47 protein-coding genes and 2 tRNA genes (1 of these 49 only partly in view) are annotated in these 57,671 nt (G+C 44.5%); 24 read left to right on the top strand and 25 right to left on the bottom strand.

Annotated elements, in window-relative coordinates; all coding sequences use genetic code 11:
* Positions 1–263 precede the first annotated feature (263 nt).
* The 4 genes from DXN04_RS25755 to DXN04_RS25740 form a co-directional block, all read right to left on the bottom strand.
* A complete protein-coding gene (locus DXN04_RS25755) occupies positions 264–2,888 on the bottom strand; it encodes a glycoside hydrolase family 2 protein (protein ID WP_116856280.1) in 2,625 nt (874 codons plus the stop codon).
* 195 nt (positions 2,889–3,083) lie between these two features.
* Entirely contained in the window at positions 3,084–3,485 is a 402-nt protein-coding gene (locus DXN04_RS25750; protein WP_116856279.1) for a hypothetical protein, read from the bottom strand.
* Positions 3,486–3,568: 83 nt separating this feature from the next.
* Positions 3,569–5,005, bottom strand: coding sequence for a HEAT repeat domain-containing protein (locus tag DXN04_RS25745; RefSeq protein WP_116856278.1), 1,437 nt, complete (start codon positions 5,003–5,005; stop codon positions 3,569–3,571).
* A 9-nt stretch (positions 5,006–5,014) separates the two neighbouring features.
* On the bottom strand, positions 5,015–6,265 hold the full coding sequence (locus DXN04_RS25740; protein ID WP_116856277.1) for a Gfo/Idh/MocA family oxidoreductase: 1,251 nt from the start codon (positions 6,263–6,265) through the stop codon (positions 5,015–5,017).
* Positions 6,266–6,393: 128 nt separating this feature from the next.
* Between DXN04_RS25740 and DXN04_RS25735 the strand changes: the two genes are divergently transcribed.
* The gene (locus DXN04_RS25735) at positions 6,394–6,732 is read left to right on the top strand and encodes a helix-turn-helix transcriptional regulator (RefSeq protein ID WP_116856276.1); all 339 of its coding nucleotides are present in this window, start codon (positions 6,394–6,396) and stop codon (positions 6,730–6,732) included.
* A gap of 561 nt (positions 6,733–7,293) precedes the next feature.
* On the opposite strand, the gene DXN04_RS25730 is transcribed toward DXN04_RS25735, so the two are convergent.
* The 6 genes from DXN04_RS25730 to DXN04_RS25705 all read right to left on the bottom strand — a co-directional run bounded on the left by DXN04_RS25730 (position 7,294) and on the right by DXN04_RS25705 (position 14,392).
* Entirely contained in the window at positions 7,294–7,491 is a 198-nt protein-coding gene (locus DXN04_RS25730; RefSeq protein ID WP_116856275.1) for a hypothetical protein, read from the bottom strand.
* A 133-nt stretch (positions 7,492–7,624) separates the two neighbouring features.
* Positions 7,625–8,410 carry a GDSL-type esterase/lipase family protein gene (locus DXN04_RS25725; protein WP_199415135.1) on the bottom strand — a complete coding sequence of 262 codons (786 nt, stop codon included), beginning with the start codon at positions 8,408–8,410 and terminating at the stop codon, positions 7,625–7,627.
* 12 nt (positions 8,411–8,422) lie between these two features.
* Positions 8,423–9,514, bottom strand: a complete 1,092-nt coding sequence (locus DXN04_RS25720; RefSeq protein WP_116856274.1) for a sensor histidine kinase — start codon at positions 9,512–9,514, stop codon at positions 8,423–8,425.
* A 51-nt stretch (positions 9,515–9,565) separates the two neighbouring features.
* Entirely contained in the window at positions 9,566–10,129 is a 564-nt protein-coding gene (locus DXN04_RS25715; RefSeq protein WP_116856273.1) for a chemotaxis protein CheB, read from the bottom strand.
* Between the two features lie 18 nt (positions 10,130–10,147).
* Positions 10,148–10,969 (bottom strand): CheR family methyltransferase, encoded by an 822-nt coding sequence (locus DXN04_RS25710; protein ID WP_116856272.1) that lies wholly within the window; start codon positions 10,967–10,969, stop codon positions 10,148–10,150.
* Between the two features lie 15 nt (positions 10,970–10,984).
* On the bottom strand, positions 10,985–14,392 hold the full coding sequence (locus DXN04_RS25705) for a response regulator (protein ID WP_116856271.1): 3,408 nt from the start codon (positions 14,390–14,392) through the stop codon (positions 10,985–10,987).
* 545 nt (positions 14,393–14,937) lie between these two features.
* Between DXN04_RS25705 and DXN04_RS25700 the strand changes: the two genes are divergently transcribed.
* From DXN04_RS25700 to DXN04_RS25675, 6 genes are all read left to right on the top strand, one after another.
* A complete protein-coding gene (locus DXN04_RS25700) occupies positions 14,938–15,321 on the top strand; it encodes a response regulator (protein ID WP_116856270.1) in 384 nt (127 codons plus the stop codon).
* Positions 15,322–15,368: 47 nt separating this feature from the next.
* Complete coding sequence (locus DXN04_RS25695) at positions 15,369–16,496, top strand: HEAT repeat domain-containing protein (protein ID WP_116856269.1); 1,128 nt, start codon at positions 15,369–15,371, stop codon at positions 16,494–16,496.
* A 6-nt stretch (positions 16,497–16,502) separates the two neighbouring features.
* Entirely contained in the window at positions 16,503–17,963 is a 1,461-nt protein-coding gene (locus DXN04_RS25690; protein WP_116856268.1) for a glycosyltransferase family 2 protein, read from the top strand.
* Positions 17,964–17,971: 8 nt separating this feature from the next.
* Complete coding sequence (locus DXN04_RS25685) at positions 17,972–19,468, top strand: glycosyltransferase family 2 protein (RefSeq protein WP_116856267.1); 1,497 nt, start codon at positions 17,972–17,974, stop codon at positions 19,466–19,468.
* 1 nt (position 19,469) lies between these two features.
* Positions 19,470–22,337: a tetratricopeptide repeat protein gene (locus tag DXN04_RS25680; protein WP_116856266.1), complete on the top strand. Its 2,868-nt coding sequence runs from the start codon at positions 19,470–19,472 to the stop codon at positions 22,335–22,337.
* A 70-nt stretch (positions 22,338–22,407) separates the two neighbouring features.
* Positions 22,408–24,612 carry a DUF4838 domain-containing protein gene (locus tag DXN04_RS25675; RefSeq protein ID WP_158569145.1) on the top strand — a complete coding sequence of 735 codons (2,205 nt, stop codon included), beginning with the start codon at positions 22,408–22,410 and terminating at the stop codon, positions 24,610–24,612.
* Between the two features lie 27 nt (positions 24,613–24,639).
* Here DXN04_RS25675 and DXN04_RS25670 read toward each other — a convergent pair whose 3' ends face one another.
* Positions 24,640–25,284: a type 1 glutamine amidotransferase domain-containing protein gene (locus tag DXN04_RS25670; protein WP_158569144.1), complete on the bottom strand. Its 645-nt coding sequence runs from the start codon at positions 25,282–25,284 to the stop codon at positions 24,640–24,642.
* A 94-nt stretch (positions 25,285–25,378) separates the two neighbouring features.
* On the bottom strand, positions 25,379–26,917 hold the full coding sequence (locus DXN04_RS25665) for an alpha-N-arabinofuranosidase (RefSeq protein ID WP_116856263.1): 1,539 nt from the start codon (positions 26,915–26,917) through the stop codon (positions 25,379–25,381).
* A 226-nt stretch (positions 26,918–27,143) separates the two neighbouring features.
* Here DXN04_RS25665 and DXN04_RS25660 point away from each other — a divergent pair, with 226 nt between their 5' ends.
* From DXN04_RS25660 to DXN04_RS25650, 3 genes are all read left to right on the top strand, one after another.
* Positions 27,144–27,581 carry an SRPBCC domain-containing protein gene (locus tag DXN04_RS25660; RefSeq protein WP_116856262.1) on the top strand — a complete coding sequence of 146 codons (438 nt, stop codon included), beginning with the start codon at positions 27,144–27,146 and terminating at the stop codon, positions 27,579–27,581.
* Positions 27,582–27,610: 29 nt separating this feature from the next.
* Positions 27,611–28,582 carry a helix-turn-helix transcriptional regulator gene (locus tag DXN04_RS25655; protein ID WP_116856261.1) on the top strand — a complete coding sequence of 324 codons (972 nt, stop codon included), beginning with the start codon at positions 27,611–27,613 and terminating at the stop codon, positions 28,580–28,582.
* Positions 28,583–28,694: 112 nt separating this feature from the next.
* A tRNA-Gly gene (locus DXN04_RS25650) sits at positions 28,695–28,767 on the top strand.
* Between the two features lie 478 nt (positions 28,768–29,245).
* Here DXN04_RS25650 and DXN04_RS25640 read toward each other — a convergent pair.
* Positions 29,246–30,274, bottom strand: coding sequence for a glycosyltransferase family 2 protein (locus DXN04_RS25640; protein WP_116856259.1), 1,029 nt, complete (start codon positions 30,272–30,274; stop codon positions 29,246–29,248).
* Positions 30,275–30,403: 129 nt separating this feature from the next.
* On the opposite strand from DXN04_RS25640, the gene DXN04_RS25635 reads away from it, so the two are divergent.
* Positions 30,404–31,552 (top strand): sensor histidine kinase, encoded by a 1,149-nt coding sequence (locus tag DXN04_RS25635; RefSeq protein WP_116856258.1) that lies wholly within the window; start codon positions 30,404–30,406, stop codon positions 31,550–31,552.
* Positions 31,553–31,633: 81 nt separating this feature from the next.
* A tRNA-Leu gene (locus DXN04_RS25630) sits at positions 31,634–31,717 on the top strand.
* A 125-nt stretch (positions 31,718–31,842) separates the two neighbouring features.
* Here DXN04_RS25630 and DXN04_RS35885 read toward each other — a convergent pair.
* Positions 31,843–32,034: a transposase gene (locus tag DXN04_RS35885; RefSeq protein ID WP_116856390.1), complete on the bottom strand. Its 192-nt coding sequence runs from the start codon at positions 32,032–32,034 to the stop codon at positions 31,843–31,845.
* Positions 32,035–32,618: 584 nt separating this feature from the next.
* Here DXN04_RS35885 and DXN04_RS25615 point away from each other — a divergent pair.
* From DXN04_RS25615 to DXN04_RS25595, 5 genes are all read left to right on the top strand, one after another.
* Positions 32,619–33,158 (top strand): hypothetical protein, encoded by a 540-nt coding sequence (locus DXN04_RS25615; RefSeq protein ID WP_116856256.1) that lies wholly within the window; start codon positions 32,619–32,621, stop codon positions 33,156–33,158.
* A gap of 3 nt (positions 33,159–33,161) precedes the next feature.
* The gene (locus DXN04_RS25610) at positions 33,162–33,914 is read left to right on the top strand and encodes a hypothetical protein (protein ID WP_116856255.1); all 753 of its coding nucleotides are present in this window, start codon (positions 33,162–33,164) and stop codon (positions 33,912–33,914) included.
* 598 nt (positions 33,915–34,512) lie between these two features.
* Positions 34,513–35,748 (top strand): 4-hydroxybenzoate 3-monooxygenase, encoded by a 1,236-nt coding sequence (locus DXN04_RS25605; protein WP_116856254.1) that lies wholly within the window; start codon positions 34,513–34,515, stop codon positions 35,746–35,748.
* Positions 35,749–35,813: 65 nt separating this feature from the next.
* Positions 35,814–36,647: a helix-turn-helix domain-containing protein gene (locus tag DXN04_RS25600; protein WP_233525685.1), complete on the top strand. Its 834-nt coding sequence runs from the start codon at positions 35,814–35,816 to the stop codon at positions 36,645–36,647.
* Between the two features lie 385 nt (positions 36,648–37,032).
* Positions 37,033–39,201, top strand: a complete 2,169-nt coding sequence (locus DXN04_RS25595) for a LamG-like jellyroll fold domain-containing protein (RefSeq protein WP_116856252.1) — start codon at positions 37,033–37,035, stop codon at positions 39,199–39,201.
* 158 nt (positions 39,202–39,359) lie between these two features.
* On the opposite strand, the gene DXN04_RS25590 is transcribed toward DXN04_RS25595, so the two are convergent.
* On the bottom strand, positions 39,360–39,815 hold the full coding sequence (locus DXN04_RS25590; protein WP_116856251.1) for a hypothetical protein: 456 nt from the start codon (positions 39,813–39,815) through the stop codon (positions 39,360–39,362).
* Between the two features lie 549 nt (positions 39,816–40,364).
* Here DXN04_RS25590 and DXN04_RS34900 point away from each other — a divergent pair.
* The 5 genes from DXN04_RS34900 to DXN04_RS25570 all read left to right on the top strand — a co-directional run bounded on the left by DXN04_RS34900 (position 40,365) and on the right by DXN04_RS25570 (position 45,330).
* Positions 40,365–40,508, top strand: a complete 144-nt coding sequence (locus DXN04_RS34900) for a hypothetical protein (protein WP_158569143.1) — start codon at positions 40,365–40,367, stop codon at positions 40,506–40,508.
* 293 nt (positions 40,509–40,801) lie between these two features.
* The gene (locus tag DXN04_RS25585) at positions 40,802–41,344 is read left to right on the top strand and encodes a hypothetical protein (protein WP_116856250.1); all 543 of its coding nucleotides are present in this window, start codon (positions 40,802–40,804) and stop codon (positions 41,342–41,344) included.
* Between the two features lie 170 nt (positions 41,345–41,514).
* On the top strand, positions 41,515–42,039 hold the full coding sequence (locus DXN04_RS25580) for a hypothetical protein (RefSeq protein ID WP_116856249.1): 525 nt from the start codon (positions 41,515–41,517) through the stop codon (positions 42,037–42,039).
* 71 nt (positions 42,040–42,110) lie between these two features.
* A complete protein-coding gene (locus DXN04_RS25575; RefSeq protein WP_116856248.1) occupies positions 42,111–44,759 on the top strand; it encodes an outer membrane beta-barrel protein in 2,649 nt (882 codons plus the stop codon).
* Between the two features lie 34 nt (positions 44,760–44,793).
* Entirely contained in the window at positions 44,794–45,330 is a 537-nt protein-coding gene (locus DXN04_RS25570; RefSeq protein ID WP_116856247.1) for a hypothetical protein, read from the top strand.
* Between the two features lie 73 nt (positions 45,331–45,403).
* On the opposite strand, the gene DXN04_RS25565 is transcribed toward DXN04_RS25570, so the two are convergent.
* The 3 genes from DXN04_RS25565 to DXN04_RS25555 all read right to left on the bottom strand — a co-directional run bounded on the left by DXN04_RS25565 (position 45,404) and on the right by DXN04_RS25555 (position 49,778).
* On the bottom strand, positions 45,404–48,091 hold the full coding sequence (locus DXN04_RS25565) for an outer membrane beta-barrel protein (protein ID WP_116856246.1): 2,688 nt from the start codon (positions 48,089–48,091) through the stop codon (positions 45,404–45,406).
* A gap of 13 nt (positions 48,092–48,104) precedes the next feature.
* Complete coding sequence (locus DXN04_RS25560) at positions 48,105–49,121, bottom strand: FecR family protein (protein ID WP_158569142.1); 1,017 nt, start codon at positions 49,119–49,121, stop codon at positions 48,105–48,107.
* A gap of 81 nt (positions 49,122–49,202) precedes the next feature.
* Positions 49,203–49,778, bottom strand: a complete 576-nt coding sequence (locus DXN04_RS25555; protein ID WP_116856244.1) for an RNA polymerase sigma-70 factor — start codon at positions 49,776–49,778, stop codon at positions 49,203–49,205.
* A gap of 203 nt (positions 49,779–49,981) precedes the next feature.
* On the opposite strand from DXN04_RS25555, the gene DXN04_RS25550 reads away from it, so the two are divergent.
* Together DXN04_RS25550 and DXN04_RS25545 are read left to right on the top strand one after the other, a co-directional pair.
* Positions 49,982–50,353 carry a hypothetical protein gene (locus DXN04_RS25550; protein ID WP_147320061.1) on the top strand — a complete coding sequence of 124 codons (372 nt, stop codon included), beginning with the start codon at positions 49,982–49,984 and terminating at the stop codon, positions 50,351–50,353.
* Positions 50,354–50,517: 164 nt separating this feature from the next.
* Positions 50,518–50,967: an organic hydroperoxide resistance protein gene (locus tag DXN04_RS25545; RefSeq protein WP_116856242.1), complete on the top strand. Its 450-nt coding sequence runs from the start codon at positions 50,518–50,520 to the stop codon at positions 50,965–50,967.
* A gap of 2 nt (positions 50,968–50,969) precedes the next feature.
* On the opposite strand, the gene DXN04_RS25540 is transcribed toward DXN04_RS25545, so the two are convergent.
* The 7 genes from DXN04_RS25540 to DXN04_RS25510 form a co-directional block, all read right to left on the bottom strand.
* Positions 50,970–51,353 carry a hypothetical protein gene (locus DXN04_RS25540; protein WP_116856241.1) on the bottom strand — a complete coding sequence of 128 codons (384 nt, stop codon included), beginning with the start codon at positions 51,351–51,353 and terminating at the stop codon, positions 50,970–50,972.
* 2 nt (positions 51,354–51,355) lie between these two features.
* A complete protein-coding gene (locus tag DXN04_RS25535; protein ID WP_116856240.1) occupies positions 51,356–53,473 on the bottom strand; it encodes a hypothetical protein in 2,118 nt (705 codons plus the stop codon).
* Positions 53,474–53,475: 2 nt separating this feature from the next.
* On the bottom strand, positions 53,476–53,718 hold the full coding sequence (locus tag DXN04_RS25530; protein ID WP_116856239.1) for a hypothetical protein: 243 nt from the start codon (positions 53,716–53,718) through the stop codon (positions 53,476–53,478).
* Positions 53,719–53,894: 176 nt separating this feature from the next.
* The gene (locus DXN04_RS25525; protein ID WP_116856238.1) at positions 53,895–54,644 is read right to left on the bottom strand and encodes a glucosamine-6-phosphate deaminase; all 750 of its coding nucleotides are present in this window, start codon (positions 54,642–54,644) and stop codon (positions 53,895–53,897) included.
* 2 nt (positions 54,645–54,646) lie between these two features.
* On the bottom strand, positions 54,647–55,828 hold the full coding sequence (gene nagA, locus DXN04_RS25520; protein WP_116856237.1) for an N-acetylglucosamine-6-phosphate deacetylase: 1,182 nt from the start codon (positions 55,826–55,828) through the stop codon (positions 54,647–54,649).
* Positions 55,821–57,350, bottom strand: coding sequence for a beta-N-acetylhexosaminidase (locus tag DXN04_RS25515; RefSeq protein ID WP_116856236.1), 1,530 nt, complete (start codon positions 57,348–57,350; stop codon positions 55,821–55,823). Before DXN04_RS25515 ends, nagA begins: the two co-directional genes overlap by 8 nt.
* 51 nt (positions 57,351–57,401) lie before the next feature.
* Positions 57,402–57,671, bottom strand: the 3' end of a protein-coding gene (locus tag DXN04_RS25510; protein ID WP_116856235.1) for a LacI family DNA-binding transcriptional regulator. The gene runs 789 nt beyond the window's last position; only the last 270 of its 1,059 coding nucleotides appear in the window; its start codon lies off the right edge, out of view; it ends in the stop codon at positions 57,402–57,404.

Below are 57,671 nucleotides of genomic sequence, written 5' to 3'. Positions count from 1 at the left end.
TTAAAAAGATTAAAATTATATCAGAATCAATGGATTGGGGGGTATATATTATATATGTAATTTTTTTTAAAAAAGTCAAAAATTAATGAGGATTTTAACGTTTTAGGTGAAAAATGGCTGTTTTCCGGGAGAGTTGACCCTTTTTCAAATAAAGCATATTGGGGTCCTGTTTGTGGATAACTTTCAAAAAAAATAGCCTTTACCCATGGGTAAAGGCTATTTTTTTTGACGCTGGCCTGCAGCCGGCTGATATTTAAATACGATTATTTGATTTCAATCACCTGTTCTGCCAGGTTCCAGCCACTCACTGTTACCTGGGCCTTGCCACTCCTTGCAATCGCATCGCCACTGATAATCACCACTTTCTCTTCACCAGGTACTACAGATACGTAGTTATCATTGTAGAAGACAGGCAGAATTCTCTTCTTCGTCTGTGCATCTACCAGTGATACCCTGTTAAAGAATGCCAGCGGACCATTCTCAGGATTGCTGATCTTTACATGAATATCATTACCTGATTTCGTTGCAGTGATCCGGGGCTTCGCAGCCTGCATGTTCTGTAAACCGGAATAATTACCTTTTGCATCAGGGAACCAGTACAGGTTGTCGTCCATTACAGTCTTATCAGCTTTGATCAGGCGTACAGCCAGGAACACACCTTCCTTCTCACCCAGCTTGTCCAGGAAATTTTTCACATTCATGATCTTCTGTACATTGGACGGACCAATTTCGCAGAACACCTGTGTGATCAGTGTATCATTCCCTTTCATATCATACGCCTTCAGCTGCAGCATGATGTCGTGGTAATAGTTGAAAGTATTGTTTACGATGAATACAGTACCATCCGTCGGGTTGATCATACCATGTACAGGCGCTGCACCGGTTCTGTTACCATACAGACATGCATTTGGATCCAGGTAATAATCGTAGTGCTGTCCGCGTAATGCGGTCCAGGGATTCTGTGTTTTCCAGATAATTACCCCTGTATACCAATCCCACATGTGAGAACTGAATCCTTCCATCAGACCACGATACTGATCATAGTTCACCAGCTGTGCCTTGTTTGTCCAGTCCCTGATATCCTTTGGCTTACCATATGGATCCAGTGAGTTGAAGTAAGGAATGTATTTATGATAATCCCATACTGAATCAACACCACCTTTTTTGTTTTCCGGACTTACCAGGTTCTCTTTTGGAATAAAGCGCTCCAGGGATTCCAGGTCGCCTACACCTACAGAACCTACTTCGGAGTTGAACGGCCAGGTTCTTTCATTCCAAAATACATTCAGCGGCTGCCAGTTGTAAGGACCGTCGCCATTGCCACCCAGCATGTTGTAAGACATACTATCAGTGTTGGAATAATGGAAGAAGTAACGGGTACCATCCAGCTTAGGCATGATGCTATCCGCCAGTACATCGAAGATATCTTTAGGAGGAGTGATCTCATTACCACCACACCAGAAAGCCAGGGAAGCGTGATTGCGCAGTAACTTCACCTGGTCCGCAGCGGAGTTGATCCACAGGCGGTGATCATCAGGATATTGTCTGCGGGTCCACTGGTCTTCCTTCTTCATGGGGTCTACCCAACGGCCGTTACAGTCGCCGCTCATCCAGAAGTCCTGGAATACCAGCATACCGTATTTATCACAAGCCTTGAAGAACTCAGGTCTTTCGGTAAGACTCCCACCCCAGATCCGGATTAAGTTCAGGTTCATGTCGCGGTGGAAGCGTACTTCTGCATCGTAACGCTCATCAGTGAAGCGGAACATAGCATCGGAAGTAATCCAGTTACCACCCTTGATAAAGATATTCTGACCGTTTACAGAGAGTTCACGGCTCCTGGTGTGTGCATTCCAGAAAGTACGGATTTCGCGCACCCCTACAGTGATTTCTTCCGTGTCGTCTACTTTGTTATTTTCTACGAATTCAACCTTGCTTTGATACAGGTGCTGCGGACCATAACCGGCAGGCCACCAGAGTTTAGGGTCTTTCAGTTCCAGGTCAGGCAGCTGTACTTCTGTATGTGCCTTTGGAGCCAGCGTTACTTTGCTGCTCACGGTTACACCACCGATGGTATATCGCAGGGTACCCGCAATGCTCTTTGCAGTTGCGTTATCCAGTTCTGCACTCACCCTGACGGTGGCAGGAGCCTGTTTAGCGTCCGGCCATCTCGGGCCTGGTACGAGGGTTACCACATGCGGGTTGCTGACGTTCACAGCACCGGTTTTCTCAATGGTCACCTTATCCCAGATACCGGTATTACGGTCACGCATAGGTTGAATCCAGTCCCAGCCGGCAGTATACTGAGGGCCTACATTTTTGGCGATCGTGCCATCACCACCCTGGCCACCGTTAGGATTACCTACGATTGCAGGTGGATATACGATTACCGCCAGGCGGTTCTTGCCGTCCTTTGCGAGGAAGGAAGTAATGTTGTAGGAATGACGGATGTAGGTACCATAATGGGTGGTCGCGTTCAGGCGATGACCATTCAGGTAAATGTCGCAACCGTCGTTCACACCTCTGAAATGCAGCCATACCTGGCCATCAGCAGCAGGTGTTGCTTCAGAGAAATCTTTTACAAACCAATAGGTATAATGATCGCGACCTGTGGTATAGATATCAGGTATACGCTCATTATTCATTCCATAGAAGGGATCTGGAACAAGTTTGTTGTTTAGTAACGTCGTTAAAACAGTACCCGGTACAGTGGCTGGCAGCCAGCCTTTGAGACCATAGGTAGGACTTGACAGTGCTTCGCCCTTAACAGTTACGTCGGAGACATTTGCGCATGCCCAACCACTGTTAAGTTCATATTGGCTTTGCGCCATCAATTGTAAAAAAGGTGCCAGTAAGAGACCTGTCACATTCAGTAGTTTCCGGACCATAATTTTGCATGAAAGTTTAGAAGGCAATATTGCCGTGTTCACTGTTCGGACAAAAATATACGTTGATATTCCAAAATCAAAATGATGCTGATTAGTTAGGTCAAATATAAATTACAAAAGGAGAATTACGTATCAGAAAGGGTAAATAAAAAAGCCCCCTCGACTGAGGGGGCGAATAATTTCTCTCGGGGATGATCAACCTTCAGAAGCGACTAATACTATCTTAACATACATGTCGCCTGGGGGATCTACCGTGGAACCATCACTACCCTGGATTTCGAGGGTAAGCAAGCCTGGTTTGTAAGTATATATGATAGTAGAACCATTGTATACATCCGGTACAGCTTCCCAGGTAGTACCATCACCTGAGATATAAACCAATACGCCATCGGTCTGATTTATACCGTCAGTAATTTCAGGCATATCGATTTCCCTGTAATAGGTTTTGGTATTACTATCATACTGCCAGGTATTGCTGGCGATGGTTGCCTGAATAGTTGTATTAGGAATTTCATTTGTGATGTATTCTTTTTTACAACCGGATACGAGAACACCCAGGCCCAGTACCAGTACAGCAAGCAATAATTTAGTTTTCATAAATGAGCATGTATTGATTAATTACAGAATAAGGAACATATGTCCTTATCTTCAAATACGATGCCATAAATAAAAAAACGGTTCTATTCAATTGCTTTCAATGTTTTCTCCGCCTGCTCTTTTACAGCCGGGTTTGCACTTTGCAACATTGCCAGTACTCTTGGTTTTGACTCCTCCGCCTTTCGCGCCTCCAGGATTTGCAGCAATGCAATCTGCATCAGTGGCGGCTTATTCTGCAAAGAAATGCTGGCAGTCGAAGCGACCATTTTACTCCGCATAGTGAGCAATACATCTCTGATTAAAAAGATCGTACTGCTGTCCGCCTTGTTCATTTCAAATACCAGCGAAGCAATCATGGTCGTATTTCCCAACAGACCTGCAGCTTTGATAGCGGCTATTTTCACCACCATGTTACTATCTGCCAGTGCAGCCTGGATCACCCTTGTAGTAGCGCGTTGCTGACTTTCGCCCAGTAATAACAATATTCCGGCTTTCACCGCTCCTTTTTCTCTCGCGATCCTGTCTATCCAGTAGCTGGTATTGGCTGTATTCATATTCCTTGCGGCCATCTTCAGTGCTGCGGCCCTGAAACCGGGATCGGGATCTGCTGCGGCATCTCCCAGAATCCTGTTCGATTCATTGAAATGCACGTTCACCATGATCTGCAGCGCAGCAATCCTGGTTGGCAGCTGGGCATGTGATTTACATTCCCTGAGCATGCGGGCGGCAATCACCCTGGCTGGCTCCTGTGGCCAGTTCTCCGCCATACGCTGTGCAAATAATATATACGCTGCCGTAGCATTCGAACTGTCGTATACATATCCTGCTTTTGCAGCTGCAGCATGTAATAATGAATCACTGCTTTCATTGCCCAGGTTAGCGATAGCCATCAATGCGGCCCTGCGCTGACGCAGATCTCTCGTGTTGGCCAGTGCTGTTACTGCATCCAGGCCGCTCAGGTAGCGAAGCTCACCAATGGCATTGATCAGGGCGATCCTTGCATTGCCTTTTGCTTTTGACAGTGCATAGACTACCGTAGGTTTGGCTACCGGGCCACCAATCTGGATCAAAGCCCTCACCGCAGCATCGCACAATGCTTCCTGCACCAGGTAAGGTGCAATGGTAGCTGCTGCCAGATCATTGCCACACAACTGAAGCTGGTTGATCAGGAAAATTTTTGCGGGGGTGGAGGTCACCAGTTTCAGGGCCCTGCAATAGGCTTTTACAGCCGTTTTCCGGGCAGAATCCTGTAAGGCTGCTGTAACATATCCTGTATAAGCAGAAAGGGCGTATTGCACGTTTATATTCCCTGTCTGCGTCATCATCGCCAATGCAGTCAGGCCGGGTTCTCCCAGCTTTTCCATCTGTTTCATAGAGATGGTTTTCAGACTATCATTGGGGGATGGCATTTCCTGCAGAATCGCAGTGATCCTGCCGGCATAGGGAGAGGGTTGCCCCTGCCCTGCTACATGCAGGCAGGTGCCAAGTATTAATAATATTATCAGATTCGAACGCCTCATGGTACATAGTTATTTCCAGGTGCTGCGCAGGGGCTTGTTCAGCAACCTGTTGGCACCTTCATCAAACAGGAAGGTTTCTTTTTCAGGATCAAACTGGAGGGAGCGGCCCAGTTGAAGAGCGATCTTTCCCATATTGACCAGGGTACAGGAGCGATGTCCGTTTTCTTCGTTTGTTACGAAGGTCTGCCTTTCCTTCACTGCTGTCACAAAGTCTGTAACTGCCAGGGGGGGATCGGGATAGTTGGCCAGTTGTTTTTCCAGCTCAGGCAGATCTGATTTGAAATCAGCATACAGTTTGCCCTTTGAGCCGGACATAAAGGGCGCATTGGCATCCATGCCTGCTGCATCCAGGATTATTTTACAGCCGTCCTGGTAGGTAAAGGTGATTTTCTGCCAGGTGCCTACAGCATCAGGGTGTTGTAAAGGTGCCTGTACTGTTACCTCAACAGGACTGGTCGCATCTTTTTCCAGTATGAACTGTACGGGATCCAGGTATTGCTGCCCCAGCTCTGCCAGTACACCTCCTCCATAATCCCAATATCCACGAAAGTTTTGAATCCTGTTGATATGGTAGGGTTTAAAAGGTGCGGGCCCCAGCCAGCGGTTATAATTCAATGTCGCAGGCACAGGTTGAGCGGGAAGACTGGTCAAACCTAAATTTGAGAAAGGCCAGCTGAAACCCGTCTGAGGTCCCAGGGTGATGGTCAGTGGCCAGCCCAGGATTCCACTGCTCACCAGCTTCTTTAATTTTTTGACAGGTACATTGGTGCCATAGAAGTTGCCTTCAATCCGGTGATTCATATTGAGCCGGAAGATGCGGTCATAGGTCTGCACGGTCTTGACAAGCTGTCTGCCCTCGGCGATAGAATGGGTCATCGGGGTTTCACACCAGATGTCTTTCCCTGCAGCAGCGGCTTCGGTGGCCATGAGACCATGCCAGTGAGGCGGAGTAGCAATATGTACAAAATCGATATCCTTTTGAAGGAGCAGGTGGCGGTAGTCGTCGAAGGTCCTGACCTTTTTATCCAGCATTGCGGCAGCCTGCGCCAGGTTGGTCTGATCTACATCACACAGGGCGGTCACACGGGTACCGGGATAGTTCAGCTGTTGCCTCCCGGCAATACCAGTACCGATTATCCCCCTGGTCAGCTGGTCGCTGGGTGCAAGGTAGCCCCGGCCTAATACATGCCGGGGAAGAATGGTAAAGGCTACCACCGTACCGGCTATATTTTTCAGAAATTCACGTCTATGGTTTGGCATAGGATCTTCAGGTAATGATCACGAGGGGACAAGATATGCATTTTTTATAAATATAATTTTCAGGCGGCCGGACAAGCGATTTTTTACTTAAATTACAGGTAACCCTAAACCATTGAAACACAAATCCCATGTCTACCAATCGCCACGAACAGGTAATAGCCAGCATTAGCGAATACCTGCTGCTCAATTTAAATAAGCCAGTCAGCATCTCACAACTAGCTCATTCTCATTACATAAGTGAATCGAAGCTGAAACAGGATTTTAAAAAATACAAGCATCTTTCCCTGATAAACTGGTTGTTGGAGCAAAGAATGCAAAAGGCTTTTCAGCTTTTAGAACAATCAGATAGTAAAATTTCCGATATTGCGGAAGAAGTGGGGTATAGTAATGTATCAAGTTTCAACCGGGAGTTCAGGAAACATTATGCCTGTTCCCCCCAGGAAATTCGACATGGAAATAGTGAGTAAGTAAAACCAATAGGGGATTTTTAACGTATATATACTCAGTGCCAAAAAATTTCTGCATTTTTCTTAGAAATCAGCAGCCTTGCCGAAAGAATTATCAGACAAGCACTTATATCTGTATTACGTTAGAATAAACTCTTTTCCCTGTAATTTTTACAAATCATTAACAGCCGTGTTCGAAGTTTATTTTCTAAAAACAGCGATGTGTTTAGTAGTTTTGCCCCGCTTTTATAAAGAAAAGGATACAACAGCCCGGCCGGCAGATTAGTATAAAGTGGATACATGATGTGTCATGTGAATCATAAAGATCTGGAGGCTAGCAACCTACAGAATACGTTGGGTTCTTATTGTTCCAATCTAATTAGTAACATGTCGCCGCTTTATACGCAAAACGAAAGACACCAGACTACAACAATGCACAATGTTTTTTCCAAATTACCACCGAGTAATACAACATATTTATATGGTTCCTTGAAAAAGGGGCTGTAATCTTCGTTTACGAACAATGCAAAATGAAATACCGGTACTTTAGTCCTTTAGTGCCGGTTTTTTTTGTCCGTAACTTTAGTAGGAAGGTCTTTGAGATCTGCTCTTTTCAGGGGTATTTTCAAGACGCTCATCCAGTTGCTCATCGCTCATTTCGCGCTCTGACTCATCCAGGGCACGCTCTGCTTCTTCAAAGGCTCCACCTGAGCCAGTGTGCAAAATTTCGTTTTCTTTAGGTACGCCGGTCGACGCTCCGGTATCTTTCACATAAATCATTGGTATACACGTTTTTCCATTCAAAGGATCAATAACTATACTAAAATAGTAAAAAACGTGGGGATTCCATAGCAGTAGGGGTTTAAGTCTTTATTAAGAGCGGGGTTTTGTACAACAAAACCCCGCAATCTGACTATTTTAATAACTTATAAATCCCTTTCCCCCACAGCTTTCCAAGGCTTTCTGCCCCTATTTTGTTGGGATGCAGGTAAAATACGCCCTGCCAGCCCTCTTCCGCCTGTAGCTCTGCCGCTGCATGTTGCTTAAAGTACCCAAATCCCTGTTTATCGCCCACAATCACCTGTCCAGGCTTTGTTCTTCCATAATCCTTGACTAGCTCACTGATCTGCGGGAAATAAGTCTGCAATCTGTCCAGGCCCCGTTGCAAATAGATCGCACCGTTATAGGTATTGGGACTATACCAGATAGGCAGGTGCACGACTACCCTGCTGTCCGGAAAATCTGTCAGCAACTGGTCTATAATTGCCTGTAAGTTCTTTTTATAGTTTTCGGGAGAGACTGGAGCCCCGTTTGGCCCCTCTACGGCACTATCATTGGTGCCCAAATCAATTGAAAATACTAACAATGCATCTTTCTCTGCCTTATAAGCTTCGGCTGCCGCCTCCACTTTTTTAAATGCTTTCCCGGTAGCTGGCAGAAAATCTACCGTAGTATACCCGCTTACGCCCTGGTTGGAAAAATTCACTTTACCGACTCCATCCTGGGTTTGCAACCACTCCACCGTTCGTACCGGCGGAGCCTCCTTCTCCGGATCCTTTAGCGTTGCTCCATGAGTAATACTGTTCCCAATAAATACAATATTCAGATTTGTGACGGCTTTCTTTTGCGCCATCGACGGAAGCTGGGCAATCACCAGCATGAGCAGGTATACACCTGCCCTTTGGCCATAGGTTCTCATATACATGACAATTTATCTCCGCCACTGGAAGTAGAAACAGCTACCTTCTCCCAAACGGGATTCCACCCATACCTTTCCGCCCTGTGTTTCCACCAGTAATTTGAGGATATTCAATCCTATTCCTGTGCCCTTATCGTCATCCCTGTCTACCTTTTCAAACAACCTGAAGATTCTTTCATTGTCCTTATCCTCTATGCCAGGACCATTGTCCTTCACATAAAAATTATAAAACTCACCGTCCGGTGCACCACCCACACTAATCTCTGTTATAGCTTTATCGTTATACTTAATCGCGTTACTCAGTAAATTCTGGAATACCTGCTGCAGTTTCTGTCTGCTGGTATGCAGCACAGGCAGGTTCGGTGCCACCTCGATCCGTACATGTACCGGGGGGAACAACAGTTTGATCAGCTGCTGCAACAACTCATTTACATCCACATCTTCTGTTTTGTTGGAGAACTGGTGTTCCTTGCTGTAGTCGAGGATAGCTGTGATCATATCTGCCATTTGTGAGGCTGCACTCACAGACATTCCCATATATTCTGACAGCATAGGTGTGCCCTTTACTATTTCTTCTTCCTGCATCAGCATCAGCAAACCTGTAATACCGGAGAGTGGTGTTTTCAGGTCGTGTGCCACTACGTGCATAAAGCGCTCCAGCTGCCCATTGATCTGTTCCTTCTCCTTCAGGGCCTGTTTCAGTTCATCCTGGTAGAAATATAACTGTTCGAATACGTTTACCTTAGCACGGGTCATATTGATGTCCAGTGGTTTGGACAGATAATCTACGGCTCCCTTCTTAAAACCTTCCAGCACATAGTATTCGTCTTTGTTTATGGCAGTTACAAAAATGATGGAGATATTCCTGGTTTTCGGATTGTCTTTGAGTAAACGGGCCACTTCAAATCCGTCCATATCCGGCATTTGCACATCCAGCATGATCAGCCCAATATCATCGTTTTTTAATACCTGCTTCAATGCTTCATTGCCCGATGAAGCCTGAATAAACGTCCTGTTATCCGCCAGCAGCATTTGTTCCAGCGATAATAAATTCTCCATTCTATCGTCTACCAGCAGGATGGTAAATTTTTTGGTCTTAATCATCGGCACTCTTTTAACGGCTAATCTTATTTATATATACGAAGAAAACATTACTCATGGTTCATTAATTATAAATTTTATTATATCTTCAACTGGCAGGGCATGAATCCCTTTGCTTATTTCAAGCGCTGCCAGTGGCATAGCAACGAACGCGGCGGTAGCAGGATCCTGAACAATGCCTGTACCACCTGCGGCGATAATATCGCGCATGCCTTTAGCACCATCTTTATTCGCACCGCTCAGCAATATAGCGAGCGCACTGCTGCCATACACCTCTGCCACACTACTAAAGGTCATGTCTATAGAAGGCCGGCTGTAATTGACCAGTTCTGAATAATCCAGCATAAAGGTCTTATCGGCTTCCAGCATCAGGTGATAATTTTGTGGTGCAAGGTAAATGTTGCGTGCTTTTACAGCTTCTTTATCTTCTGGCTCAATAATTCTTCTTTTGGAGGACAGCAGTCTGCCCATTTCACTCTGCACATTGCGGAGCCTGTGCAATACGATGACAACAGGGGTCTGCACATAATCAGGCAGTTCATCCAGAATCCTGCTTAGTACAGCGATGCTACCGGCTGACCCTCCGATTGTGATAATATCGTACTTTTTGTTCTTCATAAATTTACAACATGCGGCTTACCCTTTTCTCCGGTAAATCTTATGCGCTGGATGTATCGTTTCAAATTTTTCATGGATGCTGGCGAAGCGCATGGTTTCTTTGATTCCCATGGCCAGGTAACCACGCGGTGAAAGGCTGTCATAGAATAATTGCAACACGTGGTTCTGCAATTCCCTGTTGAAATATATAAATACATTTCGGCAGCAAATGAGCTGGAACTCATTGAATACGGTATCTGTGACCAGGTTGTGCTGGAAAAAGGTGATATGCTTACGCAGCTCTTTTTTAATCAGCACATTGTCATACCTGGCTGTGTAGTAATTTGAAAAATCGCCTAAACCTCCTGACTGAATGTAATTGTATACATAGTCTTTCATATTATCCAGTGGTAAGATGCCCATGTTTGCCTTTTCAAGGTTCATAGGGTTGAGGTCAGTCGCATATATTTTAGTCCTTCCCAGCAGTCCGGCTTCATGCAGCAGGATGGCCATGGAAAAGACCTCTTCTCCGGTAGAACAACCGGCATGCCATATTTTAATATTCGGGTACGCCGCCAGCTTGGGAAGCACCTGTGTCCGCAGGGTTTGATAAAACAAGGGATCACGGAACATTTCCGTCACATTCACGGTAATATACTGTACCAGCCGGTTAAAAAAATCTGTATCATTGACCAGCAGATACTTCAGCTCAAATGCGGTAGCTATTCCGGCATAGCTCATAAAACGAACAATACGGCGCTTGAGGGATGCCTGCGCATAACCGGTGAAATCATATCCGTATTGCAGTTTTACTATATTAACTATATCAACGAAATCTGCATTAGATATGTCTTCCTTCATAGAAACAATACAAGGTTATACCATCCAAACATGTATAAGCGATAAAAGTTTACTGCTATCGATTGGCTTGGCTATATAATCCGAAGCTCCTGCAGCGATACATTTTTCCCTGTCCCCCGCCATGGCTTTTGCTGTGAGTGCAATGACCGGCAGATTTTGATAACGACTATTTGCGCGGATGCGGCGCATGGCTTCATAACCATCCATTTCCGGCATCATGATGTCCATCAGTACTAAACGAATATCAGGATTTTCTTCGAGTCTTTCAAGTGCTTCTTTCCCATCAGCAGCTGTCACTACATCCAATCCATGACCTGCCAGCAGTGCGCTCAGGGAAAATACATTTCGCATATCGTCGTCAGCCAGTAATACTTTCTGGCCTTCCAGGTTGCTTTCTGTCTTAGGTACCCTGTCTGCAGGTTGAGCTACAGTCGTCTCATTCAGCTTGTAGAGGAAGAGTTCCAGTTCATCCATGAGGCGGTCTCCCGAGAAGGTAGAGTTGCGTACAATGGCTGCTGCGTTCTTTTTCAGCGCCAGTTCATCAGCTTCCGAAATGTCGTGATCAAGGTATACGATCACCGGCAGGTCTCTGGCGGCAGCAATCTGCCTGAGCTGGTTGAGCCTGGCAATGCTTTCTGATATATCAGTACCGGCATCCAGCACAATCCCGTCGTAGGAATGGGATTGTAGTTCCATCGCAGCTTCGGCCAATCCTTTCACCAGGTGGTACTGGGTTTGCAGATGGCGCTCATCACTGAGTGATTGCAGGAAAGGATGATGGAGTAATACGCCTTCTGAAATAACCAGCACTTTTTTCAGCCTGGCATCCAGTTGGGAACTGATACCGGAGAACACTGTTTCCATATCAGTAACCTGCAGCGGCTTCTGCGTATAGCCCTCTACTTTATCACGTACCTGCAGGGAGATTTCTCCTGCCGACACTACGTGTACGAGTATATGTTTCAGCTCTTCGTTGTTCTTTAGAATCTTCAGAATGCTGTTGCCATCTATCAATGGCAGATTCATATCCAGGATGATTGCAGCCGGCAGGAACTTCCGGGCAAAGAACAAACCATCATTCCCGTTCAGGGCTACGATGGTCTTAAATCCTTTTTGTCTGGCAAAGTCCCGGAGGATGGTCGCAAAGCTGGCATCGTCCTCAACGATGAGAATGAGCTTATCCTGCTTGCTTAGAATGTTGCGGTCATCTTCTACCACTTGTTCTCCTGGTGGCAGCACAGGTTCTATTTTAACGGGCAGTTCCTGCACGGGGGCAAGCGCAGCTGTCGGCCGGGGAACGGCATTGGGAGGTGCCCCGGTAGGCATGACAATGGTAAAGGTACTACCCTGCCCTTCTGCACTGACCAGGCGGATCTCGCCACCCAGGCGCTTCATCAGTTCTTTGCTGATGCTAAGCCCCAGGCCTGTACCTCCATATTTTCGGCTGGTAGAACCATCTGCCTGGCGGAAGGCTTCGAAGATCAGTTGTTGCTTATCAGCAGGAATACCGCTACCGGTATCGGATACTGCGATGTGGAGCCCGTCTGCCTGTACAGTCCAGGCCAGTTCAATTGTGCCTTCCTTCGGGGTGAATTTAAATGCATTGGAAAGCAGGTTCTTGATCACCTGTTCCAGGCGCTGGCCATCTGTCTGAATGGTAGCAGGAACAGCCGCGTCTATATTTGTAATGAAGTTAATCTGTTTTTCTTCGGCTACTACATGGAAGAGTTGTTGAAGATCGCTATTGATACTTTTTACAGTTACCGGCTCTATGTTCATTTCCACTTTTCCGGCTTCGATCTTGGACAGGTCCAGGATATCGTTGATGAGTTTAAGGAGATCAGAACCGGATTTGTGAATGATACCGGCATATTCCATCTGCTTTGGGCTCAGATTCTGTTCTTTGTTTTCTTCCAGCAGTCGGGCAAGGATCAGTACACTATTGAGTGGTGTACGTAGCTCGTGCGACATGTTTGCCAGGAATTCAGATTTGTAGGTACTGCTTTGCTCCAGTTCTTCCGCTTTCCTGGACAGCTCTTGCCGGGCCATTTCGAGGGCTTTGTTCTGCACACTCATTTCGTCATTCACCTGGCGCAGTTCTTCTTCCTGTACCCGCAGCTCTTCTTCGGAGGCCTGGAGTATTTCTGACTGGCGGGTCAGTTCTTCGTTGGATTGACGCAGTTCTTCCTGCTGTGTTTCAAGAATCTCTTTCTGATCCTGTACGCGGCGCAGGAGCTCCATAACTTTTTTGCGGGAGCTGGCAGCATTGACAGCTACTGCGATGGCGTGCGAGGTATTGCGCAGCAGGTCTATGGCTCTTTCGCTCAGCTGATTAAATGAAACCAGTTCTATCAATCCTACCAGGTCATTATCAGCCCACAGGGGCAGGCATATAACGGTGCCGGGGGTATCATTCCCGGTGGCGGACTCCAGTCGCCAGTAACTGGCAGGAATATCTTTTATAACAGTTAGTTCTTTCCGGGTGGCCGCTTCGCCGGTGATGCCTTCGTGCAGTTCGTAGGACTTCTTGATAGTGGAAGGTAGTCCTTTGCCGGCACAGAACTTCAGCATTTTGCTCTCATCGTCATAACAATAAAAGACAGCGGCGGGCAGGTCCAGGTAAGTGATCAGGGCCTGCAGAATTTTGCTGGCAAGGGCATCAATTGCAACATCTCCCTGCAAGCTTTCGTTAACCAGGCTCATACCGGTGAGCATCCAGTTATTAGCATTGGCATTGGCATTGAGTATTTCGGTTTCCCGCAGTTTAACCTGTAGTTCTTTCTGTGCTTTGAGCCGGTTATTGAATTCGCGGAAGGAGATCACCATGAGCACGAGCGCGACAAACAATATGAAACAGGTATTAAGGATGAGGGCAGTGGAGGCCCTGGCTACAGATTCAGTATTAGCGCTATTGCGGTTGGCAAGCAGCAGGCGTTCCTCGACAATTATATCCTGGATATCATTATGAATCTTTGTCGCCATGAGGCGTTCCTCATTGGTAATTTCCGTAACATGTGAATACACGTAGTTCGTGTCGTGCCTGACACCCAGCCCTTCCCAGTAATTAAGGAGTCCTATTAATTCCTTTTCAATGGCGATTGTTTTTTTCAGCTGACTGGCGTTGTCCCTAACCATTTTACGGAGATCGTAGAAGGCTGGCAATATTTTTGGATGTATTTCGAAGTAAGAATCAAGGTATTTAAATATATGAGTACTTCTATATGCAGTACCTGCAGATTCAATTTCGTAAACATATCTATTGATACGTTGCGCAGTAGTGATCACTTCATAGGAGTGTTCTACCCATTCAGCCTGTGAGCGTTGCTTTTTGAAAGTGATATAGGTAAAGATGCCACCGACTATTACCAACAGGATAGCAATAGAAAATCCGAGATACAGACGTGACTTTAAGGAGTTCTTCATAGTAGACAAATATAATGCTTTACTTATAAACGTTCGGGGAAGCTTCGGTGCAACTTCGATGTGATAAGGGCATTATAAGGGCACTATAAGGTCACCAAAAGGTCACTTCAATATCCCCGGGATATTGAGGTGACCTTTTGGTGACCTTTTGGTGATGTTTTGGTGATAGGTTAGTATCGAAGCTTAGGGTTGTTTTCATATAGATAGAATATAGGTATAATGCAGGGACGTATATTAATCTCCATAATATGGCCATTATTGCCCTGTTGGTAGTAATTTACAGCCAAATTCGAGTGCTAAAAACGTAAACTAAACATTTACCGCCCCGAATATTTTTAAATAAATTATAATATAAAATAATTAACGAATTATTTGCAAAAAGGGGAAAACCTTTCAGGTTGGTTTTGAGTATATATGGGTAAGCCATTAGTAGACCATGCAAAATCGACTACACTGCAATAAAATCGTGAACAATTTTATTAAACACACTAAAAAACCAGGTTGTACATCCCGTACCACCATTCTTCAAAAATAAAAGCCAATATATGAGTAGTAAAATTCTGCTTATTGAAGATGATGAAGTGATGCCGAAGATTGTAGAAAGAATCCTGCACAAAGAAGAATACAAAATTGAACATGTGACTAATGGCAAAGAGGCTTTCCAGAAACTGGAAGATACCGATTATGGTTTTGACCTGATCATAACTGATATTATGATGCCATATGCTAATGGTTTCGAGATTCTCAGCAGGGTAAAAAACCGTAAAGAAGGTAAACCAATTCCTGTGATTATTGTTTCTAATGCAGGGAATGAGGATATGATACTGGAAGGCTTCAAACTGGGAGCTGACGATTTCCTGAAAAAACCAGTGATACCAGGGGAATTGCTGATCAGGGTAAAAAGACTCCTGATGCAATACAACCGGTAGTAACCGGCTGATATTCTATGTGACCGATGACCAATTGACCAATCCTTATGGAATTTAGCTTTTATGAGTTCAGGTATGCTCCGTTAAGTATACAGATAGCTGGTATTTTTATTGTTGTTGCCATCGTGTGTACGCTATTGGCGTACTTTTCTATATTGGTGGGCAGGTACAGAGCCTACCGCCAGTCAGAAAGGCTGAAGAAGCTGCACCCGATCATCGACGAGCAGCTCATGGAACATATACTCCTGAACGAAGAGCTGGCCAGTGATGTACCTGCCGACCAGGTGCAACTTCCCCTGGAAAGCTTTCAGCAACCCGTATTTGAGAAGAAATGGGCCCGCCAGGCACTCATCGACCGTCTTATCCATTATAGAAATAATGTAAGAGGCTCGATGGGCGAGCAATTGCGTAACCTGTACATTCAGCTGGACCTGGATAAGGATTCCCTGAAGAAAATGAAATCCCGTAAATGGGAAAGAAAGGTGCAGGGCCTGGCAGAAATGAGCAACATGAATATGTCCATTGCGGACGTAACCATCCTTCCGCTGACGAATAGTAATAACCGTGAGCTTCGTGCAGCAGCCCGCCATGCTTATATTAAGCTAAGTAAGAATGAACCTTTCAAGTTCTTCGACGTGGTGACAGAACCCCTCCTGCTCTGGGACCAGGTAGAGTTGTTCAAAATTATTTCTACTACTGAGCACATTGCCATTCCCAATTTTGCACAATGGATCACTTACTCTTCCAATAAATCAATTGTATCCTTCTGCCTGAAGCTGGTGGTGCACTACAATCAGCTAAGTGCAGTGCCTGCTGTAATCAGGCTGCTGGATACCAAAGATCACTATGTACGTGCGGATGCTATTAACTGCCTGGGCAAGATGAAAGTCGAGGATGTGGAGGAAAAGCTGGTGCATATGTACAACAGCCAACCTCTCAACTGCCGCCTGGAAATACTGAAAGCATTAGGTAGGATCAGTAGTGGTAAATATGTAGATTTCCTGCGCCAGGAATTCCTGCACGCCACCGATTTTGAAGTTCGTAAACATGCTGCCAAATCCCTCATTAATAATAAATGGGCGGCCAAAGGCCTGATTCAGGAACTGATTGATACTGCGACTGCAGAAAACAAGCTGATCCTGAAACATAGCATGAACCCATTAATAAAATTCTAGTTGTGAATGGATAATATCTGGGAAACCTTAGGGCGAATCTACGAGAATGGTGTTTTCATATATGGAACAGTACTGCTGGTGACATACGCCTTGCTGGCCATCTTCTCTATGATCTCCGTACGCGCCTATGCCAAAAGGGATAATGTGGACCAGCTGAATACATTACTCAGTTCTCCGTTGGCCCCAGGCATTACTGTGCTGGCCCCTGCCTTCAACGAAGGTCTCACGATTATTTTTAATGTACGCTCCCTGCTCACGCTGAACTACCCCAGGTATGAGATTATCATTGTCAATGATGGTAGTACGGACAACAGCCTGGAACAAATGATTGAAGAGTTCCAGCTGGTGCCTGTGGACTTTGCCTACAATGCAAAAATCCAGACCAAGCCCGTGCGTAAGATCTATAAATCTTCCAATCCAGCCTACGCCAAACTAATGGTGATAGACAAGGTGAATGGTAAAAGTAAGGCAGATGCTGTGAATGCAGGGATCAATGCTGCTGCTTACCCCCACTTTGTATGTACAGACGTAGATTGCATTCTCGATAAAAATACCCTGCTGGAACTGATCAAACCAGTGATGCAGGAAGAAAAAAAACGTGTAATCGCCACCGGTGCTACCCTGCGTATTGCCAACTCCTGTGAGTTCGACCAGGGTGTAATGACCCGTATGCGCCCGCCCCGCCAGCTCCTGCCCCGCTTCCAGGAAGTAGAATATATCCGTGCTTTCGTATTGGGAAAGATGGGCTGGACCCTGCTGAACTGTGTACCAAATGTATCAGGCGGTCTCGGCCTTTTTGATAAAGAAATAGCCATCCGCAGTGGTGGATACGACCATAGCTCCTTCGGTGAAGATATGGAGCTGATGACCCGTATGTGCCGCTATGCACACGACAATAAGATTGAATACGCCATTCGCTATATACCCAAGACTCTCTGCTGGACAGAAGCACCTGTGACCGTCAAGATCTTCAACCGCCAGCGTACCCGCTGGGCCAGGGGACTTGCACAACTCATGTATGCTCACTTCGGTATGTTCCTGAACCCAAGGTATGGCAGGATGGGGATGATCATATTCCCGTACAACTTCTTTTTTGAGCTGCTGGCCCCCATCATTGAGTTCACCGGTATCATCTACTATATAGTCATGGGCATCTTCGGACTCATCAACTGGCCAACAGCCCTTATCCTCTTATTATTTGTATATACATATTCGGTGATGATCACGACGATCGCCATCCTCTGGGATCAGTTGTCGTTCAAATATTACCGTACATGGAAGGAAGTAGCGTTCCTGTGTCTGACACCATTTATGGAATTCTTCCTGTACCATCCCCTCATCGTGATTTTTGCCCTGCGTGGATATTGGTACTTCCTGACCGGGAAGAAGAGTACCTGGGGGAACATGCAGCGACGCGGATTTCAGCAAACACCTAAACCAGCTGCTACAGCAGCTGCAGCTAAATAAATACGCCTGTGGAACTGATAAGAAATTTTTACGAAGGCTTTGTGTTCATTTATGGTTGCACCATGCTGTTCATGTATGCGTTGCTGGCGTTGCTCTCCCTGCGAGGCATCCGGAAGTTCCAGCGTAAGAACAGCTATGTAGATTATACCAAGATGCTGCAGTCGCCGCTGGCACCGGGCATTTCTATTATTGCCCCGGCCTTCAACGAGGCGGTGACCATCATTCAAAACGTACGCTCCCTGCTCACGCTGAACTACCCCACCTTCGAGGTGATCATCGTGAACGATGGCAGCACGGATGATACTTTGCAGAAACTGATCGACGAATTTGAACTGGTTGAAATGGACTTTGCCTACAACGCGCGCATTAACTGTAAACCGGTAAAGCGCCTGTTCAAGTCCACCAATACAGCCTACGATAAACTGGTGGTGGTCGATAAAATCAATGGTAAGAGTAAGGCGGATGCATCCAATGCAGGCATCAATGCGGCTGTTTACAATTACTTTTTATGTACGGACGTGGATTGTATCATTGAGAAAGATACTCTCATGCGTATGATCAAACCATTCATGGATGAAGAGCACCATAAGATCAAAGAAATCGGGGAGCCTTGTCCGGAATGTGGTTATGTACATGTGAAAGAGGATAGTATCCGTGTCATTGCTACCGGAGCTACCCTCCGTATAGCCAACAGTTGTGAGATCGATGAAGGGGTGATCACCCGGGTGCGCCCGCCGGAAAAGTGGCTGCCACGCTTCCAGGAGATGGAATACCTGCGTGCATACGTACTGGGTAAGATGGGTTGGAGTGTGATCAACTGTGTGCCGAACGTATCCGGTGGCCTGGGTTTATTTGACAAGGAAATTGCCATCAAAGCCGGTGGATACGACAGTAAATCATTTGCGGAAGATATGGACATCGTGACACGTATGTGTACTTACATGATGGACAATAATATGAAGTATGCCATCCGTTACATTCCTACTACCCAGTGCTGGACGGAAGGCCCTCCTAATATGAAAGTATTCAGCCGTCAGCGTACCCGCTGGGGACGGGGTCTGGCAGAGATCATCACTATACACAGGAAGGTTATTTTCAATCCCCGTTACAAACAATTGGGGATGGTGGTACTACCTTACAACCTGTTTTTCGAATTCCTGGCCCCCATCATCGAATTTACAGGGATTATTTATTATATCTACCTCATTATTACCAACCAGATCAACTGGCAGTTTGCATTGATCCTGCTGGCGTTTGTGTATTTCTATTCAGTGATGATCACAACCCTGGCAATATTGTGGGACCATATGACCTATCAATACTACCGTACCTGGAGAGAGGTATTAGGTCTGGCACTGATGGCATTTATAGAACCTTTCGTATACCATCCACTCATCGTATTTTTTGCCCTGCGAGGTTATTTCAACTTCCTAACAGGTAAGAAACACACATGGGGGAACATGCAGCGTCAGGGATTTGGTAAGAAAAAACCTGCAAACACCTAAGATGATGTCTTTTTTTAAACATATACTATCAGGTACCCTGATCTGCCTGTCCTTACAGGCAGAAGCACAGTTATTCAAGAAAGGCCCTGATGCGGATGACCTCTATAATGAGGCGGTGAAAGAAACAAAGGCGCAGCATTATGCAAAAGCAATAGAGCTTTCCAGGGCTGCATTGGCAAAGCGACCTGAATTTACCGACCAGGAATTGCTGCTGGGCAGACTTTACATGCTCACAGGACAGACAGATGCAGCACGTAAACATGTAAAAGCAGTTCTGGCTAAAGATCCGCTATACAGGGATGCCTACCTGTATGCGATCAATATTGAACTGGGTGCAAAGAAGTATGAAGAAGCAGCATGTTATGTAGATGAGGGATTGTACCATTTTCCTGCGGACAAAGACCTGATGCTGAAAAAGCTGGGAATCCTGGATGCCAGTGAAAACTTCTTCCAGGGAGGCATTTATGCAAATTCATTACTAGAGAAATATTCGGACGATACTGTCGTGACCCGTGCCTATACCGGTCACTATATGCTGGCAGGCCATTACTACCAGGTAAGAGGCAATCAGCTGCTGGCACAGCAAAATTATGAAAAGGCCCTGCTGATAGACCCGAATAACAGGGAGGCAAAAGAGGCTATCACGAACATGTATATCCGTAACGGTAGCTATACCAGTGCGATAGAGCAAATCAATGCCGAACTGGCATCCAATCCGGGTTCTTATGACCTGATGATGCGTAAGCTGGGATTGCTGCAGGACACACATGATTATGCAGGTGCACTTGCTTACCTGCAACAGATCCTGAAGCGGTTCCCGAACGATGCCAAGGCACGTAGCATGGAAACTCCATTGCGCATGGAAGCGGCAGCATGGTATGCAAATACTGACCCTTACTTATTGTATCAGGGTGTGCTGGAAAAGAACCCCGGCAACCGTGAGGCACTGGATAAGGTAATTGGCTTAAGCATGTCACGTGGCGCATATCGCGAAGCACTGGCATGGATTAACCGTGGCCTGAAGAATAGTCCTAACGATCAACGCCTGCTGGCACTGAAAATGGATGTACTTGAAAGCGACAGGAAATTCACAGAAGCGGCAGCAATCGCAGAGAAATTGCGTGTAAGCAATCCCGGTAACGCTGACCTGAAAAGCAGGTATACGGCCCTGAAAATAGCAAGTGGACGGGATTACCTGTCACAGCAGCAATACGACCTGGCATTGTCAGAGTTCTCCAAAGCCCTGCAGGCAGATCCAAAGGATACAGCAGCACTGGACATGACTGCCAATACATACATTATTCAGAAAGATAATGCCCGTGCACTGCAGGTATTGGATAAAGCACTGGCCACCTACCCGAACAATACCCGGTTCCTGATTAAGAAAAGCAGTGTACTGGCGGATATGGGACAGTATGATGAAGCAGCAGGGATTGCAGCGCAACTGCTGGAACGTAATCCGGGTGATGAACGCTACCAGGCCAACCTTGTAGACCTGCGCCTGACAGCCGGCAGGATCCTGATGCAATCAGAAGAATATGATATGGCAGCAGGGCAATTCAGGGCTGTACTGGCAGAACAGCCGAACAACCTGGATGCGATCAACTACCTGATCAATATGGAAAGTGCGGTAGGGCAGCCGGATAGTGCATTAATGTATGCAGACCAGGGATTGAAATTTTATCCTGACAATAAAGACCTGCTACTGAAAAAGGCGGGTGTACTGACGGCTATGCACCGATACGCAGAATCAAACGACATTGCTTACCAGCTGATGCAACGTTACCCCTTCACGGTCAAGTACCGAAATGCTTATACGGATGGATTGCTCGCAGAAGGCACTGCCTACCAGCGAAACAACCAGCCGGATAGTGCACTGACTGTATTTAAGCAGGTACTGGCTGTGAACAGACGTGACTCAATGGCTTTATTATATACAATCAACCTGCTGAATGGCAAGCAGCAATATGACAGTGCGCTGGCCTATGCAAATGAGGGAATCCGTTATTATCCCAATAATGATGCATTCATTCAAAAACGTGCTGTGACACTGGAAAGCAAGAAGGAATATGTCGCCGCATCGGCAGCGGCAGATTCTGTGGTGGTATTGAAGAATACTCCTGCCAATGAGGATTATGCTGATTACCTGAAGAGCAAGACCCTGAAGAACCAGTTTGGTATGTACTACCTCAATACCAATTATGATTACACTTCTACGAAATATAACATTGCCACACTGGAATACCGTCACTACATTCCAAGAGGCTCCTGGGCTGCCCGCCTGAACTATGCAGGCCGTACACAGGGCACCGGGCTGATGGGCGAAGCGGAGATCTATTATAACCATACACCCAGGATGTATTCTTATGGTTTGCTGAACTATTCCAATGGTATTGTGTTCCCGCAGTTCAGGGTAGCCTATTCCCTCTTCAAAACCTTTAAGCACAATATAGAAGGTGAACTGGGTGTACGCTACCTGAAGGCGGACAGTGTAAACAGTATTTCAGGTGTCGCATCAGTAGCGAAAACATGGAAGGATTTTTGGGTAAACTTCAGGGCGTATTTCATCAGCGACTCACCGAACTTCTATACTTCTTTTAACCTGACGAGCAGGTATTATATGAATCATAGCCAGGATTATATCATGTTTGTAGCAGGACTGGGTACATCGCCGGATGATAGAAGCCGGCTGGTACAGTTCCCGAAACTGGCGGGATTATTGACAAGGAGTGTGGGGGCCGGTTATCTGAAGACATTCAAATACAGAACTTCTGTAGGTGTGTATGGGACCTGGATCAATCAGAAGATTAACGATACAGACTACCAGAACCAATATGATCTTTATATAACTTTACAACGTAAGTTTTAAATATACTGACTCCCTCCCTGATCCGGAGGGAGTTTTTCTTTCAGTCTAATTTTAAATTTTCATGTTCAGAATGATGCAGTCATTGTTATTAATATTAACCATGTTTTCATGTCAGTCTTCGGTTTCCCGGATAGACCTGAAGAAACATGTGATTGTGTTGCCGGTGGAAGCTACGAAGAATGAAACGCATGCAGGTACGGTATTGCAGGATTATGTGAAGCGGATAACGGGGATGACATTGCCGGTGATTAAAGAGAATGTGTATCAGAAAGATCAGGCCGCGATTTTTGTAGGAAATACGGAGCATAGTACTTCTTATGGTAAATTGAAAGGAGAAGGTTTCGTGATTGCGGCGGATATGCGTGATGTGTATATCAAAGGTGGCAGTGGCAAAGGTGTGGTGTACGGGGTATATACATTGATTGAGAAATACTTTGGTGCACGGAAATATGCGGAAGGACCGGCGGTGGTACCTGCTACAAAAGAAGTAAGTGTACCACAACAGTTGATGGACAAGCAGGAGCCGACCTTAGTATACCGGGAAACGTATTATCCGGAAGCGTTTGACAATGAATACCTGGAATGGCATAAGCTGCACAGGTTTGAAGATTTGTGGGGGCTATGGGGACATTCCTTCTTTAAGATTGTGCCACCTAAGACTTATTACGCTACGCACCCGGAATATTATGCGCTGGTAGATGGGAAGAGACAGGCAACACAATTGTGCCTGAGCAATGAAGGGGTATTTAATGTGACGGTGGATTACCTGCGTAAAGCCATTGCAGATAATCCGGATGCTTTATATTGGTCTATTGCAGCAGAAGATGGGGGTGGTTTTTGTACCTGTGATCAGTGTAGTCAGGTGAATAAAGAAGAAGGCAGTGCATCGGGGAGCCTGATCCAGTTCATCAATAAAGTAGCTGCGAAATTTCCTGATCAGCATTTTACCACTTTAGCTTATTTATATACTGCGAAAGCACCTTTGAAGACGAAGCCGGCTTCGAATGTATATATCATGCTGAGTAGTATAGATGCTTACAGGCAGGAGCCTTTAAGTACGATACCATCGGCGGCGGATTTCAGGAAGAACCTGGAGAGCTGGGGAGCATTGACAGATCATCTCTTTGTGTGGGATTATACAACGCAGTTTACGAATTACCTGGCACCGTTTCCTGATTACAGGAATTTGCAACCGAATCTGCTGTACATGACAGCGCATAAGGTACGTGGAGTATTCTCACAGGGAAGTGGCGATACTTATGGTGATATGGATGCGTATAATGCTTATTTACAGGCTAAGTTATTATGGGATCCTGCTGCAGATGCAGTAGCGATAACGAAGGATTTCTTTGATGGATATTATGGCAAAGCGGGTGTACCAGTGCTGGATTATGTAAATGCATTAAGTGCATCTAAGGCGCAACTGGATATTTATGGTAATCCGGTAGCCAGTGCTAAAAATTATTTATCGCCGGAAGCGATTGATAAATATTCTACCATCCTGGATAAAGCAGAAGCTGCTGCTGAGGGGGAGTACCTGAAGCGGGTGTACAATACCAGATTGGGACTTGAATACTGTGTGTTGCAGCAATCCCGCTTCTATGGAACAGATAAATATGGGTATCTGCAGGCATCGGGAGATGGGTTTGTGGTGAATCCGCGCTGGCCGGAAAGGGTGAAGAAATTTGTGGCGCAGTGTAAGGTAGCGGGTGTGAAGGAATTATCAGAAGGCGGTGCGTCGCCGGATGCTTATCAGCAGGAATGGGATACTATATTTTCTAAGAAGTGGGTGAATAGCATAGCGTATAATGCAAAGGTGACCTTATTGAATCCACCATCAGATGAATATCCGGCTAAGAGAGAAAGGACATTGACGGATGGATTGTTGGGAACAAAGGATTTTAGTATTAACTGGTTGTTTATTTATGGAAAGGACCTGGTGGCAACGATTGACCTGGGTGCGCAGAAGACGGTGAATACTTTACAGGTTAATTTTTTAAATGACCCAAGGCATTATATCTTCAATCCTGCAACGATTACGGTAGAGACATCAGTAGATGGCGTGAATTTCACAAAGGCAGGAACGCAGCGGACTCCTTCCATTGCGGATGAGGATTATACTACCAGTATCAATACCTACAAGTTTGGCTTATCAGCAGTGCAGGCAAGGTATGTACGGGTGACGGGACAGTGTCAGGCTTCGGTACCGGGATGGCGGGGAGCGCCGCCGACGAAGCGGCCTTCGGTGTGTGCTGATGAAGTTTATATCCTTTAAATAAAAAAGGGCCTTGCGGCCCTTTTTTTAGATCTTAAAATGTACATAATAATTACTTTCTAACTGTTCTATCACGGCTTCTGCGGTTTCTACTGCCGCTTCTGCGTTCCGGCCTGTGATAATGTTTTCATCACTGACCACCTTTTCCCCTTTATAGAATACAGCACCTATTTCTTTCAATCTTGTTTCCAGTGGGAAAGGTACTTCTCCTTTTTCTTCTTCATTGGAAATAGCGGTAACATTCCTGCCAGCGAGAAGACTCATACCACTTTTATCTTTTGAACAACATAACCCGGCTACACCATGTGCAACAGCAGCAATGGGTTTGTGGGCCTTGTTGAAGTCCTGCAGTAAAGCATTCAATTCCTTGTTGTCCACCAAATCCCACATGGCTCCTCTCCCACCTGCTATAAAGATGGAATCGTAATTTTCGGCGCTCACTTCGGAGAGTTTCAGCGAATTTTCCAGCCAATAGATAGCGTCCTGATCAGCCAATAACTGGTGATGTTGCTCTGCTGTTGGATCTAAGGTCACCCTGCCACCTTTGGGCGAAGCGACCTGAACGTCGGCACCGGCTTCGATAAATGCATAGTAAGGGGCTGCCAGCGTATCAAGCCATAGACCTGTGTTACCTGGCTGATGGTGGGTTGTGGTTACTAACAATATCTTCATAAGCATTTGTTTTTGAAGCAAATATTGCTGCAATAATAATGCCCCGGAGCAGTGCTCCGGGGCATTAAATTGTTAAAGTACCGTAATAATTTATCTATTTTAAAGTAACTACTACTACAGAAGTTGCAGGCAGTTCAACTACCAGGTCATTACCCTGTTTTTTAGCACCATTGAAAGTGGCAGTCTTCACCTTGTTAGGATTTTCGAAGGTATTGATGTCGGTGTATTTGCCGGAGCTCAGTACCTGGCCACTTACGGTTTTCCATTGTACATCTTTCAGGTTCGCAGTCACTGTGATCTTTTTAGCAGGATCCAGGTTTACGAAGGAGATGTGAACAGCACCGGTGGAGTCTTTGGATGCGGAGGCATTGACAGCAGGAATGCTTTCATTGCCATTGGTATAGGATGGGCTATTCAGCTGGATAGGCAGGTAAGCGGCATCCATGTGCACCTGGAACAAGTCAAAGACATAGTAAGTAGGTGTGAGCAGCAGTTTTTCCTTGTCGGTCAGGATCAGGGACTGTAATACGTTGACAGTCTGCGCCAGGTTTGCCAGTCTTACGCGGTCACTATGGTTGTTGAAGATATTAAGTGTAGAAGCAGCGATGAGGGCATCTCTGAGGCTGTTCTGCTGATAGAGGAAACCGGGGTTGGTACCTGGTTCCACATCTGTCCAGATGCCCCATTCGTCTACAGCCAGGGCTACGCTCTTTTTAGGATCGTATTTATCCATTACAGCGGAGTGCTTGGTTACGAGTGTATCCATGAGCAGGCATTTCCGCATGGTGGTGAAGTATTCTTTTTCGTCGAATTTAGTAGCGGAACCTTTGTGGCCCCAGTCGCCAGGAATGGTGTAATAATGTAAGGACAGGCCCCACATCATGTGCAGGGGAATCTCTTTCATACATACTTCAGTCCAGTGGTAGTCAAAGTCGCTGGCACCGCTGGCCATTTTTTTCAGTCTGGCACCCGGATAATCGCGGGCATAGGTAGCATAGCGGCGGAACTGGCCGGCATAGAATTCGGGGGTCATGTTACCACCGCAACCCCAGCTTTCGTTACCTACGCCCCAGAAGCCTACTTTCCAGGGAGCAGGGTGACCGTTTTCAGCACGGAGCTTGCTCATAGGGCTGGTGCCGTCGAAGTTGAAGTATTCAACCCATTTGGACATTTCTTCGACCGTGCCGCTACCTACGTTCGCAGAGATGTAGGGTTCAGTGTGCAGGAGTTCGCAGAGCTCCATGAACTCGTGGGTACCGAAGGAGTTGTCTTCAGTAACGCCGCCCCAGTTGGTATTGACCATTTTAGGGCGATCGGATCTTTTACCGATACCGTCACGCCAGTGGTATTCGTCTGCAAAGCAGCCACCGGGCCAGCGGAGGTTCGGGATGTGGATCTTTTTAAGAGCATCCACGACATCGAGGCGGATGCGGTCTTTTTTGGGTACGTTCAGGGAGGAGTCTACCCAGAAACCACCATAAATGCAGTGGCCGAGGTGCTCGGAAAAATGACCGTAGATGTGGCGGCTGATCTGGTGATCTGATTTACCAGATACCGTCAGGCTGGCAGTAGTTTGTGCCTTTGCAACATGCATGATCATCAAAAGCACCAGGAAAGTGAGATTCTTTTTCATATACAATTTTCATTAGCTTAATTGCGAAGACGTGGAACGATGGCTAAGATAGAAAAATTAATTGTCAATTATACAACTATTTTATCATTTTGGGTTTAATTATGCATGCGGCAGGCTTCCGGAGAAATTCTGCAGGGTACCAGCCGGGCTTTTCAACTTTTAATATAACTAATAATACTCCGTTAAATGTAAGTGCCTTTTTGAGGCTTAGGCTACATTTGCGGGTATGGAAAAGATCATCTCGAACACAGTTACATTGAACGCCAGTCCTGAGAAGGTTTGGGCTTTGCTCACGGAGCCTGCATATGTAAAGCAATATATGTACAATAGTGACCTGGTTACAGACTGGCAGCCGGGTCAGCCGGTGATTTTTAAAGGTGAGTACCAGGGGCAGGAAATGGTGTTTGTAAAGGGGTTTGCCCTGGAGAACCGGCCTTATTCGCTTTTATCTTATTCTGTATTTGATCCGAATGCGAAATACACGGATGAGCCCTGGAATTATCTGACGGTGACATATAAGCTGGAGCCCATGGGGGATCAGACGCAGCTGACGATAACGCAGGGAGACTATACAAAGGTGCAGGATGGAGAGAAGAGGTATGAGGATGCTGCTAATGCGGGAGGATGGAGCAGTATACTTGAAAAGATCAGGGAGCTGGTGTAGGGGCTAATTTTGAGGAATATCTTACTTTCATGAAAAGTTCCGTCATGAGGGATGATATTCCTTTTCATTTACCAGATCGGCCTGCGAATGTATTACAGGCTGTAGCGCTAAAGGAGGATACCTTGATACTACCTTCAGCAGCTGTTCATTCTACCATTACGCAATGGTTGTTTGACGGTATTTATATGCGGCATAGTGTTCATCACTTCAACGACTATCTGTCTTTTTCCAGGAAGAATGAAACGGATACGATCAGTCTTTCATTCAATATCAGCGGGCATACGTTGATCAGGCAGGAAGGTGCATTGTATGAGGTGCGGGGGCAGGTGCATAATATTATTTATGCAAATGGGTACATGAATACGTTTGAGAATAAATCGCTGGATGCGGAGAATTTGAGTATAGAGTTTTCAAGAGCGGCGTTCCTGGAATTGACAGCGGGGAGTAATGATACAATGAAGCGGTTTGCAGACCGGTTACTGGAGGGAGGACCTGTGGTGATGGGCTTACAGTCATTGCCAACGAATGCGGCGATACAAAGGGTATTGCAGGAGATTATACAGTGTAGTTTTACGGGGCACCTGAAGAAATTGTTTTTATTGTCGAAGAGTATTGAGTTGCTGGTATTGCAGGCGGATGCCTGGCACCAGGCTTTTCAGTATCAGGAGCGGCAGCAGTATAGGCGGGATGATGTGGAGCGTATTTATTATGCACGGGAATACCTGATTAATAATATGGAGATGCCGCCGAGTTTGTCGGAGTTGTCAAGGATCGTGGGGATGAATGAGTTTAAGCTGAAAAAGAAGTTTAAGGAGGAGTTTAATATGACGGTATTTGGGTATTTGGCGGATTATCGTTTAGGCGTGGCGAGGAGTTTTTTGGAAGATGGAAATAAGGCGGTGGGAGAGATTGCTTATGAGCTGGGATACTCGTCCCCACAGCATTTCAGCGCGGCGTTCAGGAAGAAGTATGGGATAGCACCGAGTGAGTTGAAGAAATAATTTTTAAAAATAATTGGCGAATATTTGGTGGATTAAAAACAATTCGTACATTTGCAATCCCAATCGCAACCACAGTGAAGCGAAAACGGAAAAAAGCTCTTAAAAAACACAAGCGGAAGTAGCTCATTTGGTAGAGCACGACCTTGCCAAGGTCGGGGTGGCCGGTTCGAGCCCGGTCTTCCGCTCAGAGGTAGAAGCCTGATAAGTAATCTTATCAGGCTTTTTTGTTTTCAGCCGGGTGATAGTTTTCTATCTATGGCTTGTTAGCATTGCATTTCAGCTGCCATTCACACTACATGAAAAAACCGCATTGGCCTATGGCGAATGCGGTTTTTTTTAAACTAAAAAAGCCTTCCGGTTTGACCGGAAGGCTCTCTCAATATGATAAAATCCTTACTTGTACTTAGGATTATAAAGCGTGTTTTCTGGAACATTTACTTCAGGCTTACCAGGATAACGGTGTTTATACAATTGGTAGCAACCTCCCAGGACAAAAGACAAAAAGCAGAAAATGCTTATATAAAATAAAAATCTGGAAGACGACACCCAGTTATTGGTAAAGTCATTCTTGTTTACAACAGTATTATTTTCCATATCTATGTATTTCGCATTGCAAACTTACATCATGTCAAATGAAAATCAAAGTAAATTTTTACAATTCCCTTACTCTTTTTCCAAAGTTCTGAAAGTCTTCCTGTTCAGGAAATAATACCTCCAGATCATGATACCGTGGAACACCCCGGTCATGCCCAGCAACTTCTTCTGTGGCAAGGGGTGCTTTTCTCCTGTATACTTCCTGCGCCAGCGGAGATAGTCTACATAAGCTTTGTAAATCGCCTTCATATCTTTCGGTTTTCCGGCCACCAGGCTCTTCACCCCTGCCAGCACATCCAGGAAAAAGCGTTGGAAAAGTACGATCCATCTATCATGCGGATGCAGGTTCTTCCACAACATCATCAGGTTATTCCTGAAATTCAGGTAGACCTTTCTCGGATTTCCCTGCGGCAGGCTCCCCCCTCCTACGTGATATACAATTGATTCGGGACAATAACAGATCCTGTAACCAGCCCGTTTCAGGCGCCAGCACAAATCCACCTCTTCCATATGCGCAAAGAAATCGGCATCAAAACCACCTACCTCATGAAAACAGGAAGAACGTATGAATAATGCAGCACCTGTAGCCCAGAAGATATCCTGTTCATCATCGTACTGCCCTTCGTCCGTTTCGGTTGTATACAGGATACGGCCCCGGCAAAAGGTATAGCCCAGGATATCCATCCATCCACCCGCAGCACCGGCATACTCAAACTCCGGCTTATTATAATAGGCTCTCAGCTTCGGCTGACAGGCTGCTACATGGTAATCTCTCCTCATTAATGCGACAACAGGCTCAATCCAACCCGGCTCCACTTCCACATCCTGGTTCAGCAATACATAGATATCTGCCTGCACATGTTGCAGGGCTTCGTTATATCCCCCGGCAAACCCGTTATTAGTAGTATTCTGAATAATTTTTACAGCGGGAAAATTCTCGCGTACATAAGCCACGCTATCATCCGTGGAAGCATTGTCTGCTACGTATAACTGCAGGTTCTCATAAGTTGACCTGCATACGGAAGGCAGAAAATCTTCCAGAAACTTACGTCCGTTCCAATTCAGGATGACAACTGCTACCGATGGTGCTCCAGACAATAGATTCAGTATTATACGTGAGTAATATATTTAGCGTTGCAAATATGCGAAAAATACACAAGTGTGTAAGGGTCATTTTGTCCTTATTGCTCAAACATTTTGTGCTTATTGCTTAAATTCGATCCTCATATGTTCAAACAGTTCATAGGCTGGAAATTCCTGCTGGTCACTGCGGCGGTACTCATTATCGTGGGTACTATCTGGTATGTAAGCAGTCTGGCACGTAAGATCGAAGACGAAGAAACCCGTAAGGTGGCTACATGGGTGGCGGCCAACAGAGAGTTATTACAGGCACCTGATGAGGCAAACCTGAACCTTGCGGTAGAGATCATTACTAACAATACCACCATTCCTGTGATTATCACGGACCGGGAGGGGCATATTATCGACTCCCGCAACCTGGATACGGTTCGGATCTCACATAACCCACAATACATTGAAGATGAATTAAATACATTCAGAAAGCAACACCGTCCCTTCATCATGGAGATCGATGCCCGGAATAATTTGTACAACTACATTTATTATGGTGACTCGCTGATTCTCAAACAGGTTCGCTATTATCCATATATACAATTGATGGTGGTAGCCTTGTTTGTGAGTATTATGCTGATTGCCTTGTCCTCCTCTAACCGTGCGGTCCAGAATCTTGTATGGGTGGGGATGGCAAAGGAGACGGCACACCAGTTGGGGACTCCCCTCTCTTCTATAGAAGCCTGGATCGAGCTGCTCAAAGAAACGGAGGGCAACGAGCTGATGGCGACGGAGTTGACGAAGGATGTGGACAGACTGAAACTGATTACGGAGCGTTTTTCCAAGATCGGTAGTGTACCTCAGCTGGAAGAGCGGGATGTGATACAGCAGGTGAGTAATATGATGCAGTACATTAAGAAGAGGGCACCGCAGAAGGTGGTGTTTACGATGCATACGCAGGAACATGAGATGCCGGCGATGATTTCGCCGTCGTTGTTTGACTGGGTGATAGAGAATTTGTTGAAGAATGCGTTGGATGCGATGGAGGGAAAGGGAAGTATTGATATTTTTATTGAGAGTCATCCTGCGCATTTGATTATAGATATTACGGATACGGGGAAGGGGATTCCGAAAGCGAATTTTGAGAAGGTGTTTAAGCCGGGGTTTAGTACGAAGAAGCGAGGCTGGGGATTAGGGTTGTCGTTGGCGAAGCGGATCATAGATGAGTATCATAAGGGGAGATTGACGGTGAAGTGGTCAGAGTTGGGGAAGGGAACGACGTTTAGGATCTGGTTGAGGAAATAAAAATGGCGGGGTGGGCAGAAAAATTTGTAATTAAATTTGTTGGTTTTTAAAAAGATTATATATTTGCACTCCTTCAAAGATGCGGAGGTGGCGAAATTGGTAGACGCGCTACTTTGAGGTGGTAGTGCCTGAAAGGGCTTGGGAGTTCGAATCTCCTCTTCCGCACGAACTAAAGCGAAAATTACGAAAGTAGTTTTCGCTTTTTTATTTTGGTAATTAATGCATTTCGGGTGGCTAATAAATCATTTGCGGACCAGGGATCAAGTTGAATTCCTAGGGGATTTGTGATGTTAAGCATAAATTTCAGATAACCTGAACAGGAAGAATTCTACATCTCTAACCCCTCTCATCGCATTTCTAAACGCTTTGATCTTCGCATTAAATGACTCTCCTAACGCATTGGTGGCCCTGTTGTTGAAAAAATTAAGGATGACCAGAAAATGGTGTTGGATGGTTCTGGCAAGGGTTTTAAACGAAGGCAGGCATGCCTCCTTACATAGTCATTCAATAATCCCAATTCTTAAAAGCCTGTTCTTTACTCGTACAATGGCGAAAAACTTCTCCTAAATGCAATGATAATTGATACCCTTTATGAATGATGGGATATCTGGTAAACAATTGCTCGGCTCTTTGTCTCTGTTCGCGTGTCCATGCTTCAGGTGCTTAAATAATAAGTAACGGCTTCGAGCCAGGAGTTGCTTAGCACTATCTTCATTGGGCAAAATATCAGGTTGATAAGCACCCCCTTGTCCATTGGCCTGATCTATAGCAATATTTTTTTCCTCCAAGTTTGCCAACGATGATTAATACGCAAAGGATATTTAAGACCCTGGTGACGTAAAATTGGGATGTACATATGGTATTTTATACGAAAAAATCGAGGAGTGCTATGGAAGGGGTTTATGCAGAAATAAATATGGTAAACCCTTCTTATTGGGCAGCCTTTGTTTTGTTGAAGTAAATTTATAACCCAATTGAGAGACGAAAAATACAAACTAGTGGGTATTGTTAGTTAAATCCAAAAGCTACAACTTCGGGTATTAAAGTACCCCGAATTTAAGATGTTATGAACACAATTAGAATTATTGCAATTATAGCAATATTGATGCTCGGCATTTATGTAGCGCTATCCCCTGGGCTCGTATATGCACCAGCTCCCAGAATAATACTATATTTCCTCATATGTTTTTTACCAAGTCTGCTATTAGGAGTAGAAGCAAGCTCACGTTTTCAATTGAAATTACCAGGTTTTGTTTTTACAACGGCGGGAGGGTGTGCTATTTGTTTTGGAGCATTGGTATTACTCAATCACCTTTCAAAGGCAGAAGAAAAAATTGCTGTTTTTCAGGTATTCGATGAGCATAATGAACCTGTGTTTTTAGATTGGAAAGATGCATTGAAGATACCTCCAACGCCTAATGGGTTAACAATCACGAAATTTATAGATGGGAATAATTTTATTGCAGTTTTTCCTGAACAAGTTGGAAAGGCAGAAGTTCAGATAAAAAAATCACCAACAGGCCCCTTATATGTTGGAGACATCACTTATTCCGGGAGCAGAACCTCCAAATTAGTCCTGGGAAAAGATCTGAAAGCAAACCACTGATCTATGAGAAGTATTATGATATTTATTATTTTGGGGTTCGTAACGGTTAAAAGCTTCTGTCAAATAAATGAAGCAAAGCTGAAAAATTTAAAAGAGAAGTATACATGGGGTAGTATTTATATTACCTATATCTCTTTCATTAATTTAAGATCTATTCTTAAAGATGATCAAAAACTGCACTATATACAGGGTCAATATACACAAAGTTCAATTGCAACCCTTCAGGCCTTTCTATCTAGATATAAAAGCGCTGGTAGTAGCGAATCAATTGCATTTATTGAAATAGATCTAAATAGAATAGAAGCTGGATATAAAAGTCCTAATGACATAGGAGGAGAAATAACTACAATTCCCTGGAGCAAAGAAGATGTAGTGGAGATAGCAGATCTGTGTGACAAGCAACTGACTGCTTTCACTTATCTTAATAACACATTAAGTGCGATAAATGGTGATTCTATACCATTATCAATCGCTTTATTTCGAGTCAATAATTTAAAAGATAGTGCCTATATATCAACGGAGGCATATTATATTGTCGCAAAGTCTTTTCGGGCGCTGGTCTCTGAGAAAGCCGCATTGATGCCCCAATACCCAATAAATGAAAGGGCCGCATTTAAACGTTTTGAAAAAGAATTTGATCAAAATGACTTAATGATAATGAGTAATGAACCTTTTAAAGAAAATATACTTGAACTAAAAAAGGGAGTTAATAAATATTTGATACTGAATAACAAACCAGAATCATTAAAATTTTAGTATACACAATGACAAAGGACCTTTCAATTGGTAGTTAACGAACAATTCGAGACCTGGGGTACTAATAATGTAAGTTTAACCGCAACAAAGATGTTGTTAAACCGTCTGCGAAATGACCATATCCGACCATTAAAAGTTTAACGTCAATAATAAATATGACTATAACAAATAAGATTGCCTTGGTTACCGTTGGAAGTCGGGATTATGTAAAAGCATGCCCATAAAATTCGTTAATAAGGATTGACCTAATGATCACTGATCATCATTAACACGCAGATGCAATGCTGGTAATAATAGAAATGGAGCGAATGGATCAGAAAGCAGCGGCATTACGTTTATGCATAGAAGATTTTTATACCTTTAGTAGTTTTTTCAATGAACCTCGATAGAAATTGCAACAAGACTGCCTTCCGATAAACTGAATTGCAGTTTAAGTTAACACCATTGAACCCGATTAAACAAAACGTATCATCTAAGTTAACACAAAATCTTAATCACCGTCGGCACAAGACAGTCTACCGCATCGAAACAAAACCCCATGTCTGAAGATTCCGCGGATCCTCCACCTATTTCCGTATTCTGTTAACCAAATTGATCTATGGTTCCGCGACCTTTGTACGCGAATTATCATTCGCATTCTTGTAAACAGATCAATAATAAAATGGAAGAAACTAAAGTAGTCATTATAGGAGCCGGTGTCTGCGGATTAACACTCGCCACTTTTCTGCAAAAATCGGGAATACATTGTATTGTATTGGAAAGGCGTGACCGTGCCTATATCGAAACCCGTCAGCGCGCCGGAGTAATTGATTCCCGTGCGGTGAAAATGTTTAAAGATTGGGGCCTTGCAGACAAACTGCTTAGCGGGCCGGCTGCATACGCCATTGAATACCGCCTCAACGGCTCGCCCCGGCTGTTTATCAGCAATGAAGGCAACGACAATGGGACGCAGAGTTTGTTCTGTACCCAGCAGATGCTGGTCAATAATTTATTACGCGACCTGATCGATGTAACAGCAGGTGACATCAGGTTCGAGGTTGCCGATGTAATCATAAGGAACGAGAAAAATGAGCGTCCGCAGGTTACATATACCGACGAAAGCGGTCAGCATCAGGTTACCTGCGATTATATCGTGGGGTGCGATGCAGATCGGGGCATCAGCCGCTCATCTATTCCTGAAGGTGTTCTGACAAAGTACAGCTATGAGTATGGTTATGCATGGCTGGCTGCCCTGGTCGAAGCGCCTGTAACTGGTTATCCAATCATGGCTATCAGCAAACATGGCTTTGCGGCCCAACTTCCGCGAGGTCCACAAAGAAGCCGGTATTATCTGCAATGTGCGTTGAGCGACAATGCCACGGATTGGCCTGATGAGCGGATCTGGGATGAGATCAGATTAAGAATTGGCGACAGTTCTGTTAAAAACGCCCATATTCATAATATTGAGTTCGTACCTTTCCGGTCAGTCGTTTATTCACCCATGCAGTACAATCATCTTTTCCTTGCCGGGGATGCCGCTCACATCGTTCCCCCGGTAAGTGCCAAGGGTATGAATCTTGGTTTGTATGATGTAGAGGTGCTGGCGCAGGCGCTGATCAAAGCGGTGAAGGAACATGACATAACTGCCCTGGAACGTTATTCTGATACTTGCCTGACGCATATATGGAATTACCAGGATTTTGCATTATGGATGGCTGATACCATGCATGATGCAGGTGATCCGACCTTGCATGGGGAATTCCGGCAGATGGTCGCCCGCGCCCGCCTGGATAACCTCTTCCATTCTGCTACAGCAGCCCGATTGCATATGGAATATCAGGGAGGAACGAACTAGCGGATTAATAACCGATATTGCTGTTAGATAAGATGAAGAAAAAAACACAAATACCGGTTCACAGCATGGATGATTGGTTTTCGGGTGTCTATATACAGCCCATGGGCATCCGGAAACTCCATCATCCCGTTTACGAGATGTCGCAGCCCCACCGGCACGATTTTTATCAATGTGTGCTGGTCGACAAAGGAGAAATTGTAATGGAAGTCGATTTTGAAAAGATCCGGCTGCGTGACCGGCACGTGTTTCTTTCTTATCCAGGACAGATACATCACATTGTCTCAACACAAATGCAACATGGCTGGTTCCTGGCTTTTGATGCCGCTACACTGGACAATAACCTAAGGAGTATTCTGGATCAGTTTCTGACGGAAATCATGGTGATGCAATTACCACAACAGCTGTTCGAAAGCTTCTATTCGCTCATGGATCATTTGTATCAGATTTATGTAAATCCAGGACAATTGTATCAGCAACAAGCCCTGCAGGCTATGACCTGTGCCTTTATCTACCAGCTTGCATCAGCTTACCTGCAGGAAGAGCGGTCTGCCCTGAGCAGGCATTCTGCCCGTAATATTGAAATCACCAAAACCTTCCGGGAATTGCTTCGCCATCATGGCAAATCAGTGAGAAGTACCTCACAGTTTGCTGCTAAAATGAACATTACGGCAAGCCATTTGAATGATACAGTTAAATCAGTTACCGGGTTTCCGGTTACTTACCACATCCAACAGGAATTGATAAGAGAAGCCCAACGATTGCTCTGTTTTTCTGACCGGACAATAATGGAAATAGCTGGTGATCTGGGGTTTGATGATCCTAAATATTTTACCCGTTTATTCAGCAAAATTACAGGAGTTGCCCCTGGTAAATACCGGAAAGGTAAGTGCAAGGAATAGTAAGTATCGCTTACAATAATGTCATTGAACTGCGCTTGTCAATTCAAGGATAATGCGGCTCAATTCGCTAAGCAAAGAACTGGCAATTTTATTTGGGAAGTAGAGAATTTTTATTGCGGGAAAAATGAAAAAATTATGCAACAACACGGTTTATAATTCTTAGAAGTCAATATGAGAATTGCTTACCGGTATAATACTTCAATGTGCCGTACAATAACTATTTTGGACATTATTTATATTCCCTAAAACCATACCTTTAATCAACCGGAACAAAGAATTTGTAACCCCTTCATAAATTATATCCCCAAAATATCTTCCTAAGGTATAGAACCACAGAATTACTCCACGTCAAATAACAAATTGATTATTCACTAAAAATTTAACTATGAACAATTCTACCCTATTTCCCCGATTGTGGCTTATAGCCCTGTTAGCCCTTCTAATCTTTCCCAGGCATCTGCAGGCACAAATCACTGCCAGAAAGGTAAGGACTGGTTCAAGTGTTGTACCTTTCCTCCAGTCTAAACCCTATACCCACGATAACCCCGGCACCAATAGAAAATATCCACTGATCATTTTTCTACATGGTGGTGGTGCATTACAAAGCAATGATACCTCCCTTGCACCAGGAGCTCCTGTATGGCAATTAACTGGCTGGGGACCGATGCGTGAAGTTGGTTGGCAAAATAATAACCTGCGGGCTACATGGAATAACAAAACGGACACTTTCCTTGTTTTGCAGCCGCTAGGTCCACTTCCAGTAGGAAGTCCATGGCCCCTTACTTACATTGATGCCATGATCAAATATGCTAAAGACTCATTAAAGGTGGACACAAACCGGATTTACCTGTGTGGACACAGCTGGGGCGGCGCAGGTGTATTTAATTATCTGAATAATACCAGTGCTAATGCTAAAAAACTGGCAGCCGCCGTGACGGTTTCTGCCTGGAATATCGGTCTTTACCTGAATGGTGCCAATAACGTATCGTCAGCAAAACTACCGCTATGGGGCTTTCATGCAGCAGATGACACAACTACCGAACCTGACACCACCATCAACTCCATCAACAGATTGAACGCCGTAAATCCGCAGGTAAAACCTCTGCTTACTATATGGCCTGCAGGAACTGTGTTACCTCATCCCCATAATAGTGCGCCGGAATACGTCTTTGCCATTCATCAGTATCCCTACCTGGAAGATGGTGTCATCAATATCTATGAATGGTTCCTTGCCCAGAATAAAGACTCATTGCCCAATACCCTACCGGTTGCCAGGGCAGGAAACGATACTACCATTACAGCTTCATCCGGATTAGCGAATCTCAATGGCAGCGCCTCCACCGATGTAAATGGATCTATTGTCAGATATGTATGGAGGAAGATTGCCGGCCCGGCAGGCGGCACCATTGCTACTCCCTTCGGAACAGCCAGTGCTACCACGGTTTCCGGCCTGAATACAACAGGTGAATATAAATTCCAGCTCAATGTGGTGGATAACCGGGGAGCCATTGCACGCGATACCCTCACAATTACAGTTGCCAATACGCTAACCTATGGAAAAGCTTTGAACACAGGCGCACCTAATGGACGTGCAGCTACCGGTACTGATGTGACCCAGCTTACCAGCGCATCACAATTCACGCTGGAAGCACTTATCAAAATCGATTCAACAGCCAGCAGCTGGACGACTATCATACGCAAAGGATATAATGGTAGCAACCGGATAATGTTCCATGTGGGTCCTGGCGACAATTCGCTATGGCTTATTATGAACAACAGCAGCACCAGTGAAGGGTATACTACAGCTGGTGTAATTAGCCCTGGAAATTGGTACCACGTAGCCGCCGTATTCGATGGCACGCAGACAGGCAATGCAAACCGCCTTAAAATCTATCTGAACGGAGTACAGCAAAGCCTCAGCTTCAACGGTACCATCCCTGCCACCACCAGCAGCTTGCTTGCTAACCAGGGTTTCTATGCGGGATCTAATGTCAACGATGGTCATATCGACCATATAGATGAAGTAAGAGTATGGAACGCCGCCTTGTCCGGAACAACCATCAGCGACTGGAAAAATAAATTACTTGGTAGTTGCCATCCGAATATCGCCAACCTCGTATTGTACTGGCCACTGGATGACAACACCAATCCAGCCGTCGCCACTGCAGGACTAGGAACGGCATACACAGGGTATGTGGCCAGTGCCGTGTATGAAAATTCCACACTTCCCAGTGTTGATAATGGTTGCAGCGGATCAAGAATGGTAGCAGCGGCTACAGGAGAAGTCACTGATGCTGTATCACCGAGCGGGAAAATTTACCCTAACCCAACGCAGGGAAATGTACGGCTAACTTTTACAGCGACACAGCCGCAAGCTATTACCATTTATGTTATTGATATGCAAGGCAAATATGTTGGGGAAAGGAAAGCACAAACCATAAAAGGGGTCAACAATCTTGATGTCGATCTTTCTTCCCTTCCTTCGGGTTATTTTCTGATAGATGTGCGGACGGGTAGCATTTCACTTAAAAAGTATAAGGTATTAAAAAATTAGGACCCTATAAAAATGGCGCTGCTTACAAGGAGTAAGCAGCGCCATAGCTTATTATTAAATGACCCGATTCAAATTGAGAAAAGCACTCTAAAAGTAATTTTCCGCCTTGTTGTCTGCAGTCAATTTCCTGGGCTACGAAAGTGATGAAAGAACCAGCATTAATGTTTGATTGTAACTACAAAATTAGTACTCACTTTTGCAACTGTAAACGGATCATCTCCTACTATAGGTTCCCCTACAACGATTTTAGTCGGATGGCAAGCATTACCTGTTACTACTTCCTCATTGATATATGCAAGTGTAGTTGTACCCACACTCGGAATTTTAATCGCATATTTATACGCCCCTGCCTTTCCCTGCTCGATGAAAACGGCCAGAGTTCCTGAAGTTGAATCCACCCGGAATCCCACTTCAGGAGTAATGGTGATATCCGAGGTACTGATTTTTTTTGTCTTGAGGATATTTTCCCCCGTTTCTTTATCCACGAAGTCGAGTACAACCGCTGTAGGGGCGGGTACCCCTACAAGACCTTCACAGGGATTCGCCTCGTTCTTTTTGCAGGCAGGACTCAAACTGATGACAGCCAGGAAGAATAAGAGTAGTGTTGTTTTCATACTGAAATGCTTAATATAGGTTACAAGGAGATGTATAAAGAGTATAACGGCTCAACTGATAATAAGTTACAGTTTCCAATAGATTGTTTTTCAGGTGTGACAACAGCTATTGCTATTCCAGTAGATATAATAAAATTCAAACAAATGTGCTTAAACCTTCCCTCTTATAAATTTTCACTTTATGCGAACTCATTGATTAATTGGGTTTGAAAAATCTTCTATTATGTGTTAAATAGACACCAAATAAGATAAGTGACATTTAACGATGAAATTCTTTCTATCAACGATAAAAAAACATAATTCGCAGGAATTGACTGAGATTAAGATGCGTTGTAAATTATTAGTTGTAAATTAGACATGAAATTTGGAAACCGTATACCTTATCTCCTCCAATATTTAAATGTTACCCATTGGAGGCGAATACTAAAATTACATAAGCAAGGACCATGCAAATACAGATCCACTTATGCCACCACAGGTATCGAATCCCGTTATTATTAAAGAGTAATAATAATTTGTAAACCCGGTCTTTTCACACAATCGTCGTGTGTGTCAGACTTACTATTCACAGCAAAGCATTTTTTCAAAACAAAAGAGGAACAAAATGAAGAAATTATTGCTTATTACCTTGTCGCATCAGGCGGCCTGGTGACTATCTATGCCGTTATAGGTATTAAAAGCCGTTATTATTAAGCCATAATAATAATTCGTTAGCTCAGTCTTTTCACACGATCATCCGTGTGGTGGACTTACTATGCATATCAGGGAATTTTTTAACCGAATCAGAGGGACTATGAAAAAGCTATCACTTACTGCCTTGCTGCGCTTTGCAGCATCGTGACTGTGAATACCGTTATAAGTACACAAAGCCTTTATTATTAAAAAGTAATAATAATCTGTTAGCTCAGTCTTTACACACGATCATCCGTGTGGAGGACTTACTATGCACATCCGCGAGATTTTTTTAAACCAAATAAAAAACAAACATGAAAAAGTTGTTGTTTACCTTCCTCGTCGCTATATGCGGCCTGGTGACTATGAATGCAAAAGCCCAAAGCAATTATTATTACGTGGAATCCCTTGGCTACCAGGTAGGGACTGTAACCTGGCTAAGTACCAACATTGGTATTACTACCTCTCAAACCACCACACCAGGCGGTGCTGCGCAATCCTGGACCAACACTTCTCCAGGTGGTACTTACACCTATCCGATAGGCGTTTTCAGTTATGGTGCATATTGGGTTACACCTACTATCTTAACCCCGTTCTCTATTAACATTAACTCTGGATATACTGCCACTGTTAAAAATACGGGAACTACCTCTCAAAAAGTTGCTATCTCTGTAAAAATCGCAACTACCACAGGACAAAATATTGAAACAACATCAGCAGCGGTAACTGTTGCTGCCGGTGCTACTTCAACTATCAGCATCCCTGCCAATTCATTTACTTACACCTCTACACCTCCGGGTGCAGCAAACGGTGCAATTCCAACACTGGTACAACTGCAATTATATCTGGTTAACTAATCACTCAGATAGCCACAAGCATCCTTCGCAAAGAAGGGTGCTTGTATCATTTCCACAACACTCATAGCATTTTCCCTGTTATGTACTGTTAACTCATTTTTCCACGCATTAGTTGCCGTGCAGGAATTACCATGCCTATCCCTCATTTTTTTAATTCAAAAATATAACACATGAAAAAACTGTTGTTATCCTGTCTGATTGCTATATGCGGTCTGACTACCATGAATGCGAAAGCACAGGACCAGAAGTATTGGGTAGAATGTTACAGAAACGAAACCGGTTATTGCAACATTACAAGTGCCTATATTGGCGTGAATACCGCTCAAACCATTTCACCGGGCGTTGTTCAGTCATGGACTAATACAGGAATTTTTACAAGCCCGATTGGTGTGTTCACATATGGTGCGTGGTGGAATACTCCAACCATCATTACTCCTGCATCCATTTCAATCCCAACTACCTCCTACATTACCGTAAAAAACAACAACACCGCTGCTGCTGTAAACGTGCTTATGGCAATATATTATGACAATGGTAAAGGAGGTTCAGCTTATTTCACTTCTGAAACTGTCAGCATTCCAAAAGGCGGAACTGCTAATGTATATTTCCCCGCCAGCTCTTATACTTACACCTATGATCCAAGATCAGGTACTACGCCTATCCTGATCTCATTTGGCTTATTTGAAGCAAATTAGGTTATGTCGCAGATTAGTTTAATTTTACAGGCATCCTTCCGAATGAGGGATGCTTGTCTAATTCCATTGGAATGAGTTGTTTTAAGCACTTATTTGTTTACCTGATATTATTTGCCTCCTTTACAGTACACGCACAACAAACCGGCAAAATATATGGCCAGCTGTCTGATACCCTTACCCATCAACAGCTCAAAGACGCATTTATTACTATTACAAAAGATAATGTTATCAGGCAATCCGTCTTTTCTAATCAATCAGGTGGCTTCAGTGCTGATAATATCCCTTTTGGCCAGTATCATTTAAATATCTCTTTTCAGGGCCTTGCGCCCATCAAGAAATCTTTTACCATAGATGCTAATCACAAGGTGATAAACATGGACACCATTTATATGTTTATACAGGTAAAAGAACTGGACACCGTGGTCATACAGGAACCACCTATCGTAATGAAGAAAGATACCCTCGAATACAATTCCAGTCGCTTCAGGACCAAAGCATATGCTGCACTCGCAGAACTACTGAAAATGCTGCCGGGAATACAAATCCGGAACGATGGAACTATTACCATCAATGGTCAGCCTGTAGACCAGATCTATGTAGATGGTGAACCCTTCTTCTCAGGGGAACCATCAATGGCACTTGAACACCTGCCTGCAGAAATTGTAAAAAAGATCCAGGTTTATGCTACCAACACGAATAACAATAATATACCCGGTCCTCCTCCCCCACCTGGTTTTCCGGGCAACAAAACACTGAACATCGTCTTAAAAGCAGATAAAAGAAAAGGTAACTTCGGTAAAATTGGTGCCGGTGGTGGTACCGGTAGTACCTACAACGCCATTGGAGACCTGAATCATATGAATGGCGGTCAGCAAATTTCCGTCGTTGCAGATGCGGGTAATGTGGACAAAGAGAAAACGGGCACCGATCCCGTACAACCCAACAATGGTATCAGGCGGGTAATGAATGGCGGCATTAACTACCGCGACAGCCGCAATGCCACCTTAAAATTTAATGGCAGCTACCTGGCCAATGACACCCGTACCGAACTTGAATCCAGGTCCCAGACCCTTAATATATTTCCTGGTGACTCCTCTACTTCCCTAAACCAGTCCACCAGGGGCCTGAACAAAATGCGCTCCCACCTTTTTAATGGTAAGATAGATTTCACCCCGAATAGCCGGACCACCTTTAGCATTATCCCAATGTTGAACGTGCAAAATTCAGATAATACGACTATTCAACAAAGTACTCAACACTATGCAAACTCGGGTGCACAGATCTATCAGTCATCCGGAACAAGTAATTCCAATAGTAACAATTCCATGATTAGTTCAAATTTCCAGCTGAACCATACCGGTAAAAAAATGGGAGAAATGTTGATGGCAAACCTCAACATACGCAATGTAGAGAATAAGCGCAGCGCGCAGAATGAAACCGTAACCGAATACAGCGCCTACAGCAAAAATATTCATCAGCTAAGCGACAATAAGAGCGGTAACTTCAATGTTGGTTCTAATGTAATGTATACTAAACCATTGGGAGAGAAATATAATTTCACGGCGCAGGGTACTTATGGCTTTAACAAAGACAATAACCTTTACAATACTTACAAATTCAATGATGCCAGCGGACACTATGATCAGCTGGATTCCACCCAGAGCAATAACTTCATCAGCAACTATCACAGCGGAACAGCACAGGCTTCCATCAGGGGACAGGCAGGTAAATTGAATATTACTTTGGGAGCAGGTCTGCAAGGCGACTGGCTGACGGCTGATAATAAGACTGAACATACACGGTTTTCCCGTAGCTTCATCAATCTGTTACCTCAGGCTATGGTAAGTATTAGCCCGAAAAACGGTAAAATGTTGATGGTGGGTTATAACGGCAGGCCGATGACCATTTCCATACAGCAATTACAGCCGGTGACCGTAACATCCGATTCTCTCTTCATCCAGGAGGGCAACCCTGATCTGAAGCAACCATATACCCACACCCTTAATATGAGCTTTAACGCCGTTAAACCGGGCAGCATGCAACTCTTTACCATCAGCATGGGCGCCAGCATTACTGAACACAGTATTGCCCAGTCTACCACCCTGCTCGACAATGGCGGTCAGCTATCCAAACCGGTGAACCTGGAAGGCGCGCAAAGTGCCAACATTACACTCAATTATTCTACGTCAGCCCTCAAGGGAAAGCTGACCTTTAATATGATAGGCGCTACAGCCTATTCAAAAATTCCCGTGTTAAGTAATGGGATACGGAATGATAGTCGTACATTCACGACCAATAGTGATCTTACCTGTACCTACAATAACCAGAAAGGCTGGGATGTGAGTCTAAGTGTTGGCCCGGGGTATAATATCATGACAACCAGTAGCGGAGTAAGGACAAAATATTTCCAGACAGGCATCACTGGTAAAAGCCTCTATTCATGGAAGAACCTGGAAAGCGGCGTAAGCTGGTACTACAACTTCAATAGCAGTTTGCCACCAGATTATCAGCCGGATTTCCCGATATTATCACCAGTGATACGTTACCGGTTTTTAAAAAACAAGGCATTGCAGGCGAGTGTAACCTGTGTGGATTTGTTGAATCAGCAATCTGGTGCCAGCAGGAGTGTGAGCGCCACTGATGTATCCGATTCATGGACCAGGACAAGAGGGCGCTACTTATTATTTAGTCTGATGTTTAATTTCAAACACTTCAAATAACCAAAATTTCAATTTTTAACCCAAATCCCTCCACATGAAAAAAACGATCATTTTGTTGTTGGTTTGCGTTTGCTCTCTGTTTGCCAAAGCAGCCCCTCCAGACAAGTATTACATTGTATCAGCCAGTGGTTTTGTAACGTACTCTGTGATCCAGACGATCAACATTGGTATTACAACATCGCAGACGACCTCCCCGGGAGTAACGGAAAGCTGGACCAATTATGCGCCGGGTGGTTACTACACCAATCCTGCCGGCCAGTTTTCTTACGGTGCCTATTGGTCTGACCCTACCTTGTTTACGCCTATGACCATCCAGGTATTGTCCGGTTACACTGCTACAATTTATAATGCCAATGGATCAACTGAAAAAGTGAGGATTGGCCTCGCGTTTACTAAAGCTAACGGCACCTCAGAAACCTTCTTTTACGGGCCTACGGTGTCCGTCGGAAACGGGCAGACTGTAACCGTAAGTGTACCTGCAGGTGCATATACCTATACAGCGCCATTGCCGATTGCTTCCGGGCAAAGTTATCCTACTCCGGTGAGGATCTTCCTGACTTATGGTGATTAAAGAAAAAGGTTGCAGCTTTAGGCTGCAACCTTTTTCTTTTAAAGAGTTTCATGTTCCAAATTGCATTTTGCACCTATCTCTTCACCCTGTTCTCCTCACTCTCCGCACTACCCGTCTTTCGTTTCTGCTGATTTGCAATCACCTTACCAAAACTATAAGTAAAACCAACGGTAATAACCTGTGAATCCATGTAATTATGATAAGTTGAAGTCGCCCCCGGAATGTTCGTTATCTTACCACTTGGTGAGAATGTATGGAAGATATCACGGCCATTTACATAAACAGTTGCCTTATCCTTTAATATTTTCTTTTGCACCCCCGCGCCCACCTGCCCGGTAGGAACACTTACGAACTGACCATTCAAGATGCTGGTCTGATAATTCCCACTCAGGTCAGCTGACCATCCCTTACCAAATGTAAACTGGTTAGTAAGACTGGCATACCAGTATGTTTTTCCCCTGTCAAGACTACTGCTATAAATGTTGCCCTTATAATGCACATACACCACCTCATTATAAATATTCATCGTCCACCACTTCGCAGGTTTTAAAGATAAAAAAGCGGTGATACCGGTATATTCCTTCTTTCCAATATTTCCGGCCCGGCTTATGAAAATATTACCATCCTGTTCAATCGTTTCTGTCTGTATATTACTGCTGTAGTTATATAACAAAGTAGTATTGAAAATACTTTTATAGCTATAGGTCAACTCGTAATTACTGGAGAACTGCGGTTTCAGAAAGGGATTACCTGAAAAGTAGGTGAACTTGTCAATGATATTGATAAACGGGTTCAGATCCTGGTAATAAGGTCGCCCGATACGACGGCCATAAGATGCGTTCAGCTTGTGATTACCAGTAGAATCCAGTTTGTATGACACATAAGCGGTTGGAAAGATACTGAGATAATTCTGAGTAAATGCCGAATCAGGTTGCACTGAGTTGCCCGTCTGATGACCGTTGACATTTGTGTGTTCCGCCCTCAGGCCAAGCTGGAGGGAAAAGCGTTTGTAATCTTTATTGAAATTCAGATAAGCTGCTGCTATTTTCTCTTTATAAAAAAAACGGTTGCTACGGCTATCATCAAATGTCTCCTTATTATCCACCACGTTAAAATAACGGGCTGTATTGTCGGTATTCACATAACTGCCTTTCACCCCAGCTTCTACCTTTCCTCCCTTTTTCAGTGGATGTGTATAATCACTCTTGGCGGCATAGATATCGATATCAGCCGGAAGACTGTTGGTAATGTGCTCCGTAGTAATTAAAGCACCAGCGGGATTATATGTATTGTTCAGAAAAGACTGATTTTTCTTTGACCGGTATCCTACATAGTCAAAGTCAAATGTCAGCGTCTTCCCGGTAGAATCGAACTTGTGACCAAAGTTCAGGTTCACACCAGTATTGGTAAATTTGCTGCTTGTATTGTTATCCGCAGTAATCGTACTATCAAGTACACCCTGTCCGTTATACATGGAACTGTAGACAGGACTATTCTCCTTCTTGTCAGTTACAGACCAGTTCAGGACAACACCAATGGTTGTCTTAGGAGAAGCATAAAAATCCATTCCTGCTTTAACAGTTGGGTTCTTTGTTACAGGTCTGAAATAAGACTTTTGCTTGAATGCAGACTCAGGTTTACTTTCACTATCGAAGTAGTTTCTCTGCAAATCCAGGATCCTGTAAGCTTTTCGCTCGTTATAACCGGCATTTGCAAAGAGGTTTACTTTATTAATCCTGTAATTGAGGTTGATATTCTCTGTATGCCGGGGATAAATTGCCTGTCCTGCGGAACCGGAAATAGTCGCGTTGAAACCTGTTACTTTCGTTGTGCGGGTGCGTATATTAATCAGCCCGGCATTACCGGCTGCATCGTACTTTGCCGGCGGATTAGACATTAATTCTATCTTATCCAGCGCTGATGAAGGCAGGGATTTCAGATAAGTGGCCAGGTTTTCTGATGACAGATATGTAGGCTTATCATCGATCAGCACCATCACACCTGACTTCCCTTTAAAAGTGATATTCCCGTTTTCATCAACGATTACTCCGGGTGACTTTGCCAACACTTCCAATGCATTAGCTCCTTCATTAGATACCAGGCTGTGTACGTTCACTACCACACGGTCAATCTGTTGTTCAATAAAGGCCTTTTTGCCAACCACTTCTACTGATTTCAGGACCTTATCACCTGACACCAATGTAATCCTTCCAACGGCCTGGTCCCCGTTATTCACAGCCACCTCTTTTACAAAAGGGACAAATGTCACATAGGTGGCCTGCAAATAATACTGGCCCTCTTTGATATCTGATAATACAAATTCACCCTTATCGTCGGATAGTGCAGTTTTCACTACAGAACTATCTGATTTCAACTGGAGGATGATACCAGCTGCAACCATAGGGTTCCCCTGCTGATCTGTAACACTTCCACTGATCTGGTGACCACTTACGGCAAGGGTATCTTTAAAGATCACGATCATATCTTCCGTAGATTGTTTATAAGTCAGATGATGGGGTTTCAGCAACTGACGAAGAACTTCGCTGACAGGTGCATCGGCTACTTTAATAGTCACCTTTATACCATCCTGCACCACATCATCACTATAAATAATATTATAACGACTCTGTTGTTGTATAGTGGCCAATACTGTCTTAAGGGGCTGATCATTGACTGAAATAGAAACCTTTCTACTTTGGGCAGTACCAATACTGCAGGTAAACAAAAACAGGGCAAAAAGTGAGGACTTTAGGATCTTCATGATCGTTATCTTTTTAATGGATATTAACTATGTTATTCTCTATGGTGTATGTAAATGGGTTAGACAACTTCAGGGCTTCGAGTGCATCCTGCAGACTGGCATCGGCCAGGGTTCCACTGAAACGGACAGTTTTCAGATGAGGGTTGTGGATAACGATCCGGACACCATATTTCAGTTCCAGCTGGGCGGAAAGATCTATCATAGGCTGCTTCCGGAATACTAAGGTATCGCTGGCCCACTTGATGTCACTGGTCCTGAGGTCTTTCAGAGCTGTTACTTTCCAGTCGGTTTGTGCCAGGGTAACAGTAGCCGGCTCCACGGGGATGATGAGCTTCTTACTTTTGTTCAGCAGAATTTTGCGTTCCTGTTGTTCATGACTTACCACCTCTACCCTTCCGTTTACCAGGGTTACTTCTATATGCTTATTGCTTTCGTAGGCATCAATATTGAAGGCTGTGCCCAATACCTGTACATCAATATTCCGCGCATGGATCAGCATGGGTACTGCTGCATTGGCGGCAACATCAAAGAAGGCTTCCCCGTTGAGGAAGATTTCTCTTTCTTTGGTACCAAAGTTTTCACTATACCGGATCTGGGAGGATCGGTTTAACCAGACTTTTGTACCATCAGGTAAGACCTGGAAAATCTTCTCACCACTGGCTGACAGGGTAGTATAGGTAACTGGTTTATCGGTCTGCCGAAACTTATAAAATAAGCCAGCGCCGACTGTCAGCATCAATAGCAAGCCCGCTGCTATTTTCTGCCACAGGTAACCAATACGTTTCAGTGGTTTGACTGCAGGTGCCGCTGCCTCTTGCTCCTGTAACCTGATTTCAGCCCAAACCTCATTTAAGCGGTGTTTCACATGGGGAGTAGCAGCTGTTGCAGGTTGAAAGTTGTCCAGCTCTATGGCCAGAAGCCTCAGTTCCTCGTTGTCAGCCATTACCTGTCGTAATTCCGCCTGCTCCGCTGCTGAGAGGTCACCTGTCAGTTTCTTTGTGTAAAGTGCAATAAAATGATCGCGGTCCATAAGTAATTGTTTACAGCTCATTAATAATGACACTGAAAAAAGGTCAACTACTTATCGAATACCTCTATTTTTTTAAAATAATTATTTGGGAAGATAACCCAGGTAGGATTTCATGGTTTCGGCCAGGGATTTAACAGCCTGGTACACCTGATTTTCAACGGTTCTGACGGATAGTTCCAGTAATATGGCGACTTCTTTACATTTAAGGCCGTCCTCCCTGACGAGGCGGAAGATGAGCTGACGCTGTTCGGGCAAGGATGCAATAGCCATGCTGAGCTGTTGCTGTAATTCTTTTTGATCAACTAATTCGGAGGCAATGCCCTCTTCGGTAAACTGAAACAATTCTCCCGCTTCCTGTTCTCCGATCACTATATTGTGTTTTTGCTGATCTCTCAGATGATTTAAAGCGGCATTTTTGACTCCGTTGTATAAAAACCCGGCTGGATTGGAGACGGCTGTTAACTGTTCTCTTTTAAGCCATAACCTGACAAAAAAAGCAGAAACAAGCTCTTCCGCACTTTCGTTTTGTTTAACGTAATACTTTGCAAACAGGACCAGCTTTTCATAATATACCATGAATAGCTCATTGAAGGCCGTTTCCTTGCCTGAGCCAATGTCGTGGAATAGTTCCAATAAGGATTCTTCTGGTTTAAGCATTAATCCTGCAATTTGATTAAATGACAGCTACAATATTGACAACAAACAAATATTCCATTAAACAGGTCATTTAATAGTTATTTACGGTCTCATTCGGGTTACTGGGCAGTAAGTTAGCAATAAAACGAGAAGTTTGTATACCACCCTTCAATTTTCGATAAAAACCTGCTACAATTATTAGCTTTGCGAATATGATCCCTAAGATGAGCAAAATAAACCGGAACCAATTGATGTACCTGATACCTGACGAGGAAATTGTTAAGTATAACGACCCGATTTATTCTAAATATCTCGGATGGGCCGAACTGGAAAAAGCAGACGAGGAACAACTTGTATTGATAGGAAAATTTGATAATGAAGGAGGGCCCACGTCGAACATGCCTTATAGAGACAAGTACTGGCAGGCTGATGCTCCTATTGCACTGGCCTGGTATCCTTTTTTCGGATGTCATATTTACCGTTACGGTCAGGATGGTGGTCTGTATTTTGTATATAATGAGTTTGGAGGGCATGCCCCGGAAAGACGTTGCAGGCTGATACAACGGCATTTGATTTCGACAGAAATTCCCGGGTAAATTATTTGTGGTGACACAATTCACTTTTTCAACGACAAAGAAGGAGCCGGATATAATCCAACTCCTTCTTTTCGGGTTTTAGCATCTAAAATGTCCGGCTCAGGATACCCGGCCTTGCCCCTGGATACGATCCCATCTACTTTTGAGGCATAAAATTTAATATTATGCAACAGATCAACGTATTTGCCTCAACACCAATTGTTATTAAAAAAGTATTATACACCGGCAGGGTCCATGTAAGCGGTGGCCGTGAAGGCTATGCGAAAAGCGATGATGGCCGGTTACAAACAGCATTGACAGCACCGGGGAGTAAAGGTCCGGGCACTAACCCCGAACAATTACTCGCAGCAGGTTGGTCTGCCTGTTTCATTGGTGCCATGCAACACAACGCTGCCAGTATGGGCTTTACTTTACCGGCAGATCTTTCGATTGATACAGATATTGCATTGACTACCGGGGACAATGGCTTCCATCTGCTGGCACATTTACAAATCAACCTGCCGGGTTTTAGCGAAGAAGCGGCTAAGCAGATAGTTGCGGCTGCACATGAAACCTGCCCTTATTCAAAAGCCACAAGCGGGAATATCAATGTAAGTATCGATGTTTCTATTTAACATTATTGTATTACATGATAATGCCAGACATAGGTAGCTGATGCGGGTGCTGTGCCGGCATTTGCTGATGCCAGCTGTACGCTGGTTGTAGTCGGTAGCTTGGTGTATATACCACTCAGTAGTGCCGCTGAGGCATTTGCCGGCCAGAACAATACAGCAGGGGCTGTAGCATAAGCTGTATTAAAGTTTAATTGAAAATAGGGTGCCAATGTAGGAAATGAAGTAGCCGCAGTGATTGTAACTGTTACAGTGCCCGCCATGTCATTGCCGGATACAGCAACTGTGCCTGTAAAGCTACTGCCAATAGTAGCGGTGGGTGTTCCTGAGTTGCCGATGAGTTTTTTTACCCTTATGTCTTCAAATATTTTACTTGCTAAATCGCTCATGATTAATTGTATATAATGTAAACGAATCCTTGTTTAGCCAGGCCGTTGCTGGTAATTGATATGCTGCGTTTTGCGTCTGTATCAATCACATAAGGCTTTATTTCAGCAGCAATGCTTTCAAAGCCGGAAGCGGATAAGAAAGTCTTTTCGCTGTTGCTGATCGTATAGGTTGCCGTAAGCAGCCCAGCTTCTGATACAATTCCTGCTTCCAGTATGGTGGCACCTCTTGGCAGCTGGAAACTACCTGTGGAGCCTGCTCCAGGCAGTCCGGCCGTAGCATAGGCATTAAAACGGTAGATGAATGTCTTTGGATTGACAGTAGTCAGATTGTAACCGGCACGGTGATTCAGCGATACATCATAAGGTGCATTCAGACCCGTACCTGATGTCATGTTGACGAATGATGCTTTAGGGATACTTGCCGTATTCGTAGTATTGTCTGTGTTGACAAAATCAACCAGGTCCGCTGGTTGCCGGTCGATGTAGGTACCATTTACAAACAATTTGGGCCCCTGACCTGTGATGACATCGCTCGTCTTGTATCGCATAGCAATTTGCGCACTGCACTTACCGCCATTTATTCTAAGGATACCCGTAGTCATATCTATCTCGTAGTTAGGAGACCAGTAAGTGGTCCAGGCACTGCCCACACCTGGTTGGGTTGTTGCATCCGAGGTATGTGCTACCAGGGCGGTATAGGCCCTGCCCCTGGTGCCACCGATGTACACTACATCTCCAACAGCATAAGTAATATCGGTAGCCCATGCTTTCTTCAATGCACTGGCCGCATTATTAATTTCCATAAAACAGTTTTGCAGCGTTATAATCCCTGCGACTGCATTACAATCAATAAATTTTGACTTATCTCTTATCTCCGTTTTAACACCGGTAAATGTAAAAGTTCCGTTGTTGGCACCTATTCCTGCGCCGGTAGTGTCAGTCAGTTTCAGGATGGTTCCATTACCGGTTGAAATAATAGATCCATTTGTCCAGTTAATAGCCCCACCTGCTGTCACATTGATTAAGGTCCCGGCTATACCTTCTGCATCACAGGTATCAAATGCCCAGTTTACAGACTGCAGGTTATTGATATTGATTGCTACCTGCCCCTCCTGGAAATTTTTAAATGAACAACGGGTAAACCTGTTTTCAGAGCAGTTGGTATTTCCTGTTACATCAATACCGACTTTGAAATTGCCATCAAATGCACATTCCACGAAAGACAGGGAGGATGCTGAGCCTTCTGAATAGTAAGAATATAAGCGTTCAGTACCTGTTACCCCTGTAAATCTAAGTCCTGTAAAAAGCATGTCGCGAACACTGTTCTGGTTATAGAACCAGTAGTTATCAGTGCCATTGCCTGACTCCGGGCATTTAAAGAAAATATTTGTCAGGTATTTCCCATCACCCATGATCTTGATTCCCCTGTGAGCCACATGCGGGTTATCGTCACTATAGTAATTATTAGTCTGAATTGTGAATTTCTTCTGGGTAAAAAGCCAATTCCCTTTCGGAATGTAGGCGACAAAGGCACTTCCCCACCACCTGATATTTTCGGATGCGTAGACGAATCGCTCATAGTAGGCCATAGTATTCAACATCTGCTGAAAAGCAGCATCATTGGCAGTTCCTACATCATGCCGTGCGTCATAATCTCCTTTGCCACCAAACCACTCAATGCTCACAGCAAAAGGTATCACCCGCATAAAATACTCACCAGCCATCTGCTTCAGAAGCACATTCTCAAGCATTCCTCCGACAATAGGAGTACCATCTGCGACCGCTGTTTCCTTTTTAAAGTTTACATATTCGCCATTATTTGGATCCAGCGCATCGTAAGCAAAATTACCCAGGCGCATCATCGCATTGTCTGTATGCAATGTGGCCCCATTATCTGCAATTCGGATATATCTGCCCGTAGTGACTCCGGTAACCTTGATATTATTTACGCCATCGTCAGTAGCTGTAGACGCATTGTCCCAAAGATACCATCCTCCCTTTCCATCACCGGCAGCCGCACCACCCAGGGTCTGTACCCGGGCAGCAGTACCAGCAACACCTTTAAGTGTTCTAAGTTCTGTGATTGTATCAACTGTTTTTGTCAGTGCATTATATGCCATAATCAGAGTTGTTTTGCAATTGTGTTAAAAGTGAGTGTTCCAACAGGACACACATCATAATTCACATAAAAATTGGTAGCATCGGCACTCTTGGAATAAATACCCTGTGCCGCCGGGGTAATGGGATCAATACTATAACCCGCGCTCGTGGGATTATATCCTAATCCATGCGCCCAGGAGAACTGGGACGTAAGTCCATCACCGGTCAATGTAATTGTACCGGTGACAATAAAATTGTCTGCCATTATATGGGGGTTTAACAGCGATCAGCAGGCGCTGACCGCTCAGTGAAAGAATGTACTGATTTTGGGGGGCCTTTTAATAGTACTTAACTCATTGACAATTATTTATACAAAGGACACCCTGGCACACGCAATGAATCTGCGTGATGGCATGGATCCACTATTCTGACTTTAATGAATTAGCAGCTACTGCTTTCCCTGTCAGTGAAAAGCACTGTATGCCTGTGACTTCGTAAGATTGTAGAAGGATATTCGGAGATCATTTCCTTGTGAAGTGTATTGAATACTGCCTGGGCTTTTCTTTGCCCTGGTACGACGCAACTGATGTAATCAGCACTCAGCAGCATAGGTATCGTAAGTGTAATTGCATGTGAAGGTACCTGCTCTATTGTTTCAAAGCAGCCGTCATTCACCTGTTGCACCCGACAGGCTTCATCCAGTTCTACTATTTTAACTTTGTATGGGTCCCTGAAATTGGCTACAGGAGGATCATTGAATGCCAGGTGGCCATTCTCCCCTATTCCCATGCAGACAATATCTACCGGCTGCTGTTGTAATAAGGCTGCATAACGTGAACATTCTGCTTCAAGGTCTGCTGCATTTCCATTCATAAAATGAATCTCATTAAAACTGAGCTTATCAAATAAATGCGCCTTTAGAAAATTACCAAAGCGCTGAGGTGCATCTTCCGGCAAACCTATGTATTCATCCATATGAAAAGCATTGATCCGCTTCCAGTCCAGGCCAGTATTACACAGATATCGCAGAAACTCATTCTGAGAAGGAGCCGCAGCAAAGATAACATTGATAAAGTCTTTTGATTGCAACAGTTTTAAAGCTTCTGCTGCGAACATGTCCGCCGCCGCCTTTCCCATCTCATCTCTTGAATCAGCAATGATATGCCGGAAATTGGTATTAGTTATTAACATGACTATCTGATCTTATTGAATACGAAACGCCCATTTACCATTGTTGCCTCAATATTTATATTATCATCAAATATGGTAAGGTCTGCATCCTTCCCCATGGCAATGCTCCCTTTATGCTCTGAAAGATGTAAGATCCGGGCAGGCACTTCTGACATCATTCTTACACTATCGAACAAGGGGAGTCCCGCCAGTGTAACCATATTTCTCACCAGTGCATCAGCAGTGGCTACACTTCCCGCAAAAGCCGATCTATCCGGTAGTTTGGCTACATTGTCTTCTATGATTACTTCCATTCCATTCTTTAGCGCACCAAGCACACTTGGGCCTTCCGGCATCCCTGCACCACGCATCGCATCAGTGATCAATGCCGTGTTTTCCACACCTTTTATTTTACAGATGAGTTGCAGAAGTGCGGGAGGCAGGTGCTTCCCATCTGCAATGATCTCTACTGTCAGGTTGTCGAGCAGGTAGGTCGTTTCAATGACCCCGGCAGACCGGTATCCATTATTCCTGACGACACCTGTCATGCAGGAATAAAAATGCGTGACGTGTGAATACCCCACTTCCACTGCTTTCAGTACATCGTCATACAAGGCGCTGGTATGTGCGATGGCTGGCAATACGCCATTCTCCGCCATGTATTTACCAAACTCCAGGGCTCCCGGCAATTCCGGGGCTGCACTCCAGCGTTTAATATGTTTTGAGGAGGATAAAATCTGCTTATACTCGTCCGGATCAGGATGGCGGATATACCTGGGATCCTGTGCACCCTTTTGCTCCATGGAAAAATAGGGGCCTTCTATATGCAAGCCTATGAACTGCGCCCCCATGGTATTGAGTGGAACAGCTTTTTCATAAACAGCCAGTGTCTCCATCAGGTCCGTATGTTCACAACTCAGGGTAGTCGGCATCAGTGCAGTTGTGCCATATTGCGCATGGGTGTTAGCTATGCCAAGAAAAGCGGCTACGGTATTATCCATAAAATCATGTCCTCCTCCACCGTGTACATGCATATCGATAAAGCCAGGGGAAATAAATCGCCCCCCTGCATTTATCTCAACCGCATGCTCCACGTCTATATTATTCTCAGTTACTTCCAGGATCCTGCTTCCCTCTATCAACAGGGTGCCATTATTAAGTATGCCCGTTGGCGTAATGATCCTGCCATTGTAGATCTTAATCATTTCTATTCTTTAGGATGGCTTCAAGATGATTGTAACGTGTATTCCGAACTTCGTTTTCTGTTTGCAGCTCCGATAAGTAATAGGTATCCCGGTTCAGCGCTATAAAACGGGCATCCAGTTTCTCAGGATGCAAATCAGCGAGCATCTTTGCCAATTTTAGCCTTTTTTCAGGCGAGTAATCCGTTTTATTCATTTCTGCTTCAATCCACCTGCAAGTGACGTAAAATGACCTTATATCGGCCATTAAGAGGTAATGTTGGAACTCCTTTGACTTCGTAGACAATGACAGGCTATACAAGGTCTTTTGAGCCGCCATGATGCTGTCCCTGAGTACACCGATACTGAGGTCGGTACCGGAGACCTTCCCATCTTTCACTTCATAGGGAGCCGTACTGATTGCCTGTAGAAAAGCATCGCTTTGTATTGTATTAAAACCGTACTTCCGCTGACAATATTGCCTTACAAAGGCTTTTGTATCCAGTGCTTTATTCGTTTTCAATGCTTCAAAATAAGCGTTGATAAGCAGGTTAAAACCGATTTGCGGATACACTCTTCTCACTGCCTTCAGATCCACCGGGTCCGCATAACATTCAAAGACGGGGGAATAAACCCCGGATGTAGACCAGGAAGTCATAATGATCCCTTTATAGTTCAATGCCCTCGCCTGGGGAATGAATGTTTCTATATTTTTAAAATGCGTTCTCCAGGAAGCTAAGAAATAATTATCCGGCCCACTCCTGATAGCCGGCGCGCCCCAGATCTCAAACCCACTTTCCTGCAGCTTTTTATGGTCCCCAAAGCGGTCCAGCGCCCAGCCATAATTCCAGTCGAGAAAAATCGTTTCTTTGGGCAGGTCCTTTAATGCTTCGGGATACTTCAAGGCAATATCAGCCCATACCACAGGCCGTTTGCCAAGGCTCACCACCAGCTCACAAAGCATACGGATATAATCGCCGTACAGCCTGGACATGCCCAGTGAATCTGCTTTCTTCCGGGATGCGAGAGAATGCCCCAGCAGCATGGTCTCATCTCCTCCTATATGAATGTATTGCGATGTATGTGTTGCAATCAGGTCTTTGTACAGGTCTGCAAACAGCGCGCTGCATTCTTTTTCCTTTGTCGGGTTTACCTGGGAATAATCCTTATCATCCTCCCTTAACTGCGCATACCGTGAATGCCGCAGTATATACTCTACATGACCAAAACTTTGCTGTAAGGGGATGACATCTATTTTTAGCTGGTTGCAGTAGGCAATGAAAGATTTTACTTCTTCACGGGTATAAGCATATTGATTGGAGATAACACTATGCTGCTGAAAAGGATAGGTGGCCTCCCATTCTACAAGGAGCGTATTGATACCGTTTTCACTCAAGGACTTTGCAAATGCCTTTAAGGCCGGCATTTTCATTACCTGGATCCTCAGATCCAGATGAAAGCCCCTGACCTGAAATGTGGTGTCCCCGTTTGCATAACAGGTTATGCTGGTCAGACTAATAAGGAATGCGAAAAAGTATCTTTTCATACGCTTTTTGTTAAACTCCGTGTACGTACACGAATTTAACAAAAAACTCTATTAATTCCGGTAATACTGATAATTTTCGGCCGTAATTATATCAATAGGCATAAACTGCTCTTTTTCAATGGCCGTTTGCAATACCAGGTGCTGGTAAAGACTGGTAATACCCTTATACCCTTGTTCCTGTGGTTTCTGGCAAATGAGGAAATCAATTACATTTTTCTGCAGGTAGGCTATATTTTCAGGAAGGAAGTCATAACCGATGAGTTTAATACCACTGATCTTTTGCTCTTCGAAATATCTCGCCACGGTAAATACCCTTGAATT

The organism is Chitinophaga silvisoli (genome assembly GCF_003412465.1).
Classification (GTDB): Bacteria; Bacteroidota; Bacteroidia; order Chitinophagales; family Chitinophagaceae; genus Chitinophaga; species Chitinophaga silvisoli.
The sequence above is the reverse complement of the archived record's forward strand: the minus strand, read 5'-3'. Positions and strand labels throughout refer to the sequence as shown.

Coding starts and splice junctions, on each gene's coding strand:
- DXN04_RS25720 (WP_116856274.1), bottom strand. CDS start 9,514: ATGATTAAGACCAAAAAATTTACCATCCTGCTGGTAGACGATAGAATG.
- DXN04_RS25705 (WP_116856271.1), bottom strand. CDS start 14,392: ATGAAGAACTCCTTAAAGTCACGTCTGTATCTCGGATTTTCTATTGCT.
- DXN04_RS25660 (WP_116856262.1), top strand. CDS start 27,144: ATGGAAAAGATCATCTCGAACACAGTTACATTGAACGCCAGTCCTGAG.
- DXN04_RS25550 (WP_147320061.1), top strand. CDS start 49,982: ATGAGCAAAATAAACCGGAACCAATTGATGTACCTGATACCTGACGAG.
- DXN04_RS25715 (WP_116856273.1), bottom strand. CDS start 10,129: ATGAAGAACAAAAAGTACGATATTATCACAATCGGAGGGTCAGCCGGT.
- nagA (WP_116856237.1), bottom strand. CDS start 55,828: ATGATTAAGATCTACAATGGCAGGATCATTACGCCAACGGGCATACTT.
- DXN04_RS25605 (WP_116856254.1), top strand. CDS start 34,513: ATGGTTCCGCGACCTTTGTACGCGAATTATCATTCGCATTCTTGTAAA.
- DXN04_RS25540 (WP_116856241.1), bottom strand. CDS start 51,353: ATGAGCGATTTAGCAAGTAAAATATTTGAAGACATAAGGGTAAAAAAA.
- DXN04_RS25560 (WP_158569142.1), bottom strand. CDS start 49,121: ATGGACCGCGATCATTTTATTGCACTTTACACAAAGAAACTGACAGGT.
- DXN04_RS25750 (WP_116856279.1), bottom strand. CDS start 3,485: ATGAAAACTAAATTATTGCTTGCTGTACTGGTACTGGGCCTGGGTGTT.
- DXN04_RS25565 (WP_116856246.1), bottom strand. CDS start 48,091: ATGAAGATCCTAAAGTCCTCACTTTTTGCCCTGTTTTTGTTTACCTGC.
- DXN04_RS25610 (WP_116856255.1), top strand. CDS start 33,162: ATGAGAAGTATTATGATATTTATTATTTTGGGGTTCGTAACGGTTAAA.
- DXN04_RS25530 (WP_116856239.1), bottom strand. CDS start 53,718: ATGGCAGACAATTTTATTGTCACCGGTACAATTACATTGACCGGTGAT.
- DXN04_RS25555 (WP_116856244.1), bottom strand. CDS start 49,778: ATGCTTAAACCAGAAGAATCCTTATTGGAACTATTCCACGACATTGGC.
- DXN04_RS25535 (WP_116856240.1), bottom strand. CDS start 53,473: ATGGCATATAATGCACTGACAAAAACAGTTGATACAATCACAGAACTT.
- DXN04_RS25700 (WP_116856270.1), top strand. CDS start 14,938: ATGAGTAGTAAAATTCTGCTTATTGAAGATGATGAAGTGATGCCGAAG.
- DXN04_RS25710 (WP_116856272.1), bottom strand. CDS start 10,969: ATGAAGGAAGACATATCTAATGCAGATTTCGTTGATATAGTTAATATA.
- DXN04_RS25580 (WP_116856249.1), top strand. CDS start 41,515: ATGAAAAAACTGTTGTTATCCTGTCTGATTGCTATATGCGGTCTGACT.
- DXN04_RS25680 (WP_116856266.1), top strand. CDS start 19,470: ATGATGTCTTTTTTTAAACATATACTATCAGGTACCCTGATCTGCCTG.
- DXN04_RS25570 (WP_116856247.1), top strand. CDS start 44,794: ATGAAAAAAACGATCATTTTGTTGTTGGTTTGCGTTTGCTCTCTGTTT.
- DXN04_RS25515 (WP_116856236.1), bottom strand. CDS start 57,350: ATGAAAAGATACTTTTTCGCATTCCTTATTAGTCTGACCAGCATAACC.
- DXN04_RS25525 (WP_116856238.1), bottom strand. CDS start 54,644: ATGTTAATAACTAATACCAATTTCCGGCATATCATTGCTGATTCAAGA.
- DXN04_RS25730 (WP_116856275.1), bottom strand. CDS start 7,491: ATGATTTATGTGAAAGATACCGGAGCGTCGACCGGCGTACCTAAAGAA.
- DXN04_RS25670 (WP_158569144.1), bottom strand. CDS start 25,284: ATGAAGATATTGTTAGTAACCACAACCCACCATCAGCCAGGTAACACA.
- DXN04_RS25545 (WP_116856242.1), top strand. CDS start 50,518: ATGCAACAGATCAACGTATTTGCCTCAACACCAATTGTTATTAAAAAA.
- DXN04_RS25665 (WP_116856263.1), bottom strand. CDS start 26,917: ATGAAAAAGAATCTCACTTTCCTGGTGCTTTTGATGATCATGCATGTT.
- DXN04_RS25695 (WP_116856269.1), top strand. CDS start 15,369: ATGGAATTTAGCTTTTATGAGTTCAGGTATGCTCCGTTAAGTATACAG.
- DXN04_RS25635 (WP_116856258.1), top strand. CDS start 30,404: ATGTTCAAACAGTTCATAGGCTGGAAATTCCTGCTGGTCACTGCGGCG.
- DXN04_RS25595 (WP_116856252.1), top strand. CDS start 37,033: ATGAACAATTCTACCCTATTTCCCCGATTGTGGCTTATAGCCCTGTTA.
- DXN04_RS25590 (WP_116856251.1), bottom strand. CDS start 39,815: ATGAAAACAACACTACTCTTATTCTTCCTGGCTGTCATCAGTTTGAGT.
- DXN04_RS25690 (WP_116856268.1), top strand. CDS start 16,503: ATGGATAATATCTGGGAAACCTTAGGGCGAATCTACGAGAATGGTGTT.
- DXN04_RS25585 (WP_116856250.1), top strand. CDS start 40,802: ATGAAAAAGTTGTTGTTTACCTTCCTCGTCGCTATATGCGGCCTGGTG.
- DXN04_RS25725 (WP_199415135.1), bottom strand. CDS start 8,410: ATGAGAACCTATGGCCAAAGGGCAGGTGTATACCTGCTCATGCTGGTG.
- DXN04_RS25735 (WP_116856276.1), top strand. CDS start 6,394: ATGTCTACCAATCGCCACGAACAGGTAATAGCCAGCATTAGCGAATAC.
- DXN04_RS25755 (WP_116856280.1), bottom strand. CDS start 2,888: ATGGTCCGGAAACTACTGAATGTGACAGGTCTCTTACTGGCACCTTTT.
- DXN04_RS25675 (WP_158569145.1), top strand. CDS start 22,408: ATGATGCAGTCATTGTTATTAATATTAACCATGTTTTCATGTCAGTCT.
- DXN04_RS25655 (WP_116856261.1), top strand. CDS start 27,611: ATGAAAAGTTCCGTCATGAGGGATGATATTCCTTTTCATTTACCAGAT.
- DXN04_RS25600 (WP_233525685.1), top strand. CDS start 35,814: ATGGATGATTGGTTTTCGGGTGTCTATATACAGCCCATGGGCATCCGG.
- DXN04_RS25740 (WP_116856277.1), bottom strand. CDS start 6,265: ATGCCAAACCATAGACGTGAATTTCTGAAAAATATAGCCGGTACGGTG.
- DXN04_RS25615 (WP_116856256.1), top strand. CDS start 32,619: ATGAACACAATTAGAATTATTGCAATTATAGCAATATTGATGCTCGGC.
- DXN04_RS25575 (WP_116856248.1), top strand. CDS start 42,111: ATGAGTTGTTTTAAGCACTTATTTGTTTACCTGATATTATTTGCCTCC.
- DXN04_RS25745 (WP_116856278.1), bottom strand. CDS start 5,005: ATGAGGCGTTCGAATCTGATAATATTATTAATACTTGGCACCTGCCTG.